This is a genomic window from Sphingobium olei (genome assembly GCF_042678845.1).
GTDB classification, from domain to species: domain Bacteria; phylum Pseudomonadota; class Alphaproteobacteria; order Sphingomonadales; family Sphingomonadaceae; genus Sphingobium; species Sphingobium olei.
In genome coordinates this window covers 1-55,653 of the sequence record NZ_JBHTLS010000131.1, presented here as the reverse complement: position 1 = coordinate 55,653, position 55,653 = coordinate 1, and the positions used below count along the sequence as shown (strand labels likewise).

At 63.7% G+C, this 55,653-nt stretch carries 55 protein-coding genes and 2 tRNA genes; 23 read left to right on the top strand and 34 right to left on the bottom strand.

The genetic code is table 11. The features are described from left to right. The first annotated feature begins 59 nt into the window (after positions 1-59). From ACFQ24_RS15330 to ACFQ24_RS15315, 4 genes are all read left to right on the top strand, one after another. A complete protein-coding gene (locus tag ACFQ24_RS15330) occupies positions 60-479 on the top strand; it encodes a hypothetical protein (RefSeq protein WP_380912740.1) in 420 nt (139 codons plus the stop codon). Then, complete coding sequence (locus ACFQ24_RS15325) at positions 457-924, top strand: ArsR family transcriptional regulator (RefSeq protein WP_380912738.1); 468 nt, start codon at positions 457-459, stop codon at positions 922-924. Before ACFQ24_RS15330 ends, ACFQ24_RS15325 begins: the two co-directional genes overlap by 23 nt. Before the next feature lie 86 nt (positions 925-1,010). Further along, the gene (locus ACFQ24_RS15320) at positions 1,011-2,324 is read left to right on the top strand and encodes a NupC/NupG family nucleoside CNT transporter (RefSeq protein ID WP_380912736.1); all 1,314 of its coding nucleotides are present in this window, start codon (positions 1,011-1,013) and stop codon (positions 2,322-2,324) included. Positions 2,325-2,455: 131 nt separating this feature from the next. After that, positions 2,456-3,166: an HAD family hydrolase gene (locus ACFQ24_RS15315; RefSeq protein ID WP_380912734.1), complete on the top strand. Its 711-nt coding sequence runs from the start codon at positions 2,456-2,458 to the stop codon at positions 3,164-3,166. Here ACFQ24_RS15315 and egtD read toward each other — a convergent pair. The 6 genes from egtD to gluQRS form a co-directional block, all read right to left on the bottom strand. Continuing rightward, a complete protein-coding gene (gene egtD, locus ACFQ24_RS15310; RefSeq protein ID WP_380912732.1) occupies positions 3,163-4,122 on the bottom strand; it encodes an L-histidine N(alpha)-methyltransferase in 960 nt (319 codons plus the stop codon). The two genes, ACFQ24_RS15315 and egtD, sit on opposite strands and share 4 nt — an antisense overlap. Position 4,123: 1 nt before the next feature. Next, positions 4,124-5,392, bottom strand: a complete 1,269-nt coding sequence (egtB, locus tag ACFQ24_RS15305; RefSeq protein ID WP_380912730.1) for an ergothioneine biosynthesis protein EgtB — start codon at positions 5,390-5,392, stop codon at positions 4,124-4,126. 113 nt (positions 5,393-5,505) lie between these two features. After that, complete coding sequence (locus tag ACFQ24_RS15300) at positions 5,506-6,360, bottom strand: GGDEF domain-containing protein (RefSeq protein WP_380912728.1); 855 nt, start codon at positions 6,358-6,360, stop codon at positions 5,506-5,508. A gap of 120 nt (positions 6,361-6,480) precedes the next feature. After that, complete coding sequence (locus ACFQ24_RS15295) at positions 6,481-7,059, bottom strand: cob(I)yrinic acid a,c-diamide adenosyltransferase (RefSeq protein ID WP_380912726.1); 579 nt, start codon at positions 7,057-7,059, stop codon at positions 6,481-6,483. 15 nt (positions 7,060-7,074) lie between these two features. Then, positions 7,075-7,308, bottom strand: a complete 234-nt coding sequence (locus tag ACFQ24_RS15290) for a twin transmembrane helix small protein (protein ID WP_066763263.1) — start codon at positions 7,306-7,308, stop codon at positions 7,075-7,077. Between the two features lie 10 nt (positions 7,309-7,318). Then, positions 7,319-8,224 (bottom strand): tRNA glutamyl-Q(34) synthetase GluQRS, encoded by a 906-nt coding sequence (gluQRS, locus tag ACFQ24_RS15285; protein WP_380912723.1) that lies wholly within the window; start codon positions 8,222-8,224, stop codon positions 7,319-7,321. 94 nt (positions 8,225-8,318) lie between these two features. On the opposite strand from gluQRS, the gene ACFQ24_RS15280 reads away from it, so the two are divergent. Beyond that, positions 8,319-8,885, top strand: coding sequence for an HNH endonuclease (locus tag ACFQ24_RS15280; RefSeq protein ID WP_380912721.1), 567 nt, complete (start codon positions 8,319-8,321; stop codon positions 8,883-8,885). A 24-nt stretch (positions 8,886-8,909) separates the two neighbouring features. On the opposite strand, the gene ACFQ24_RS15275 is transcribed toward ACFQ24_RS15280, so the two are convergent. Beyond that, positions 8,910-9,644, bottom strand: coding sequence for a Crp/Fnr family transcriptional regulator (locus ACFQ24_RS15275; RefSeq protein ID WP_380912719.1), 735 nt, complete (start codon positions 9,642-9,644; stop codon positions 8,910-8,912). A gap of 216 nt (positions 9,645-9,860) precedes the next feature. Between ACFQ24_RS15275 and murA the strand changes: the two genes are divergently transcribed. Both murA and ACFQ24_RS15265 read left to right on the top strand, forming a co-directional pair. Further along, positions 9,861-11,144 (top strand): UDP-N-acetylglucosamine 1-carboxyvinyltransferase, encoded by a 1,284-nt coding sequence (murA, locus tag ACFQ24_RS15270; RefSeq protein WP_380912717.1) that lies wholly within the window; start codon positions 9,861-9,863, stop codon positions 11,142-11,144. Further along, positions 11,137-12,663, top strand: coding sequence for a sensor histidine kinase (locus tag ACFQ24_RS15265; RefSeq protein ID WP_380912715.1), 1,527 nt, complete (start codon positions 11,137-11,139; stop codon positions 12,661-12,663). Before murA ends, ACFQ24_RS15265 begins: the two co-directional genes overlap by 8 nt. Here the strand turns inward: ACFQ24_RS15265 and ACFQ24_RS15260 are convergent. The 3 genes from ACFQ24_RS15260 to ACFQ24_RS15250 form a co-directional block, all read right to left on the bottom strand. Continuing rightward, positions 12,611-13,045 (bottom strand): response regulator, encoded by a 435-nt coding sequence (locus tag ACFQ24_RS15260; RefSeq protein ID WP_380912713.1) that lies wholly within the window; start codon positions 13,043-13,045, stop codon positions 12,611-12,613. The two genes, ACFQ24_RS15265 and ACFQ24_RS15260, sit on opposite strands and share 53 nt — an antisense overlap. Before the next feature lie 81 nt (positions 13,046-13,126). Next, entirely contained in the window at positions 13,127-13,357 is a 231-nt protein-coding gene (locus ACFQ24_RS15255; RefSeq protein ID WP_380912711.1) for a DUF2188 domain-containing protein, read from the bottom strand. Position 13,358: 1 nt separating this feature from the next. Beyond that, positions 13,359-13,976, bottom strand: a complete 618-nt coding sequence (locus ACFQ24_RS15250) for a DNA-3-methyladenine glycosylase family protein (RefSeq protein ID WP_380912710.1) — start codon at positions 13,974-13,976, stop codon at positions 13,359-13,361. A gap of 74 nt (positions 13,977-14,050) precedes the next feature. On the opposite strand from ACFQ24_RS15250, the gene ACFQ24_RS15245 reads away from it, so the two are divergent. Beyond that, complete coding sequence (locus tag ACFQ24_RS15245) at positions 14,051-14,368, top strand: 2Fe-2S iron-sulfur cluster-binding protein (RefSeq protein WP_380912708.1); 318 nt, start codon at positions 14,051-14,053, stop codon at positions 14,366-14,368. Positions 14,369-14,387: 19 nt separating this feature from the next. Here the strand turns inward: ACFQ24_RS15245 and ACFQ24_RS15240 are convergent, their stop codons facing one another. Further along, positions 14,388-15,128 carry a TrmH family RNA methyltransferase gene (locus ACFQ24_RS15240; RefSeq protein ID WP_380912706.1) on the bottom strand — a complete coding sequence of 247 codons (741 nt, stop codon included), beginning with the start codon at positions 15,126-15,128 and terminating at the stop codon, positions 14,388-14,390. Positions 15,129-15,230: 102 nt separating this feature from the next. On the opposite strand from ACFQ24_RS15240, the gene ACFQ24_RS15235 reads away from it, so the two are divergent. From ACFQ24_RS15235 to ACFQ24_RS15220, 4 genes are all read left to right on the top strand, one after another. Continuing rightward, a tRNA-Tyr gene (locus tag ACFQ24_RS15235) sits at positions 15,231-15,317 on the top strand. Positions 15,318-15,610: 293 nt separating this feature from the next. Then, entirely contained in the window at positions 15,611-16,468 is an 858-nt protein-coding gene (locus ACFQ24_RS15230; RefSeq protein WP_380912704.1) for a ThuA domain-containing protein, read from the top strand. 24 nt (positions 16,469-16,492) lie between these two features. After that, entirely contained in the window at positions 16,493-17,479 is a 987-nt protein-coding gene (locus ACFQ24_RS15225) for an RraA family protein (RefSeq protein ID WP_380912702.1), read from the top strand. A gap of 44 nt (positions 17,480-17,523) precedes the next feature. Further along, on the top strand, positions 17,524-17,958 hold the full coding sequence (locus tag ACFQ24_RS15220; protein WP_380912701.1) for a hypothetical protein: 435 nt from the start codon (positions 17,524-17,526) through the stop codon (positions 17,956-17,958). A gap of 17 nt (positions 17,959-17,975) precedes the next feature. Here the strand turns inward: ACFQ24_RS15220 and ACFQ24_RS15215 are convergent, their stop codons facing one another. From ACFQ24_RS15215 to ACFQ24_RS15195, 5 genes are all read right to left on the bottom strand, one after another. Beyond that, positions 17,976-18,344 carry a YciI family protein gene (locus ACFQ24_RS15215; protein ID WP_380912699.1) on the bottom strand — a complete coding sequence of 123 codons (369 nt, stop codon included), beginning with the start codon at positions 18,342-18,344 and terminating at the stop codon, positions 17,976-17,978. Positions 18,345-18,417: 73 nt separating this feature from the next. Continuing rightward, the gene (locus ACFQ24_RS15210; RefSeq protein WP_380912937.1) at positions 18,418-19,287 is read right to left on the bottom strand and encodes an FAD:protein FMN transferase; all 870 of its coding nucleotides are present in this window, start codon (positions 19,285-19,287) and stop codon (positions 18,418-18,420) included. 110 nt (positions 19,288-19,397) lie between these two features. Beyond that, a complete protein-coding gene (locus tag ACFQ24_RS15205; protein ID WP_380912697.1) occupies positions 19,398-20,255 on the bottom strand; it encodes a DUF4198 domain-containing protein in 858 nt (285 codons plus the stop codon). A gap of 11 nt (positions 20,256-20,266) precedes the next feature. Then, complete coding sequence (locus ACFQ24_RS15200; protein WP_380912695.1) at positions 20,267-20,794, bottom strand: DUF2271 domain-containing protein; 528 nt, start codon at positions 20,792-20,794, stop codon at positions 20,267-20,269. Between the two features lie 10 nt (positions 20,795-20,804). Next, positions 20,805-21,449, bottom strand: a complete 645-nt coding sequence (locus ACFQ24_RS15195; RefSeq protein ID WP_380912693.1) for a PepSY-associated TM helix domain-containing protein — start codon at positions 21,447-21,449, stop codon at positions 20,805-20,807. 228 nt (positions 21,450-21,677) lie between these two features. Here ACFQ24_RS15195 and ACFQ24_RS15190 point away from each other — a divergent pair, with 228 nt between their 5' ends. Next, positions 21,678-22,637: an MlaA family lipoprotein gene (locus ACFQ24_RS15190; protein WP_380912691.1), complete on the top strand. Its 960-nt coding sequence runs from the start codon at positions 21,678-21,680 to the stop codon at positions 22,635-22,637. A gap of 42 nt (positions 22,638-22,679) precedes the next feature. Here ACFQ24_RS15190 and ACFQ24_RS15185 read toward each other — a convergent pair whose 3' ends face one another. Together ACFQ24_RS15185 and ACFQ24_RS15180 are read right to left on the bottom strand one after the other, a co-directional pair. After that, on the bottom strand, positions 22,680-27,344 hold the full coding sequence (locus ACFQ24_RS15185) for an NAD-glutamate dehydrogenase (RefSeq protein ID WP_380912689.1): 4,665 nt from the start codon (positions 27,342-27,344) through the stop codon (positions 22,680-22,682). A gap of 186 nt (positions 27,345-27,530) precedes the next feature. Continuing rightward, complete coding sequence (locus ACFQ24_RS15180; RefSeq protein WP_380912687.1) at positions 27,531-28,832, bottom strand: PAS domain-containing protein; 1,302 nt, start codon at positions 28,830-28,832, stop codon at positions 27,531-27,533. A gap of 187 nt (positions 28,833-29,019) precedes the next feature. Between ACFQ24_RS15180 and ACFQ24_RS15175 the strand changes: the two genes are divergently transcribed. Further along, positions 29,020-29,095, top strand: a tRNA-Thr gene (locus ACFQ24_RS15175). Here ACFQ24_RS15175 and ACFQ24_RS15170 read toward each other — a convergent pair. From ACFQ24_RS15170 to traD, 5 genes are all read right to left on the bottom strand, one after another. Next, positions 29,066-30,661, bottom strand: a complete 1,596-nt coding sequence (locus ACFQ24_RS15170) for a recombinase family protein (RefSeq protein WP_380912685.1) — start codon at positions 30,659-30,661, stop codon at positions 29,066-29,068. The two genes, ACFQ24_RS15175 and ACFQ24_RS15170, sit on opposite strands and share 30 nt — an antisense overlap. Positions 30,662-30,928: 267 nt before the next feature. Further along, positions 30,929-32,014, bottom strand: coding sequence for a hypothetical protein (locus tag ACFQ24_RS15165; RefSeq protein WP_380912683.1), 1,086 nt, complete (start codon positions 32,012-32,014; stop codon positions 30,929-30,931). A 110-nt stretch (positions 32,015-32,124) separates the two neighbouring features. After that, positions 32,125-34,155 (bottom strand): hypothetical protein, encoded by a 2,031-nt coding sequence (locus tag ACFQ24_RS15160; protein WP_380912681.1) that lies wholly within the window; start codon positions 34,153-34,155, stop codon positions 32,125-32,127. Further along, positions 34,152-34,976, bottom strand: a complete 825-nt coding sequence (locus tag ACFQ24_RS15155; RefSeq protein ID WP_380912679.1) for a hypothetical protein — start codon at positions 34,974-34,976, stop codon at positions 34,152-34,154. Before ACFQ24_RS15155 ends, ACFQ24_RS15160 begins: the two co-directional genes overlap by 4 nt. Next, a complete protein-coding gene (gene traD / locus ACFQ24_RS15150) occupies positions 34,973-35,605 on the bottom strand; it encodes a conjugal transfer protein TraD (protein ID WP_380912677.1) in 633 nt (210 codons plus the stop codon). The genes ACFQ24_RS15155 and traD overlap by 4 nt, the downstream gene beginning before the upstream one ends. Before the next feature lie 214 nt (positions 35,606-35,819). On the opposite strand from traD, the gene ACFQ24_RS15145 reads away from it, so the two are divergent. Beyond that, positions 35,820-38,072, top strand: a complete 2,253-nt coding sequence (locus ACFQ24_RS15145; RefSeq protein ID WP_380912676.1) for a hypothetical protein — start codon at positions 35,820-35,822, stop codon at positions 38,070-38,072. On the opposite strand, the gene ACFQ24_RS15140 is transcribed toward ACFQ24_RS15145, so the two are convergent. Next, a complete protein-coding gene (locus tag ACFQ24_RS15140; RefSeq protein WP_380912674.1) occupies positions 38,047-38,325 on the bottom strand; it encodes a hypothetical protein in 279 nt (92 codons plus the stop codon). The two genes, ACFQ24_RS15145 and ACFQ24_RS15140, sit on opposite strands and share 26 nt — an antisense overlap. Positions 38,326-38,643: 318 nt before the next feature. On the opposite strand from ACFQ24_RS15140, the gene ACFQ24_RS15135 reads away from it, so the two are divergent. The 6 genes from ACFQ24_RS15135 (at position 38,644) to ACFQ24_RS15110 (ending at position 43,284) form a co-directional block, all read left to right on the top strand. Then, on the top strand, positions 38,644-39,402 hold the full coding sequence (locus ACFQ24_RS15135; RefSeq protein WP_380912673.1) for a hypothetical protein: 759 nt from the start codon (positions 38,644-38,646) through the stop codon (positions 39,400-39,402). Between the two features lie 99 nt (positions 39,403-39,501). Continuing rightward, entirely contained in the window at positions 39,502-40,119 is a 618-nt protein-coding gene (locus ACFQ24_RS15130; protein WP_380912670.1) for a hypothetical protein, read from the top strand. 96 nt (positions 40,120-40,215) lie between these two features. Next, positions 40,216-40,752 carry a hypothetical protein gene (locus ACFQ24_RS15125; protein ID WP_380912668.1) on the top strand — a complete coding sequence of 179 codons (537 nt, stop codon included), beginning with the start codon at positions 40,216-40,218 and terminating at the stop codon, positions 40,750-40,752. Between the two features lie 85 nt (positions 40,753-40,837). Continuing rightward, the gene (locus ACFQ24_RS15120) at positions 40,838-41,542 is read left to right on the top strand and encodes a MobA/MobL family protein (RefSeq protein WP_380912666.1); all 705 of its coding nucleotides are present in this window, start codon (positions 40,838-40,840) and stop codon (positions 41,540-41,542) included. 203 nt (positions 41,543-41,745) lie between these two features. Then, a complete protein-coding gene (locus ACFQ24_RS15115) occupies positions 41,746-42,330 on the top strand; it encodes a hypothetical protein (protein ID WP_380912665.1) in 585 nt (194 codons plus the stop codon). Positions 42,331-42,615: 285 nt separating this feature from the next. Beyond that, entirely contained in the window at positions 42,616-43,284 is a 669-nt protein-coding gene (locus tag ACFQ24_RS15110) for a hypothetical protein (protein ID WP_380912663.1), read from the top strand. A 30-nt stretch (positions 43,285-43,314) separates the two neighbouring features. Here the strand turns inward: ACFQ24_RS15110 and ACFQ24_RS15105 are convergent. After that, a protein-coding gene (locus ACFQ24_RS15105) for an IS3 family transposase (RefSeq protein WP_380912661.1) occupies positions 43,315-44,678 on the bottom strand; the annotation gives its coding sequence in 2 pieces (ribosomal slippage) (positions 43,315-44,328 and positions 44,331-44,678; 1,362 coding nt in all). Positions 44,679-44,908: 230 nt separating this feature from the next. Here ACFQ24_RS15105 and xth point away from each other — a divergent pair. After that, complete coding sequence (gene xth, locus ACFQ24_RS15100) at positions 44,909-45,706, top strand: exodeoxyribonuclease III (protein ID WP_380912659.1); 798 nt, start codon at positions 44,909-44,911, stop codon at positions 45,704-45,706. On the opposite strand, the gene ACFQ24_RS15095 is transcribed toward xth, so the two are convergent. The 8 genes from ACFQ24_RS15095 to ACFQ24_RS15060 all read right to left on the bottom strand — a co-directional run bounded on the left by ACFQ24_RS15095 (position 45,703) and on the right by ACFQ24_RS15060 (position 53,896). Next, complete coding sequence (locus ACFQ24_RS15095) at positions 45,703-46,038, bottom strand: hypothetical protein (protein WP_380912657.1); 336 nt, start codon at positions 46,036-46,038, stop codon at positions 45,703-45,705. The two genes, xth and ACFQ24_RS15095, sit on opposite strands and share 4 nt — an antisense overlap. Then, entirely contained in the window at positions 46,035-46,613 is a 579-nt protein-coding gene (locus ACFQ24_RS15090; RefSeq protein ID WP_380912655.1) for an alpha-ketoglutarate-dependent dioxygenase AlkB, read from the bottom strand. The genes ACFQ24_RS15095 and ACFQ24_RS15090 overlap by 4 nt, the downstream gene beginning before the upstream one ends. A 46-nt stretch (positions 46,614-46,659) precedes the next feature. Continuing rightward, positions 46,660-46,962 carry a hypothetical protein gene (locus ACFQ24_RS15085; protein WP_380912653.1) on the bottom strand — a complete coding sequence of 101 codons (303 nt, stop codon included), beginning with the start codon at positions 46,960-46,962 and terminating at the stop codon, positions 46,660-46,662. Between the two features lies 1 nt (position 46,963). Then, positions 46,964-50,245: an error-prone DNA polymerase gene (locus tag ACFQ24_RS15080; protein WP_380912651.1), complete on the bottom strand. Its 3,282-nt coding sequence runs from the start codon at positions 50,243-50,245 to the stop codon at positions 46,964-46,966. After that, positions 50,242-52,065 (bottom strand): Y-family DNA polymerase, encoded by a 1,824-nt coding sequence (locus ACFQ24_RS15075; protein WP_380912649.1) that lies wholly within the window; start codon positions 52,063-52,065, stop codon positions 50,242-50,244. The genes ACFQ24_RS15080 and ACFQ24_RS15075 overlap by 4 nt, the downstream gene beginning before the upstream one ends. Then, a complete protein-coding gene (locus tag ACFQ24_RS15070; protein WP_380912647.1) occupies positions 51,965-52,759 on the bottom strand; it encodes an ImuA family protein in 795 nt (264 codons plus the stop codon). The genes ACFQ24_RS15075 and ACFQ24_RS15070 overlap by 101 nt, the downstream gene beginning before the upstream one ends. A gap of 82 nt (positions 52,760-52,841) precedes the next feature. Then, the gene (locus ACFQ24_RS15065) at positions 52,842-53,276 is read right to left on the bottom strand and encodes a DUF1810 domain-containing protein (RefSeq protein ID WP_380912935.1); all 435 of its coding nucleotides are present in this window, start codon (positions 53,274-53,276) and stop codon (positions 52,842-52,844) included. Then, entirely contained in the window at positions 53,276-53,896 is a 621-nt protein-coding gene (locus tag ACFQ24_RS15060) for an SOS response-associated peptidase family protein (protein ID WP_380912645.1), read from the bottom strand. Before ACFQ24_RS15060 ends, ACFQ24_RS15065 begins: the two co-directional genes overlap by 1 nt. A 38-nt stretch (positions 53,897-53,934) precedes the next feature. Between ACFQ24_RS15060 and ACFQ24_RS15055 the strand changes: the two genes are divergently transcribed. After that, on the top strand, positions 53,935-54,453 hold the full coding sequence (locus ACFQ24_RS15055; RefSeq protein ID WP_380912643.1) for an SOS response-associated peptidase family protein: 519 nt from the start codon (positions 53,935-53,937) through the stop codon (positions 54,451-54,453). A gap of 48 nt (positions 54,454-54,501) precedes the next feature. Here the strand turns inward: ACFQ24_RS15055 and ACFQ24_RS15050 are convergent, their stop codons facing one another. Further along, a complete protein-coding gene (locus tag ACFQ24_RS15050) occupies positions 54,502-55,389 on the bottom strand; it encodes a DNA N-6-adenine-methyltransferase (protein ID WP_380912641.1) in 888 nt (295 codons plus the stop codon). Between the last annotated feature and the right edge of the window lie 264 nt (positions 55,390-55,653).

The window sequence follows — 55,653 nt, the reverse complement described above, 5'->3', positions numbered from 1 at the left end:
AGGCGGAAAGTCGCCGGCAGTTGCATGACCTTTGGCCCCCCTCTCAACCGGAAATGCAGATGCTGGCGGCTTTCTTCTGGCTCCTGACACTCATGACATGCGCCTTCGCCTTCTGCTTCGGCGGGCGCGACGGGCGCTGGCTCGTGCTGATTTCGGTCGCTGCGACATTGCTCACCATGCCTGCGCAAATGGCAGGCTCCTGGCGCGCGACGCAGATGTGGCTGACTATCGTCGACTTTGGAGCGTTCGCAGCCTTCCTGTGGCTGATGCTCCGCAGCAATCGATATTGGCCTGTCTGGGTCGCCGCCTGTCAGCTGATGACGGTACTGACCCACATCACCACCTTGCTCATCGGCAGCTTCTCGGTCCGCATTTATGAGGGCCTCAGCACCGTCTGGGTGATACCGCTGATGCTCTTCGCGATCATCGGCATAGAGCTCGACCGGAAGGCGTTGCATGACCGCGCATATTCCGCCTGATCGCGCCCTTCCCAGCCAGGAAGCGGTCGATCTGGTGGTTGCTTTGCAACGATGTCTTACGAGTTTTCATGCCCGCGTCGAAGGGCCGGCCATTCTGGATGGCGAGGCGGAAGAACAGCGGGCCCTGCTGTCCCGCTATATGGAGGCCCGCCGGATGCGGGCGATGCTGCTCGGCCAGGATCTGTTTTCCGATCCTGCTTGGGACATATTGCTCGCGCTCTTCCAAGCGGAACTGGAAGGCGGCGACATGACGTTGGAGCAACTGAGCGAGACGCTGCGCCTGTCGCTCAGCGTCGTCGTGGGCCAGGTTGGCGCGATGGAGCGACGCGGGCTGCTGGTTGAAAATCGCACGTCGCCAAACAGCCGGCGCAGGCGTGCGGTCCGGCTGTCGCCGCTCGCGACGGACGCCATGGCGTCGTGGATGTCGCTCGCCTTCGCCGATTGACGCGCCGCCTGGCGCAGCAAAGCGCTGGCATCGCTGCCTTCCGCCTCATATAGTCGCGCGGTTTGTCCTTCACGCGAAAGCGCTTCATGCATCTTCTCATCGGTCTGGCCGGCATTCTTCTCATCCTGGCCATCGCCTTTGCCCTGTCATCCGACCGCCGCGCGGTCAGGCCTCGCGTCGTCGGGGCCGCTTTCCTTCTTCAGGCCGGCATCGCCCTGCTGGTGCTCTACGTGCCGGCCGGGCGCAGCGTGATCGGCGGCATGTCGAAGGGGGTCGCGAACCTGCTGGGCTATGCGCAGGCGGGCACCGACTTCATCTTCGGTCCGCTTGCAAGGCCGGATATCGGAGGCGCGAGCTTCGCCATCGCCGCGCTGCCGGTAATCATCTTCTTCGCCAGCCTCGTGTCGATCCTCTATTATCTGGGTATCATGCAATTCATCGTCCGCTGGGTCGGCGGAGCGATCGAGAAGGTCACGGGCGTGTCGAAGGTGGAAAGCCTGTGCGCGGCGGCGAATATTTTCGTTGGGCAGAGCGAAAGCCCCCTCGTCATCCGACCCTATCTGGCCGGCCTGACGCCGCCGCAATTGTTCGCCGTGATGACAAGTGGAATGGCCGGCGTCGCGGGCACCATCCTTGCCGCCTACGCATCGATGGGGATCAAGATCGACTATCTGCTCGCGGCCAGCTTCATGTCCGCGCCGGGCGGCCTGCTGATGGCGAAGATCATGATGCCCGACGAACCCGTGTTGGAACCCGAACTGCCGCTTGAGGACGATATCCACCTGCCCGAGGCGCGGCGCAGCGCGGCAGGGCCCGCGGCGCTGATGGCGGAAACCACGCCGGGCGAGCCGCTGCCGGTGGCCTCCCACGACGAGGAAAAGCCCGCCAATCTCATCATGGCCGCGGCGCAGGGTGCGCAGACCGGCGTGAAGCTGGCGGTGGCCGTGGGGGCGATGGTGCTCGCCTTCGTCGCCCTGGTGGCGCTGGCGAACGGCATCTTGGGCGGCATCGGCGGGTGGTTCGGCTATCCCACGCTCAGTTTCCAGATGCTGCTCGGCTATGTCTTCTCGCCGGTCATGTACCTCCTCAATATTCCTTGGCAGGAAGCGCAGGTGGCGGGCGGCCTCTTCGGCACGAAAGTCGTGCTGAACGAATTCGTCGCCTATATTGCCCTCGGCCAGGCGCAGGGCGCATTGTCGCCCGCCACGATCGCCATCATCACCTTTGCGCTGTGCGGCTTTGCCAATTTCAGCTCGATCGCGATCCAGATGGCCGTGACCGGCAATCTCGCGCCCAACCAACGGCCGATGATCGCGAAGCTGGGATTGAAGGCGCTGGTCGCCGGTAGCCTCGCCAATTTGATGAGCGCTGCGCTCGCGGGACTGATGCTCAGCCTGTGAGGGGACAGGCGGTTTTGCGGAAGCCGCTTGGCCGCCCTTGCGATAAGGCGCGGCATCCCTTGTTCGCGTAAAAACATATTCGCAATCATGGCCGTGCGGTTTGCAATGGTAATGCCGCGCAAAGCCCGCATATGAGCCGCATGACCTTGCCCCTGCCGACTGCTGCCGAACCCCTTGCCAGGCTGCCAGATCCGATCCGCGCCGTGATCTTCGACATGGACGGCACGCTGCTGGAAACGGAAGCCGTTCACCTCGATGCCTTTGCGCGAACGGGGAATGCGATCGGCTGGCCGATGCCGGAAGAATTGTTGCTGTCGATGGTGGGCATTCATCGCGACGCCAACCGGCAGATGCTGGCGGACCGGCTGGGACCGGAGTTTCCGCTCGAACGCTTCTATGCTGACAGCGACGCGCTTTTCGAGGCTGCGGTCGACGCGGGCATCCCGTTGCGGCCAGGGGCCGACCTGTTGCTGGATCATCTGGCGCAAGCGGGAATACCGATGGCGCTTGCCACATCGACCGAAGCGCCATACGCGCAGGATCGGCTGCAGAAGACCGGCATCGCGCAGTATTTCGACGTGGTGGTGACCCGGAGCGATGTGGTGCACCCCAAACCGCATCCGGAGCCTTACCTGCTCGCGGCCGCCAGGCTTGGCATCGACCCGGAGCATATCGTGGCGGTGGAAGACAGCCATGCCGGCGTGCAGTCCGCCACCGCAGCCGGCATCGTGACCGTCATGGTGCCTGATCTGCTGCCGCCGACGGACGAACTGGCATTGGCCTGCGCCGCGATATTACCGAGCCTTGCCGATCTGCGCGATTTGCTGGTGGCGACAGCTTAGGCTGCGGTTGCGAGGATCAGGGCGAATAGCCCTTCTGCGTCGATCCACTCCTGAACCGGATCCCAACCGCCTGCGCTCAGAAGCAGGCTCCCGTCGCGAGCGCCATATTTGTGGCTGCTCTCGGTGTGGATGGTCTCGCCCGCTTCCATGTGGAAGCATTGACCGGCGACATGGAAATGAAGCGGTGCCACCGCCTCCAGATGCATTTCTATCCGCGCTTTGCGGTCGTTCCAGATCGCCCTGTGGGCAAAACCATCGACCGGAAGATCGCCTTCCAGTTCCCGGTTGATCCGCTCGACCAGATTAAGGTTGAAAGCCGCCGTGACGCCCGCCGCGTCGTCATAGGCGGCGATCAGCCTGTCCCTGTCCTTGATGCGGTCCATGCCAATCAGCAGCGTCGCGTCCTGCCCAAGCAGCGCGCGCATCGCCCGCAACAGATCGACTGCCGCGTCAGGCTCCATATTGCCGATGGTGGAACCTGGAAAGAATCCAAGACGCGGCAAGCCTTCGATGGCGGAGGGCAGGTCGAGCGGCCCATTGAAATCGCCGACGACGGGCAGCACGGGCAGGCCGGGAAAGGCGCTCGCGAGTTCGGCGCTGCTGGCGTGGAGGAAGTCGCCGCTGATGTCGATCGGCACATAAGCGGCGGGGGCGATCGCGCGCAGGAGGTGCGGAGTCTTGCGCGCACTGCCCGCGCCGAATTCCACCACCGCGCGGCCTTCGCCGATTGCGGTTGCAAAGTCGGAGCCATGGGCCTTCAGCAAGGCGGTTTCGGTTCGCGTCGGATAATATTCGGGCAGGTCGGTGATCTGCTCGAACAGTTCGGACCCCTTGCGATCGTAGAACCAGATGGGCGGGGTCGCCTTCGGGGAGCGGGACAGCCCCTCCAATATGTCCTGACGGAACGCCGGATCGATGCTGGTGGCGAAAGCGGCGGCTTGATCGGTCAACAGCATCTCAAAGATCCTTCGCGAGCCGCAGCCCGGTAAACTGCCAGCGCTGATGGGGGTAAAAGAAGTTGCGGTAGCTGGCGCGCATGTGGCCGCGCGGGGTGGCTGCGCTCCCGCCCTTCAGCACGAACTGGCCGGACATGAACTTGCCATTATATTCGCCAACCGCTCCGGCGGCGGCACGGAAGCCGGGATGAGGGCGATAGGCGCTGCCCGTCCACTCCCACACGTCGCCGAACATTTGGGTCATGCTGGTCGTATCGCCTGCCGGGCGAGGACGGGGGCAGCCCGGACCATCCAACTGATTGCCGCTGGTGGGCGAGATGTTGGCGGCCGCGCATTCCCATTCCGCTTCCGTCGGCAGGCGGGCACCCGCCCAGCTGGCATAGGCGTCCGCTTCATACAGGCTGATATGCGTGACCGGCGCGGCGGGGTTCACGGGCTGGCGACCGTCCAGCCCGAACCGTGTCCAGCCCTTGTCGCTTGCCTTCCAGTAGAGTGGGGCCTGCACCCCCTCTGCCTGGACCCACGCCCACCCGTCGGACAGCCAATGCGCGGGATTGCGATACCCGCCATCTTCCATAAAGAGGATCCATTCGCCATTGGTTATGGGACGGTGCGCGAGGGCATGGGGTGAAAGAACGGCCTTGTGACGGGGGCCTTCGCAATCGAAGGCGAACGCGGTGCGTCCGTCATCACCCAACTCGACCAGTCCTTCGCGCCCTTCGATCCAGTGCAGCGGCCCCGGAAGGTCAACCGGCGCGGCACTGGGGCCGCCGAACAGGGCGGGCTCCAGCGGGTTCATCGCGAAGAGATGAAGCAGATCGGTCAGCAGCAGTTCCTGATGCTGCTGTTCATGGTGCAGGCCGAGCGTCACCAGGGCGCGGGCGGATTGCGGCAACATGCCGAGCGCCTTTATCAGCGCCGCGTCGACATGCGCGCGATAGGCGCGGATATCGGCCAGGGCAGGACGCGTTAGCATCCCCCTCAGGGGACGGGCATGTCTTGCCCCTTCGGCTTCATAATAGCTGTTGAAGAGATAGGCGTAGCGCGCGTCGTAGGGCTGATAGCCGGCCACATGATCGCGCAAGACGAAGGTTTCGAAGAACCAGCTGACATGGGCCATGTGCCATTTGGCAGGTGAGGCATCCGGCATGGATTGGACGGTCGCATCTGCGTCCGACAAAGGAGCGGCCAATGTTTCGGTCAAGCCGCGGACGGCGCGATAGCGGTCTTCCAGATCATCCTGACGGGCATCCATCCAGCTTTTCGCCATACCTGCCCTTCCCGGATACGGTTGCGCCGCTCTCACACAGGTTAGAAGCGCATGAAGCGCCGTCGGGTTCCGGACCTGTTCCTTGGGTCATCCTAGCAGGATCAAAACGAAAGTCAGGCCTGTAGCAACAAGGGTTTCGCCCGGCAGATGCGGTCGCGGCCGGCCTGCTTGGCTTCGTATAAAGCTTCGTCTGCGCGCGCGAGCGCCTCGTCGATCGGGCCGCCGGTCCAGCGGCAGACGCCGGCCGAAAAGCTGATGGGCCGCCCGTGGATCGCACCGATCGGATCCTCGCGCATCCGGGTGGCCACGCGCGCCAGCGACCAGCTCGCTTCATCCTCGATGCAATCCTGGAAAAAGATGGCGAACTCTTCGCCGCCCCAGCGCGCAATGAGATCGGCGCGGCGCATCAGCGCCGCCACGCGCGCGGCGAAGGCCGCCAGTACGCGATCGCCTTCCTCATGCCCGTTCAGGTCGTTGACCCGCTTGAAATAGTCGATGTCGAGAACGGCGATGCAGCCCTTTCGCCGGTTAACCGGCAAGGCGGACAGTTCGGCCAGAAAGCCCCGGCGGTTGAGGACACCGGTGAGCGGATCTTCATGCGCGGCCTGATGCAGGCCGTCGATCCGGTTGCGGGTCTCATGGGCCGCCCGATGGACGCCGGAATAGAGGGTGCGGATCACGTCGCCCACTTCGGGTAGCGTGGAGGGCGGCGCGTCGTCTGCATGGAGCGCGTCGGCAAGCGCATGGATCGGGTTCAGAAGCGCGCCGATGCCGATCAGGGCGACTGCGGTGCCGACCATGGTGGCGAGCGTCAGCAGGGCGAACTCCGCTAGGGCGACGCGGCCGGTCGAGACGCCCCAGAGCAGATAGCCGATCAGGGGCAGATGGGTGGCGAAGAAGCACAGCGCGAACAGCCGCAGCCGCAACGATCGCGGAAAGATGAAGGATGTAGCGAGATAGAATTGCACGGCGGCCCCCGATGACGACCGCATTCCAATTGAGAAGGGGAGTTAAACGCCGCCTGAAGAAACGGGGTTAAAATGCTGTTACCAGCCGGAGCGTGTCAGCGGTGAGTCCAGCCGAGGGTCTTATGTCGCAGATCGCGATCCGCCGGGTATCCACTTGACGTCGCGCGCGCCATTGTCGTTCAGCCGCCGGGCGAGGACGAACAGCAGGTCGGAGAGCCGGTTGAGATAAGCGAGCGCCTGCCGGTTGAGCGCTACATCCCTGGCGGCAGCGGTCGCGCTGCGCTCCGCCCGTCGCGTGACGGCCCGGGCAAGATGCACCGCGGCCGCGGCGGCGGAGCCTCCCGGCAGGATGAAGCTATCCAGTGGAGCGAGATCGGCATTCATCTGGTCGATCTGTCGTTCGAGGCGCGCCACCTGGCTTTCGACGATGCGCAGGGCCCATGGTGCGTCCAGGCCGTCCGGTATTGGGGTCGCAAGATCGGCCCCCAAATCGAAGAGATCGTTCTGGATCGTCGTCAGCCATCCGGCTTCCTGGCCCGGCGCCATGGCGACTATGGCAAGGCCGATGGCACTATTCGCTTCATCGACGTCTCCCACCGCCTGCATGCGCGGGGCGTCTTTGGGCAGGCGCGATCCGTCGACCAAGCCTGTGGTGCCATCGTCGCCCGTTCGCGTGTAGATCTTGTTGAGCTTCACCATCGGGGAGCAGCGATCCTAATGCCCCTTCGCCAGCAGCAATATGGCGACGATGATGATCGCCACCGCCTGGAACAGGATGCGGTTGATCATCATCCGATTCTGTTTCAGCCGGGCCGGACTGGGGCCGCTTCCTTCAGGCCGATTCAAATCCTCCTTCGTCGTTTGAAGGAAGGCAATGATGCCCCGGATCAGCGCGACCAGCGTCGCGATCATGGCGAGGATCAGGGCAATGACCAGGATCGTGTTCATGGGGCCAAAGCTAGGCGCTTGCGGGTCGAATTCCAACTGGAAAGCGACCGGCCCGCAGGGCGTCGGCGAGTGCGGCGGGATCCACGCCGGACTCTCGCAATTCCGCGAGCGCGAGCGACCCGTCACGCTTGGCGAGGCGACGGCCATCCGCGCCGACCAGCAGCGGATGATGAATATAGACGGGGGAGGGCAGACCGAGCAGCGCCTGAAGCAGGCGATGAATATCGGTCGCCCCACGCAGGTCGTCGCCGCGCAGCACATGGCTGACCGCCATGGCCGCGTCGTCCAGCGTGCAGGACAAATGGTAGCTTGCGGGCGCGTCCTTGCGCGCCAGCACCACGTCGCCATGGACAGTGGGGGCCGCAAGGACGGGCTGCGGCTCCGCCTTGGCATCGAGGGGGAAGGGCAGCGCATTCCAATGCAAGGTGCCAACCCGCGCCGTCGCGGCCGCCACGTCGATCCGCCAGGCGTGTGGCTCTCCCGCCTCCATCCTCCGCACTCGTTGCGCGTCGTCCAGCGTTCGGCAGGCGCCGGGATAGACCGGTCCCTCCGGACCATGCGGGGCGATCATGCTCGCCTGTATGTCCGCCCGGGTGCAGAAACAGGGATAGAGCAGGTCTTCCTCCCGCAGCCTGTCGAGCGCCGCGTTGTACCGGTCGAGCCGCTGCGACTGGAAGATGATGTCGCCATCCCAGCCAATGCCGAGCCAGTTCAGGTCTTCGACGATCCCTTCGACATGCTCCGGCCGGCTTCTGGTTCCGTCTATGTCCTCGATGCGAAGGCAGAATGTGCCCATGCTTGCGCGCGCCATGTCATGCGCCAGCAGCGCCGACCATCCATGCCCGACGTGCAGGCGTCCGGTGGGGCTGGGCGCGAACCGGGTCACCATATGCTGTGGCGCGGCGGATGAAGTCATACAGGGCCTTGACGGAGGATATTCGTTAATGCTGTCATGCGCTTGTCACGTTGCTGGACGATCAGCGGCGTCGGCAAGGGGGAAGAAGGTTTCTATGTACCATCCCGACCTCATACGACATCCGGAAAATTGTCCGGCGCTTGTCCTCAATGCGGACTATACCCCTCTCAGCTATTATCCGTTGAGCCTCTGGCCGTGGCAGACCGCGATCAAGGCGGTGTTCCTGGAGCGGGTGGACATCATCTCAAGCTACGAGAGGGAGGTTCATAGTCCCAGCCTGCAGATGAAGATCCCGTCGGTCATCGCGCTCAAACAATATGTGAAGCCGTCCGAACACCCCGCTTTCACCCGCTTCAACCTGTTCCTGCGCGACAAGTTCGCCTGTCAATATTGCGGCGCGACCCACGACCTGACCTTCGACCATGTGATTCCCCGGCGCGCCGGCGGACGCACCACATGGGAGAATGTGGCGACGGCCTGTTCGCCCTGCAACCTGAAGAAGGGCGGCCGCACGCCGCGAGAAGCGGGAATGAAGCTGCACGTCCAGCCCATCCGTCCCACCAGCTGGCAGTTGCAGGAGCATGGCCGCGGATTTCCGCCCGGCTATCTTCACGACAGCTGGCATGACTGGCTCTATTGGGACGTCGAACTGCTGGCCTGAAGCTTTCTGGAACGCGTCCGTGGCTCAGCCGACCGGCAGCCAGTCCAGGTCCATATCCTTATGCCGGTTGGTATAATGGCCGATCTCTTCCAACTGGCGCATGTTGAGGAGCGTGATGCGGCCATTGGACCGGCTGATCAGCCCTTCCTGCTCCATCTGCCGGATCATGCGGTTGACGTGGACGGATGTCAGGCCGATCGAATCGCCGATCTCTTCCTGCGTCAGCTTCAGGTCGAAACTGTCGGTGATGCTGTCATCGGTGACGCGCAGCCGGTCGAACATGTCGAGCAGAAACGAAGCGACCCGTGCCTTCGCCGATGTGCGGCCCAGCGCGGCGAGGCGATCCGTCATCGACACGCGTTCCGTATTGGACAGTAGGAACAGCAGCGCGGCGACGCGGGGATGTTCCTCCAGCAGGCGGCGCAAGGCGTGCTTGTCGAAAGGGCATACGATCGCATCGGACAGGGCGACGAGCGATTCTGGCGCCTTGCTGTAGATCGTGCTGGCGGAACCGATGAAGTCGCCGGGAAAATAGACGCGCAGGATCTGACGACTGCCATCAGGCAGGATGACGAAACTCATGACCCGGCCTTCGCGCAGCACGAAAAGTTCGGTCACCGTTTCGTTGACCCGTTGGATCATCGCGCCGCGCTTGATCTTGCGGGGATTTTCCTCAAGCCGGGATAGTGCAGCTTTTTCCGCATCGGAAAGCGGCACCTGCTTTGCCAGCCTTTCCGCGAAACAGCCCGTTGCCACCAAAAACACCTTCTTTCGTCAATTGTCGTTACGATGGCAAAACGCCCCAAGCGCCTTTTGGCTGCATTTTCACGATCTGCACTAAACTCGATCAATGTTGGGCTTCGGCTTGCAATTATGTTGCCCGGCATGGCTCTGCGGCGGACTAAAGGGTCTGAGGCGATATTCAGGCCCGGTTCGCCTTGCGCCGCGCGCCATAGGCGCTATGAACCCTGATCGATGGACCGCATACATATTCGCGGCGGAAAAGCGCTTTCCGGCCGCCTTCCGATTTCCGGCGCAAAGAACGCCGCCCTGACGCTGCTGCCCTGTGCGCTGCTGACGGACGAGCCCGTGACGCTTCGCAACCTGCCGCGTCTGGCCGACGTCGACAGCTTCGGACATTTGCTCAACCAACTGGGCGTATCGACCATGATCGAAGGCGCGCGGCCGGAGGATTTCGGCCGGGTGATAACGATGCGCGCCGGTCGCGTCACCTCGACCGAAGCGCCCTATGACATCGTGCGGAAGATGCGCGCGTCCATCCTGGTGCTTGGGCCGCTGCTCGCGCGTGCGGGCGAGGCGCGAGTTTCGCTGCCGGGCGGCTGCGCGATCGGCAACCGGCCGATCGACCTGCACTTGAAGGCGCTGGAGGCGTTCGGTGCGATCATCGAGATCAATGCCGGATATGTCCGGGCCAGCGCGCCGGACGGCGGCCTGCCGGGCGGCGTCTATACATTCCCGGTCGTTTCCGTGGGCGCGACCGAAAACGCGCTGATGGCCGCTGTGCTGGCGAAGGGCACCTGCATCCTGGAAAATGCCGCGCGCGAGCCGGAGATCGTCGATCTTTGCAATCTCCTCGTCGCCATGGGTGCTGACATCGAGGGTATCGGGTCCGACAAGCTCATCGTTCATGGGCGCGACCGCCTGCACGGCGCCACCTACCGCGTCATGCCGGACCGGATCGAAGCCGGCAGCTACGCCTGCGCCGCTGCCATCACTGGCGGGTCGCTGGACCTGATCGGCGCGAATGCCGAAGATATGCACGCCATTCTTGCAGCATTGCGGGAGGCCGGCGTGCAGGTCGACACGCACAAGGACGGCATTCGGGTCGCCTCCGATGGCAAGCTCAAGCCGCTCTCGCTCTCGACTGCGCCCTTTCCTGCATTCCCGACCGACATGCAGGCGCAGTTCATGGCGATGCTGACCTTGGCCGACGGGGCTTCTGTGCTGACCGAGACCATTTTCGAGAACCGCTACATGCATGTTCCCGAGCTGGCGCGCATGGGCGCGGACATTGCCGTCAACGGCCGGACCGCGGTGGTGCGCGGGGTGCAGGGTCTGGTGGGCGCGCCCGTCATGGCGACGGATTTGCGCGCTTCCATGAGCCTGATCCTCGCCGGCCTGGCGGCGGAAGGGGAGACGCAGGTCAACCGCGTCTATCATCTCGACCGCGGTTATGAGCGGCTGGAGGAAAAGCTGTCGGCCGTGGGCGCTGACATCGAACGCGTCAGCGATGGCTGAAGGCAGGGGCCTGGCGACGGACCGGGCGGCGCTGCTGGCGCTTTACGATCTTGACGCAGGCGGCTTTCGCACGCTGGACGATATCACCGCCTTTGCGGCGCAGCTCTGTGACGCGCCGATCGCGTTGGTCAGCATCGTGGAGGATGTGCGTCAGCGTTTCCTCGCCCGCTGCGGCCTGGATGCGGAGGAAACGCCGCGCGACGTCTCGTTTTGCGCCCACGCCATGCTGGGCGACGAGATTTTCGTAGTGCCGGACGCCACGCAGGACGATCGGTTCCGCGACAATCTGCTGGTCACCGGACCGCCGCACATTCGCTTCTACGCCGGCGCGCCGCTGACGGGAGCGGATGGCGAACCGCTGGGCGCCCTGTGCGTCATCGACACCAAGCCCCGGGCGCGGCTGACGGCGCTGCAATGGCAGGGGCTGTCCCTGCTCGCGCGTCAGGTGATGGTGGAGCTGGAAGGCCGGCGGCGCGACCGGGACACCATCCTGAAGCAGCGGCTCGACGCAGCAGCGATCGCAGACGGCGACCGCATGTTCCGCACGCTGGCAGACACCATGCCGCAGATGGTTTGGTCCACGCTGCCCGACGGCTTCCACGACTATTACAACGCACGCTGGTACGAATATACCGGCGTACCCGTCGGATCGACAGACGGAGAAGCATGGAACGGGATGTTCCATCCGGACGACCAGGATCGCGCATGGGGCAAATGGCGACACAGCCTCGCTACCGGCGAACCTTATGAGATCGAATATCGTCTGCGGCATCATAGCGGGGAATATCGGTGGACGCTCGGGCGCGCCTTGCCGATCCGCGATGTCGGTGGCGCAATCATGCGCTGGATCGGCACTTGCACGGACATTCACGAGCAGAAGCTGATGATGGAAGAGCGCGAAATGATCGCGCACGAACTGTCGCATCGCATCAAGAACATCTTTTCGGTGATCGTTGGCCTCATCGGCCTGTCGGCGCGGCAGCATCCCGAAATACGCGGTGTCGCCGACGACCTGCGTGATCGCATCCTTGCACTGGGGCGGGCGCATGATTTCGTGCGTCCCCACAGCAGTGAATCGGCACCGCAAAGCGGGCAGGGGCAAGGGCGTCTGCGTGGCGTCCTAAGTCAGATCTTCGCGCCGTATCGCGATGAGGCGACGAGCCGCATCCTGTTGACCGGCGACGATCCCCTGATCGACGATCGATCCGCAACGCCGATCGCGCTGCTGTTTCACGAACTTGCCACCAACGCCGCGAAATACGGAGCGTTGTCGACATCCTCAGGTCAGGTCAGCCTGCATGTGTGTACGGAGGGCAGGGATGTGCGGATCGATTGGAGTGAGGCAGGTGGACCGCCGGTCACGCCAGCCAAGTCAGATGGTTTTGGCAGTCGGCTGATGACGCTCAGCGTGGAGCGTCAATTGGGAGGGCGATTGAAGCGCGAGTGGCGGCCCGAAGGACTGCAGCTCAGCCTCTGGATTCCGATCCGCTCCATGAGCCGCGCGGCAGAAACGGAGTAAAACCGGCGATATCGGCTTCGCTTAGCTCCGGTTCTTCCTCAGCTGCCAGCAACAGGGCGGCAGCGATGCTGTGCGGACGAAAAGGCTTGGTGATGACACCCAGTGCCGCCACCGATGCTCCACCGATTTGCGCGGGATTGGCGGTTACATAGATGACCCGGACGCCGTGCCGGGCGGACAGTTCCATTCCGATCTGGGGTCCGGTGGGACCATCGCGCAAATTGAGATCCACCAGCGCAATGTCGCAATCATGCGCATCGGCGAGAGCGGCATCGCGATCCGCTGCAATGGCCTGAACGGTAAAGCCCGCATCTTCGACGATCTGTTCTATTTCCAGCGCGACGAAAATCTCGTCCTCGACGATCAAAACCTTCTTGCTCATTCCCAAATCCGCGGAGCTTAGTCGGAGTAAAATGCGCGAATACGGCTTGAGTTCCGTTGATGAAAGAATTTCTGGCCGGCCCTATCCGTCCGCAGTCGGTGACAGGCTGGTCCACACTGTGTCGAAATCCATGCTCTTCATGAGCAGAACCGAGGCCGGGTAGCCCGCGTCCGCAGCCTCCTGCGCTGTTCCGGTCGCGCTTTCAAGCGCCTCTGCCTGCGTGGCGAAGGGACCATAATATTTATTGTCCAGATTGATCTTCCACACGCCCTCATGTTCCAGGACGATGTAACGGGCATGGGGCAGGGCCATGTCAAAGAACCTCTATATTATAATGGTGCCAGGCCATGATCGCCGCCGCGCCGCGATGCGGTCGCCAGCGTTCGGCCAACTCCCGCGTCAGTTTTTCACTCGGCCGGTCGGCAAGGCCCAGGATGCGGCCAATCTCGACCTGCACCGCCAGATCGCCGGCGGGCCAGATGTCGGGGCGACCTTCCGCGAAAAGCAGGTAGATTTCCGCGGACCAGCGGCCGATCCCCTTGATCTGGACCAGCTGCGCGATCGCTTCCTCGTCATCGCTTGGCAGCGCATGCAGATCGAGCGCGCCGGACACGACCAGTTCCGCCAGGCTGCGGGCATAGCCTTGCTTCTGACGGGACAGGCCGCACGCCCGGAGTTGGTCATGGTCCCGCGCGAGCAATGCGTCCGGTGCGCAGCCCTTACCCAGTTCGGCTTCCAGCCTGCGCCACACGGCGGCGGCGGACGCAACACTCACCTGCTGGCCGACGATCGTGCGCAGCAGCGTTTCATATCCCGGCTCCCGCACGCGCGGTTCCGGGTATCCCACCCTCTGGATCGCGGCGGCGAAGCCGGGTTCGAGCTGGGCGATCGCATCAAGGCTGGCGCGCATCTCATCGGGGGTCGTCACCATGGCTTTCTGTTCGACCCTTGCTTTCCGGATGCTGCTCCGCCAGAGCGGCGGGGACAATCTAGGGGACTGGATAAATGCCAAAACTGATCGTGGTCAACCGTGCTGGGGAAGAACAGGCTGTCGAGGGGGACGCGGGCCTGTCGGTCATGGAAGTCATCCGTGACAATGGGTTTGACGAATTGCTTGCCCTGTGCGGCGGTTGCTGTTCCTGCGCGACTTGCCATGTCTATGTCGATGAGGATTTCGCGGCATCGCTTCCGCCGATGAGCGACGATGAGAATGACCTGCTCGACAGCAGCGATCATCGCAACAGCAGCAGCCGCCTGTCCTGCCAGGTCGTGCTGACCGACGCCCTGGACGGACTGCGCGTCACCATCGCGCCGGAAGACTGACCTGCCGACCGCTGCGCCGCTACCGGTTGGTGGCGGCGTAGAGGGCGATGGCTGCGGCGTTCGAAACGTTCAGGCTTTCCATGCGGGGGCTGATCGGCAGCTTCGCGATGATGTCGCAATGCGCGATGCTGTTGTGGCGTAGTCCTTCGCCTTCTGCTCCCAGCACCAGCGCGACACGGGATTCTCCGATGGCGTCGCCCAGATTGGTGTCGGCGTCTCCATCCAGGCCGATGCGCCAATAGCCGGCCTCGGCTATTTCATCGAGCGCGCGGGCGAGGTTCACCACCCGAACCCAAGGCACGATTTCCAGAGCGCCCGATGCCGCCCGCGCCAGCACGCCCGACTCGGGCGGCGCGTACCGGTCCTGCGTGACGATGCACAAGGCGTCGAACGCCGCCGCCGACCGCAGGATCGCGCCGACATTATGCGGGTCGGTGACCTGATCCAGCACCAGGATCGGGCGCTTGTCATCCTGCCCTTCCTCCAGCACATCGCCCAGCCAGACGTCGTCGAGCGGCTCCACCTCCGCCACGATGCCCTGGTGCGGTGCGTCGGACGGCACCATACGGCCCATATCGGCGACATCGGCATAGACGATCGGCAGCACTGGCGGCAGTTCCAGCGCGTTGATGGCGTCGCGCGTACCCCAGATTTTCCGCACGACGCGGTTGGGATTTGCAAGTGCCGCGGTCACGGCGTGGCGGCCGTAGAAGCGGGGGAGGTTGCCCTTGGGCTTGGCGGAACGATACGTCTTTTTCATGGATCGGCTCTTTTCACATCCACCCATTGACAGGCAAGCCTCCTTTCGCCATTGAGCCGCCTCCAGCGCGGGAATGACACGCTTCTCCCCGCGTCAGGCACTGGACAGGTGGCCGAGTGGTTAAAGGCAGCAGACTGTAAATCTGCCCGGGTTTCCCGTACGCTGGTTCGAATCCAGCCCTGTCCACCACCTGCCTCCGCAGGGTACTTTCCCCCTCAGTAAGTCTCGACGGTGGCGCGCGGTTTTACGCGCTCATTTCACGCTGCTCACGAAATCTCGACCCTCGCGCAACCGCCTCTTGGTTCCTGCTGCAGACTGTGCCACATCATATATGATATTATATTGATGCAGAATCGCCGCGACAGGTGATCGGACGGGGAGGTGCTTTTTCAGTGAAGGAAGGTTTGAGGCGCAGCTTGCGTGTGGGATCCTTGGCTTCTGCTTGGCTTGCTGGCCGGAAAGCGGTGGCGAGGTCTGCTGTTTTGGCGCTGGCGACAACGGCGTCGGTATCGCCCCTGGCCGCAGGATCAGCACCTCTTCCTCCGGTCCACATCCTGCTGTTCGCAGGCCCCAAACAGCATGGTGCCCCCGGCCGCCATGAATATGAGAAAGACCTGCGCGAAATCGCCTGGCTCCTCGAACATTCCGGCGCCAACCGTGAAGTCAAAGCCGAAGTCCTAGTCGGACAGAAGCCCCGCGACATGGCGATGTTGGAGAAGGCCGATGCGATCGTCATCGACGGCAATGGAGACTGGCTGCGGCGGGAAACCGGGGCGCTGTTCCCGCAATATGCGGAAACGGACGGCCTGAATTATGACGCGCCGACGACCGCTGCCCTCAAGGAATTCGACGCTCTGCTCCAGCGTCGGAAGACTGGCCTCGTCGTGTATCATTACACCATGTTCGTGGACAATCGGGCGGGGCGCATCTGGCTCAGCAATTGGCTGGGCGGGGCGTGGATCCCCTATGTGTCGCACAATCCGGTCGATACATGGGCGATCAAGCCGCTGGGCACCAAGCATCCGGTCCTGCGCGGCGTGAAGCCGTGGACCCCGCGGGAGGAAATGTATTCCCGCTATTTCCTGCCGGATAATCCGGGGCGCACGCTGCTGTTGACCGCGAAGCCGGCGCAGGCTGCCAATGGCACGGGCGGGCCGGTCGCATGGGCCTATGACCGGCCGGACGGCGGCCGCTCGGTGGTTTGGGGCGGCAACGACTTTCACGACAATATGCACCTCTTCCCCCAACAGCGCCGCTTCCTGGTGAACGGCATATTATGGGCGGCCGGTGTCGAGGTGCCGAGCGGCGGCGCGAACGACCAGATGCCGCCGGAATTTTGACAAGCGATCGGGAAGGTTCTCCATATGCGATTTGACCGACGTTTGAGGGTTGCCGCGCTCACCATGGCGGCGTGGCTGCTGCCGCAGCCCGCGCTGGCTGATGATGGATTCTTCTCACGGGATCAGGTGATCCGCTACACGCCAGACTGGACGGGCGAACGCTTCCCGGACGGACGCCCCAAGGTGCCCGACGCTATCCTGGAGCGGATGCGCGACGTGACGCTGGAGGAAGCCTGGGCGACGCTGCGCAGCGCCGGCTTCAACCATCAATATGAGGATGGCTGGCTGTCCATCTTCCCCGAAAAGATATTGGTGGGGCGGGCGCTGACATCCCAATGGCTGCCCGGTCGGCCGGACATCCAGACCGTGCTGGAAAAACAGGGCGTGGCCGACAAGCGGAAAGGGGCGATGAACGCCTGGCCGGTCGACATGCTGCAAAAGGGCGACGTCTATGTCAGCGATCATTTCGGGCTGAAGCAGGATGGGCCGTCCATCGGCGACAATGTGGGCAACGCGATCTACGCCCGCAGCGGCAACGGCGTCGTCTATGACGGCGCGGTGCGCGACATCAACGGGCTCAAGGAACTGCCCAATTTCGTGTCGTTCGTGCGGTCCTATGATCCGTCGCACCATTTCGGCGCGATGGCGACCGGCGCGCGCCTCAATTCCACCATGGTCGGAATCAACGGGCCGATCCGCATCGGCAAGGCCACCGTCATGCCCGGCGACATCGTGCTGGGGCGGGACGGAGGCGTCCTCTTCATTCCGCCGCAACTGGCGGAAAAGGTTGTGAAGCTGTCGGAAAATACCCGGCTGCGCGACATGTTCGGTCATCTGCGCCTGCGCGAAGGCAAATATACGGCGGGGCAGATCGACACGAAATGGTCCGACGCGATCGAAGCCGATTTCTTCGCCTGGCTGCAGGCCAACAAGAACAAGCTGCCGGTCAAGCCCGAAGCCGTGCAGCAGATCATCCGCGATCATGAAGCAGGCATCCCCTACGAAGGATGATGTCGCGCTTCTTGTCTATCATCGTTCCAGAAAGGACAACCATCATGCACTTCCGCGCCGCCGCCCTTATCGCCACCAGCCTCTGCCTTGCCACCGCGGCCCATGCCGCCACGCCGGCCGAGGTCGTCGCCCGCCATGTCGAAAGCATGAAAGTCGGCAAGCTCCAGCCGATCATGGCCGACTATTCCGCCGACACCGTGGTCGTCACGCCCGAAGGGCTGGTGGCCGGCCAGATGCCCGCCAAGGGCCCAGGCGTCTATTCGGGCCAGGCACAGGCGAGCCGCGTCTTCACGACGCTGACCGACAAGGATCATCATGCCGGCATCAAGGCGATGGAAACGCGCATCGAGCCGGTCGGTCCGGACAGCGTCATCCTGCATTGGGTCCAGAACAAGGGGCAGCCGAGCCAGGTGTCAGGCAAGGATGTCTTCATCGTCCGCAACGACAAGATCGAGTTCCAGACGATCATGGTCGACTGACCGGATCGTCCAGCAGGTCAGGCCGTTTCGGCAAATTCGTAGAGCGGCCTGATCTCGATCTCGCTGGGGCCGGGCATGGGGTTGGGGCAGCGCTTCACCCAGGCGACGGCCTCATCCATGTCCTGGACCTCCCATAGCCAGAAGCCCGCGACCAACTCGCCGGTGGCGGAAAAGGGGCCGTCGACTACGGCCCGATCCGTCCCGTCGAACGCGACGCGCTTGCCGGCGGAGGACGGCGTCAGCCCTTCCGCCATCAACAGCACGCCGGCCGCGCGCAGCTCGTCGTTGAAGCGGCCCATCGCCGCCATGGCTTCCATCGATTCCGGCGATCGGGTGAAGCCTCGTTCGTTATCCTGCGTCGCCTTCACCAGCACCATTACGCGCATCGCCGTCTCCTTCGCTTGTGGTGAGTCGGCATCCTGCCGACATGGACGGGCACCGCAAGTCCAGCGGCATGCCTCAGTCCAGCATCGCTGCAAGGGCAGGGGTCATATATTCGCGCGCGCCTTCCGCCGTCCGCAGGACGAGCCGGGCGGCGAGGTCGTGCCGGGTCGCCAGCGTCATGCCGGCCTCCGGTCCCATGACGGTGATCGCGGTCGCCCAGGCATCCGCCATCATCGTGGAATCGTGCAGCACCGTGACCGACGCCACGCCTTCCTTTATGGGGGCGGCTGTTGCCGGGTTGATGCTGTGCGACAGGCGGCGACCGTCGATATGGCGGAAGCGGCGGTAGTCGCCCGATGTTGCGATGGCCATGCCCGAGAGAGCGACCCGCAAGACGGGCACCACAAGGCCTGGAGGAGGTTCGACATCGACCCACCATGGCTGGAGATCGGGTTTGACACCTTCGCCGCGCAATTCCCCGCCAATTTCGACGAGGAAATTCGCTGCCCCGGCGGCGCGCAGGGCGGACGCGACGGCGTCCACGGCAAAGCCCTTGGCGATGCCGGAAAGATCGAGTGCGACATCGGCCGTCCGACGTGCGCGATCGCCCTCGACCTGAATGCAGGTCCAGGGAGAGGGCAATCCGACATCCGCCCCGATATTGCCGGTGACCGCACCGAACCCCCATTTGTTTACCCAATGGCCGATGGCCGGATCGAATGCGCCGCCCGACAGCCGCGCCATGTCGAGGGCGGCGTTAAGCACCGTCAGCATATCTTTGGGCAACGTCATCCACTGGCCGGCCGGCAGGCGATTGAACCGGCTGACGGTCGAATCCGCCTCCCAATTGCTCATCTGGGCGATGACGCGGGCGAGGACGGCGGTGATGATGCCGTCCACATCAGCGGGCGGATCGACGGTCCGAGCGGACCAGTTCGTCCCCATCGTCGGCCCGCCATGTGCGGCCACCACGCCGTCCCGCCGCCGATCGACAAATTGATCGAGCGACAGGTCGGGCGCGATCGCGACGCGGATGCCGGGCATGGCGCCTTGCGTCAGGGCGCCAGCACTTCCAGCGTCGTGACGTAGGACGCGCGGCGCTGTGGCGGGCCGGCGGGCGCGTCCGGCCGGGGAGCGGCTGGCGTGCCTGCCGCATTGCCTCCCTCCCGCTCGCCCCCGATCGTGGCGTTCAGCCAGTACATGCCCGGTTCCGGCCAGCTGATCGCCACCTTGCCGTCCTTGTCGGCAGTCAGGTCCATCTGCCCAAGGCTGTCGCGATAGCGGATGCCGCCGGGAATGACCGTGACCTTGAGGCCCGCCGCCGGCTTTCCGTCGAGGAGGAACTGAAAGGTGGCCGCTTCCCCCGCCACCAGATCGTTGGGATGCGTCACCGGCACCAGTTCGATGCCTTCGCCCACAGGCTTGAACAGGGTGGTGGTGGGTGCACCCAGTGTCACGAAAATTTCGTTGCGATTGGACATCTCCGCGGTCTGCACCTCGGTCGCGCCCGCGGGAATGGCGGCGGCCAGCTTGTCCTTCGTGGTCCCGCGCGGCAGCCGCTCGCGCTTGCCGTTCAGCATGTAGCTGCCCATGATGCCGGTCGACACATTGGCGATGCGGTACGTGCCGGGCTTCGTCAGATGCACGTCGAACGTCGAGCGATAGCGGCCCTTGGCGGCATTCTCGATCCTGCCCGGCGTTCCGTCCGGCTCGGTGACGGCGATCCCATCGGTCTGCATCGGGAAATGCTCGAAATAGAACAGATCGTTGGAAATGGCGGCATCCACCGTCACCCAGCTATCCGCGCCGGACAGGGTGGTGGCGGACGGCAGCATCCACTGGCGATGCGCCTGCGCTGCGCCGGAGAGAAGCAGGGCGGCAAGGGCGCCCGCGAACAGATAGCTCTTCTTCATGGTCACCCTCTTCATTTGCCGAAAGTCAGCGCCACCGCGCCCAATTCGCTGCCGCCCTGCACCCTGACCGTAGCACCGGGCTTGGGCGGCCAGGAGAAGGGCAGGCGCAGCAGCTCGCGGCCGCCGACTTCGCGTGCCGCTTCCACCAGCAGCGTGTAATTGCCCGGCGTCAGAGCGCCCAGCGGTCCGCGGCCGGCGTTGAAGGCGATCTTCTGGTCGCCCGGCGCGCGGGTCGCGCCGGTCACGCCGTCTGCGGGGAACCGCATCGTCCGGCCCGATGCGCGCCACCATTGGCGCACGTCGCGCAGCCACTTGGTTCCCTCGCCATTCTTCTTGTCATGATCGTACCAGATCGACAGGGTCCGTGGCGTCGCGCCCTCCTTCTCGATCCAGACGGCGACATAGGGACGATGATATTCGGCGACCGACAGGCGGGGAATGGCGATGTTCAGGTTCAGCGTCTGCGCGCTGGCAACCGTGGGCATGGCCGTGCCCAGTGCGCCTGCTCCCGTCAGCAGCAGATGATGGCGGATCTGCATGATGGTCCCCTCAATGGATGAAGATGATGGCGATGATCGCGGGAATGGCGAGGCCGGCGGCAACCAGCGGCCAGGTCGAAGGACGCCTTTTTGCGTGCAGGTACAGCAGCAGCAGCCCGGTCAGCGCGAACAGGAAGCAGGCGATGGCGAAGATATCGATGAACCATGACCATGCCGACCCTGCATTACGCCCCTTGTGCAGGTCGTTGAGGTAGCTGATCCAGCCCCGGCTGGTGCTTTCGCTGGTCACGTCCCCGCTGGCCCGATCGATCGAGACCCACCCATCGCCGCCGGGACGGGGCAAGGGAAGATAGATGTCATCGGCCGACCATTCCGCGTCACCCTTGCCGCTCTGACCGGTTTCGCGTTCGATCCAGGCGGCGATCGGAGGCGGAAGCGGCTTCTTCGCGTCCGGCAGGGAGTCCGGCGCGATCTGCTTCAACAGGCCGGTCGGCAATGTCACGCTTTTCTCGATCGTCTGCGGCGCGCCTTCCACATCCGCCGCATGGTTGAGCGTGATGCCGGTGAACGCGAACAGCAGCAGCCCGATCAGGCTGACGGCGGAACTCACCCAATGCCAGGTATGAAGCTGCTTCAGCCAGAACGCCTTGGCGTTCTTAACTTTTCGCGCCTGGATGCGGGCCTGTCCATGCATATTGGAAGCGAATATCCTGCAAGATCGTCAGGAGAATCGCATAACGCGCCTCCTTCGTAATTGCAAACGCTTCGCAGTAGGAAATCAGGAGATTGGTATTGGGGAACGGCTATTGACGCAGCGCAACATCCCGCCTAGCCGATATGTCTTTCATTTGACACGGATTGACGCCGGTCAGACAGCGTTGATCCACCGCGTGGGGGCGGCGGTCTATACGAAGGATAGACTATGATTGTGCCGGCCGTCGCCGCAGGAATGATGTTGATGGGTGCGCAGGCGGAGGCGGGCGCTGAAGCTGCTGCTCCGCCACCCGTCGTGCAAACGCTTCCCCCGTCCTCGACGGTGCAGCAGCCCGCCGCGAACAATCCTGCGACAGCTTTGGGACAGTCCGCAGCGGGTCCGGACATCGTCGTCACCGGTGAGAAGGGCGCGCCGAAGGGGGATCCGCTCGAAGAGATCAATGCCAAGAGCTTTGAGGCGGTGCAGTCGGTCGATAAGGCCGTGATCGAGCCCGTCGCCAAGGCTTATAACAAGGGCCTGCCCCGACCGGTGCGCAAGGGGCTGCGCAACTTTTTCTCGAACATCGGCGAACCGATCGTGGCCGCCGCCTATCTGCTTCAGTTCAAGCCCGGTAAAGCCTTCGAAACTGTAGGACGGTTTGGCGTCAACACGACCCTTGGCGTTTTCGGTCTGTTCGACGTGGCGAAGCGCAAGCCCTTCTTCCTGCCGCACCGGAACAACGGCCTTGCCAACACGCTGGGCTTCTACGGCATCGGCGCCGGTCCATATATGTATCTGCCGATCGTCGGGCCGACCACGGTGCGCGACATCATCGGCGATACGGTGGACAAGCTCATCCTGCCCATGGCCATCGGCGCGCCGTTCAACAAGCCTTCCTACGTGATCCCCGCGACCATCCTCAACCAACTGGGCGAGCGGGCCGCGTTCGACGAGACGATCCAGGAAATCCGCAAGCAGGACGATCCTTATACCGTGTACAAGGAATTGTACCTGAAACAGCGGCAGGCGGAGATCGACGCCCTGCACGGTCGCGCGCCGGCGGACCCGGTGGTGCCGATCTATGGCGAGGATTTGCCGACGCCTGGCAAGAAGGGCGCGCCCAAGGTGACGATCCCGGATCCTGATGCCGATCCGGTGACGCAGCCTGACGCTGGCACTGCGCAATAAGCCGGTGCCGCTCCCGCTCGTCGGAGCGGGAGCGTTCGGGACTTACCGGCCCAAAAGGCCGCGCGCCTGGCCGGCAATCTCGGCCATCATGGCGACGTTGGGCGTAGCCGCAGCCTTGGCCCTCTGAATGAGGTTGCGGAACTGCCGGATGCGTGCGCCCTTCGCCTGCAACCAGTTTTCGACATGGGTGGCGACGTCCTTGTCCTTGCCCTGCGCCAGGAAGTCGAGCCGCACCTGCTGCATGTCGCGGGCCACGCCGGATATGAGCAGGCGCTCCCACGGATCGGTGGGCGCCATGCGCGCCGCGGCGGACTGGACCCAGTCGATGCCCACGGTTTCGCCCAGATGGGTGAAGGCACGGGTGAGGGCGATTTCATCGACGCCCATGCGCGCTGCCAGCGCTGCGATGCCGACCGCGCCGTCGAGCTTGAACAGGCCGGCCGTGCGCAGTGCCAAGGCTTCCGGCGCACCGAGGCCAAGCAGCCGGTCGACCACCGCGTTGGTGCGCCGCTGCACTTCGACGGTCAGAAGATCATCGACCTGGGCTGCAAGCAAATCCACGCCTTTTGCCAGCTTCGCCTGCCCCTCGCCGGGCAGTGTGCCGGCGGGCAGGGCGCGCAGGATGTCGGCGATCTGCGCACGCATTCCGTCAGCGATGTCGCCGAACAGCGCGAGGCGCGCCGCTTCTGACATGTCGGCCGCGTCGATGGCTGCCCACAGCGCGCCAATATCATAGAGGCGTTCCGCAATCAGGAAGGCGCAGGCGAGGTCGGCGAGCGAGCAGCCTTCCTCCTCCGCCAGTTCGAACGGGTGGATGAGGCCGAGCCGGTTGACGATGCGGTTCGCAACCTTGGTGGCTATGATCTCCTTGCGCAGCGCATGGCTGGCGATCGCGTTCGCTTCCTCGTCCTGCATGGCGCGGGGGAAAGCTGCCATCAGCTCGGCGGTCATGCTCTCGTCATTGCCCAGATCGCCATGTTCGATCGCATCCTGCAGCGCCAGCTTGGCGGTGGACAGCAGGACGGCGAGTTCGGGCCGGGTGAGGCCCTGGCCGTCCTGCGCGCGCCGCAACAACTGGTCGTTCGCGGCAAGCCCTTCGACCTGACGGTCCAGTCGGCCGCTTTCCTCGAACGTCTCGATCAGACGGACATAGGAGGCAAGGCTCGCGGCCCCACCGGCTTCCGCGATGGAAAGGCCGAGTGCTTGAAGCCGGTTGTCCTCCAGCACGATGTCCGCGACCGCATCGGTCATGCTGACGAGCAAGGCGTTGCGCGCCTCGAAGGGCAGGCGGCCTTCCGCCATTTCCTTGTTGAGCGCGATCTTGATGTTCACCTCATTGTCCGAACAATCGACGCCGGCGCTGTTGTCGATGAAGTCGGTGTTGATGCGGCCGCCCTTCAACGAAAAGGCGATGCGCCCCGCCTGCGTCACGCCAAGGTTCGCGCCTTCGCCGACCACCCTGACCCGCAGCTGCTCGGCATTTACGCGCAACCGGTCGTTCGCGGGATCGCCGACATCGCCGTGGCTCTGCGACGCCGCCTTCACATAGGTGCCGATGCCCCCGAACCAGAGCAGGTCGGCTGGAGCCATGAGGATGGCGGAAATAAGCGCGGTGGGCTCCATTTCCGTGTCGCTCACCCCCAGCGTCGCCTGCATTTCGGGCGTCAGCGTGATGCGCTTCAGGCTGCGCGGGAACACGCCGCCACCGTTGGAAATCAGCGACTTGTCATAATCGTCCCAGCTCGACCGGGGCAGCTGGAACATGCGTTTGCGTTCCGCCCAGCTCTTTTCCGGATCGGGCGATGGATCGAAGAAGATGTGGCGATGATCGAAGGCGGCGACCAGCTTGATCGCCTTGCTGAGCAGCATGCCGTTGCCGAACACATCGCCCGACATGTCGCCGCAACCAACGACGCTGACCGGTTCCCTCTGAACATCGACGCCCATCTCGGCGAAATGGCGCTGGACGCTGATCCATGCGCCGCGCGCGGTAATGCCCATCGCCTTATGGTCGTAGCCGTTGGATCCGCCGCTGGCGAAGGCGTCGCCCAGCCAGAAGTCGCGATCCAGCGCGATGGCATTGGCGACGTCGGAAAAGGTCGCCGTGCCCTTGTCTGCCGCGACGACGAAATAGGGGTCTTCGCCGTCATGCACCATGACTTCTGCCGGATGCTTCACCTTGTTCTTGACGATATCGTCGGTGATCGACAGCAGCGCGCGGATGAAGATGCGGTAGCTTTCCGTGCCTTCCGCCAACCAGGCGTCACGATCGACCTGCGGATTGGGCAGTTGCTTGGGGTAGAAGCCACCCTTCGCGCCGGTCGGAACGATGACCGCGTTCTTCACCCGCTGCGCCTTCATCAGGCCCAATATCTCGGTGCGGAAATCGTCGCGCCGATCCGACCAGCGCAGGCCGCCGCGCGCGACGGGGCCGGCGCGCAGGTGAATGCCTTCGACCCGCGGCGAATAGACCCAGATTTCGCGCCAGGGCAGGGGCGCCGGAAGGCCGGGCACCTGCGCGCTGTCGAGCTTGAACGCCAGCGCCTCTGCCGCCGCCTTGCCGAAGAAGTTGGTACGCAGCGTCGCCGTGATCACCGCGCGCAACAGGCGCAGCACGCGATCCTCGTCTATGGCCGTGACTTGTTCCAGCCCCGCGTCGATCGCAGCCTGCGCCTCGGCGACCCGTTCGGCCGCGCCGTCCTGCGCCGCCGGGTCGTGCAGCGCTTCGAACAGCGTGACGAGGTTTGCGGCCACATCCTGCGCCTTGCGGAGCGTTTCGGCAAAGGTCGCCATGCCATAGGCGACGCCGGTCTGGCGGAGATAGCGATATAGCGCACGGAACAGCACGACCGATCGGGGAGCAAGGCCCGCCGTCACGATCAGTTCGTTGAACCGGTCATTCTCGGCGCGCCCTTCCACCACCTGAGCGATCGCTTCGGTGACGATGGATGCACGATCGACCACCGCCTGCGCGTCGGCTCCGGCCGGCAGTTCGAGCACGAAGCGCTGCACATGGCCGAGCGCGCCGCCGTCGAGCGCCGTGGTCATCTCCTCGATGACCCGGAAGCCGAAATTCTCGAACACCGGCACCACTTCGGACAGCGCGACCGTGGCATGGCTGTAGAGTTTGAGGCGGAGCCGTTCGCCGCTATCTTCTGCATTGCGGTAGATGCGGATCGACTTGTCCGCTTCACCCGAAAGGCCGTGGATCAGGCGGATGTCGATCGCCGCTTCGGCCGGACCCGCGCCGTTGCGGTAGGCCAGCGGGAAGCCGGGCGCGAAGCGCTGCGCCAGCGCTGCCGCGCGGCCGCCTTCTTCGCTTTCGGCCAGTGCTTCCTCTACCGCCGGAACCCAGCCGCGCACCATCTGCTGCAACTGGCGGTCGAGCATGGCGGCATCCGGCACGATGCCGCCTTCGCGCAGGTCAAGCGTGATGCGAAGCAGCGCAAGGCCACCTTCTTCCAGCGCGATGGACCAGCTGAGCACCGGTCCCTTCGCCGCCTCAGCCAGCATGTCCTGCACGGCGACGCGGCGCGCGGTCGACAGTTCGTCACGCGGCAACCAGACGAAGGCGTACAGATGACGCGCCAGCGCACTGGTCGCCAGCGCCAGCTTGGGGCGCGGCCGATCCGTCAGCGACATGAAGGTCAGCGCCAGCCGTTCCAGCGTCTCCCGGTCGAACCCGACGGTGATGTCGTGGGGGAGGGCGGTCAGGGCATGTGCCAATGTCTTGCCGGCATGACCCTGCGGATCGAAGCCGAACTTGTCCATCAGGGTGGACAGGGCGGACCGGAGCAGCGGCACCTTGTCGGGCGTCGCAGCAAGGCCGGAACTGGTCCACATGCCTGCGTGGATGGACAGCGCCTTGACGTCGCGCCCCTCGCGGATCGGCACGATGATGAGGTCGAGCAGCACATGGCGATGCACGCGCGAGATGCGGCTGGACTTGATGATGAGGGGGGTGCGCTTGCCTTCCTCGAACCAGGCGAAGGCCGCCTCGAGCGATGCCGGGGCGATCAAAGGGCGGTCATGGCGGGTGCAAATCCCCAGCGGCTTCGTGCTCTTGCCGGTGCGGTCCAGTATTTCGTGGCCGGTCTGGGTGAAATGACGAGCCAGGAACCAGCGCAGCAGCGCCGCGCCTTCCTCATCCGGCACAGCATCGGCGTCCGCGGCCATGGCCGACTGCATCTTGGTCCAGTCGGTAACGGCCGCGCGCACGTCGGCCAGCGTTTCCTGCAGCGCCTTCTCGATGGCGCGGCGGGCCTTTGCGTCGGCGCGATCCGCCTCGATATAGATCATCGATTCCCGGCGCGCGCCCGGAACATCGTCGTCCAGGATAGCCGCCAGCGCTCCGTCGCCGCCACGCTCGACCGACAGCACCGGATGAAGCAGCCGGTGGATCGTGATGTCCGCCGCCGCCAGCGCATTGGCGATCGAATCCACCAGGAAGGGCATGTCGTCATTGACAATGGCGAACCGCATGAAGCGGCCGGTGGCCCCTTCGCCCAGCGTTTCGATGGCGATGGCGGCCTCGCCGGGCTTGCGGTCGTTGGCGGTGCGGCCAAGGAAAGCGGCGGCCTGCGCCAGCGTCGCTTCGTCCAGTCCCTCGCTCTCACCGGGCAAAGCGCCCCGTTCCAGCGCGTCTGCCAGTGCTTGGCGAATGCCCGTATCGACTTCCTTGTTCTTCGCTTCCGCCAGCGCCGTCATTCGCTCCACCTCTCTGTGCGGTTCGATCCGCTTCGATCGTTAACGGAGGAGGCGCTGGATCGCCGCCATGCGACTCCTCGGCTCAGGACGGTCTTATGCGCCCGCGATTGGACCGGCTCAACCCCGCATGGAATAAAATTTCATCATCTTGAAATTATGTGATCACGAATATGCTGCAAGAGGACGTCAGCTTCGGGCCGCGGCAAGGATGACCTTCTGACCGAGGTCCGACCCTTCGGGCAGGGCGGCGACGAGCGCCAGGCTTCCATCCGCCTCGCGGCGCGCGACGACGATCGCCAGCCCGTCATCGTCGGTGGCCAGCGTGGTGGGGTCGAGCGCGGGGGCGGCGCGGATGACCGCACGGGCGGCTTCCCCGCGGTCGGGACGGTCGGGCCGCATCGAGCGACGGGCGGCGCGTTCGTTGCGCACCAGCGCCTTCAGACCGCCCTTGTAGGCAGTCAGGTAATCCGCCAGCGCGCCGACGCCCAGCCCCTGTCCCATGGCATGATCCAGGGCGGTCGCATATTCGGTAATGCGCGTCTTGTCGTAGGTTGCGCCGAAAACCAGTTTTATGATCGCAGTCATGGGGCTGCGCGCCTGCGCCTTCACGCCATAATCGTGCAACAGCTCGGCATAGTCATCGGGGCGCACATTCGCGACGAGGGCAAAGTCGTAGGACAGGCTGACCGCGCGATAGAGTGCCGCGTGGCTGCGCGCCTCGCAAATGCGCACCCGCGCGGCGCCATCCCGGGCGAGCGCCAGCCAGTCGGCAAGCGAAGCATCATCGGCAGGGCACTCCATGCCGGCAAGGTCGAGCGCGTCGTCATCCTCGTCGATCGCAGGGTCATCGCTGCCGTGCGCCAACGGGCCATCCGCCCAGATCGGTCCATTGCCATGCGCCGCAGGTGCGGTGCGCAGCGCTTCGCTCATCTCCATTTCCAACGCATCGGAGACGCTGCGGCTCGCCACTTCCTTCCAGTTGATGACGCCGAACACGAAATCGATGGTTTCGTCATCGGACGAGAAGGGCATCAATATGCCGCGATACATGATCTCCGCGCCGCGCTGGTTGACGAACTCCGCCTCGAACCCCACGGGCGCTTCGTTGGCGATGATCTGCAGATAATGGTCCGTCAGCCGGGACAGGAGAGACCGGGCCGGAACGTCGTCGATATAGTTGATCGGGCCTTCGACGCCGCACTCCTGACGCAGCGCCGCGCCGAGATAGACGATCGCCGGATTGTCCAGCCCGGCACTGAAGTCCAGCAGCACCGCATAGGGGCCGAAATCTTCCAGTTGATCGGGCGAAAGATCCTCTATCGACGGGAGTGCGCGGTCGCCCAGCAGCGACGCCCAATAATTATAGGCGCGGACCTGCATGCGCCGTTCTTCCGACACCGCAGCCGGCGGGACTTCGACCTCCATCGCGTCGGCATAGTCGAAATCATCCTGATCGTTCGCGGCGTCATGCCCCCGCAGCGTGTCCATCCGAATGCCCCTGTCTCAAACCTGCAAGTCGCGTCTTTTTCCGACTTTCGCAGGGGATGGTAAAAGAGGGGTAAATGACTCGCCCGAGAGACGGCGCGCCGTCGCCCTCGGCAGCAGGCGAATGTCATCGCGCGTGTGAAATGCCCGCTTGTCCTATCCATCAACCGCTGTTATCTGCCCGCCCGACGCCGCTTTAGCTCAGTTGGTAGAGCATCGCATTCGTAATGCGAGGGTCACGTGTTCGAGTCACGTAAGCGGCACCACTCCCGGTCAAAGATGGGCACCATGCCCATCAGACGCGGGACACCGTTGCAGACACCATTCTCCAGCACAGCCTTCGGGCCTGAGATGGTGATCTGCTCCTTGGATACGGTGACCTTGGACACCAGCATGCGAACATAGGCCTTGCGCAGCGTCGCATCCTCATCGCGCAAGCGGGCTGACAAGGTCTCTCCAAATTTCTTGATGGTCGTGGGCGTGACCCGGCGCGATCCCTTGGCCAGCTGAGTTTCCAGCGTTTCGATACGCGCGGTGGAGGCAGCAAGGGCAGAGCGGTTTTCATCCATGCGCTTGGCGAAGATCGGATCGCGCGCGCCCATCCGGCCGGTCTCTACCAGAATGAGCAGATTTTCGATCGCCGTCCTGAGCCGCGTCTGCTCCGTACGCGCGTAGGTCAGTTCCGCCTCGCGCTGGACACGCTTCTGATCGGAAAGGTCCAGCAAATCGGCCAGGAGTGCGTGCAGACGGTTGGGCGCCAGCACCTGCTGCTCGACGGCGTCGAGCACAAGCCCGTCCAGGACTTCCCGTCGCATCCGCGGCCCGTCACATGTCTTGCCTTTGTTGATTCGGGCGTCGCAGACATAATAGTAATATTGTCCGCTCTTGCCGGACTGAATGCCGAGGCCAGACGTACAGGAGGGCATCCCGCATTTGCAGATGCCAGTGAGCATATTGGTTCCGGCCACGATATGCGGTGCATTGCGGCGTGGATTTCTGGATGCCCGCAGTGCGTTGACACGGTCGAACCGCGCCTGATCGATGATCACCGGGCATGGGACAGCGATCCAGTCCTCCGGATCGGGGACGTTGCCGTCATCGTCCACGGTCCTGTCGTAATAAACACCGGTATATGTGATCCGCTTCAGGATGCCTGAGAGATTGCCGTTCGAGAATTTCGCGCCGCGCAGAGTCGTGCCGCGCTTATTGAGCGTGTTGACGATCCAGCGTCCGCCGCGGCCCATGTCGGCCCAATTAAAGATCTGATCGACCACCGCTGCTTCGGCCGGGACGATGCGCAGCTTCATCCGTTCCTTGTCGCCATCTTTCCTGGCGACATAGGTTTCGTAGCCGAAGGCCACCGGACCGCCATTATAGAAGCCCTGTCGGGCATTCTCGCGACGGCTCTTGGATGTGTAGATCGAGGCGTCAATGGCCTGCTGCTCGGCTACCATCGCGGAGATGGTCTGGCCCATGCGCTTGTTGCGGCGGTTTTCGCCGAAATTCTCGGTGATAGAGATCACCTCGACGCCTGCATCCGCGAGCCCGTCAAGCGAATTGAAGAATAGCCGCATATTGCGGGCCAGACGGGCGATCCGGTAGATCAGGACGATATCGACGGGATTCGTGCCATCCGTCGCCTGCTCGATCATCCGGTTGAAGGCGGGCCTCTTCGAGGACTGGCCACTGAGGCCGGTGTCGGCAAACTCCTCGACGATCTCGATATTGTTGCGCCGGGCATAGTCATGGATGGCGGTGCGCTGGGCGTCGATGCTCTGCGCCTTGCCATCCTCTTTATCGACGCTCAGCCGCAGATAGATATAGGCTCGCATTCTGGCGCCACCTTTGGATCCACGGCCGTGTTTCATTATCCATCCTCCGAAAACAGGGCGGCAAGGTCAGGGCCAAGCGCATCCAGAACGATTTGAATCTCATTGCGGGAAATAGGCAAGTCCGAAGGGAACTGACTGTAGACCGGAACGGGACGCATGCTGCCGCGCGCGGATTTTCCACGCGCGGCAGCCTTGCGGCCGGCCTTCGAGCCATTGTCCTGAGGACGCTTTCCCACGCTATGTCTCTGGCCCGGCCTGCTCGCTCTCTCAGGCCAGGCCGAAGTGACGGCGGATTTCGGCGATGAAGGCTTCGGCCGCCGCCTCGCGCTCCATCAGGCTCATGCCGGAAACATCCGGCAGGCGCAGACGCTCGATATTGTCGGCGTGGCGCTCACGCGCGCCAACCGGCTGCTCGTCATGGCCGAGTATGTCGTCGCTCTCGACCGGCGTGATCGGCCTGGGCTGCGCGGTGGGCGCGCTGGCCATCGGTACGATGCCGAGCAGTTCAAGGGCGTCCGCCGGCTTGAAGCGACTGCCGTCGGCAACGGCGCGCTCGGCAATGTCTAGGGTCTGCTGAACGTCCGCTTCGTCCAGAGCCTTAAGCGCGCTCTTCACCGTCACGCCGTAGGAGATCGGCGCCTTGTGCGGGACTTCGAGGATGTCGAAGAGTATCGGGAAGTCCTGCTGGAGCCGCGCCGCGATGAGCATGCGGCTGACCTTGTCCTCGTTCAGGCCGGCATAGCGCTCCGCCAGCGCGATCTGGCTGATCTGACACGCGCGCTGAAGGTTCAGCAGACCATGCGCCATCTCCATCTTCGTGGCGACAGCAGAGCCCAGCACATCGTCGCACATGGCGACGACGGCTTCCTCCTCCGTGCCGGGGAACAGGACCGCCCGGATCAGGATGGTGTCGTCATCGGGGTGGGCGGCCTTGATGGCCTCCAGGATGTAGCGCCCGTTCTTGAGGTGGTAGCGGCCATCCTTCTTCACCAGTTCTACCGGACGGAAGGCGAGAGGATCGGCGGCCGTCAGCGCCAGCGCGGAGGCATGCTCGGCATGCCTGGGGGAATAGGCGCGCAGATGAAATTCCCAGTCGAAAATCTCGCCGATGGCGACGAGAATTTCTCCCGGTGCCTCAGGGGCGGGCTTGAACTCCGCAGTGTAATTAGCATCCTCGGCATCCTCGGCCAGAGCGGCCGCCTGCTCGGCGAGTTCGATGGCGAAAGTTTCCTGGTCGGAAAGTGCGGCGCCCTCATCCCGGGAAGGCACGGGCGCCATATCCCCATTCTGTCCGGCTTCGGTCTCATTGCTTTCGTCGAGAAAGGACGTCTGCTTGTCACCCCTGGAAGTCATTGGCTGGTTCCCGCGAGCCGACCGCATGAGCGCGATCAGGTCGTGGGCATCCAATTGTCACCGATTCGGATCGAAAGACTCCCTGACTGAGGAGCGAGGCAGGGCGTCGGTCAGCAATTCCACGCCGCTTCCACGGCGATTGCCTGTCGATATTCAGCCTTCCGCCGCTGCTCACTCCCCTCCGGCCCCATTATCTCGTCGCGCCACAGCATCTCATAGAGGAAGGGATCATCGGTCGTGGGGTTGAGGGTCGGGAGCAACGCGGCGATCTGCCGGATCAGATACTCGCGATAGACTGCCCCGCCATGGCGGGACGCCATGCGGTCTGGCGCCTGCACCATAGTGAAATAGGGCCGGAAGAGATCCTGCACGCGCTCGAGCGGATGCTGGGATGGAAGGCCGGTGTAGCAGTCGGCCGCTGTCATGGGGCGGCCGGAGGGATGCGGCACGCGGCTCATCGGGACGCTCCAGGCCTGCGCCTTCAGCGCCTGCTCCGGATCATATTGCAGGAACCGGCTGCATCGCCGCAGGAAATGCAGCTCCGCGTCTGGCTTCCACCAGGCATCGAACCGGAAGCCCTGCGTCCAGCCGGGCTCTCCTGTCGCCGGTGCGCAGGACCGCGCGCGCTTGCGCGCATCGCCATAGGCGTTCTTGAATCGGTCGGCGAATTGCCCCTCAGCCGGATCGATAGTCTTCTGGGCTTTCTCGCCTGTCGCCATCCGCCGGTCCATGTCGTCCTGGTCGTCTTCTACTCCGGCATCCACTTGCGTGGGCGAGGGAGTGAGGAGAGTGCGGGTAGTATCTCTCGTCCACTGATCGTCGTTCTGCGGTCCAGTGCCTCCAGCTATGGCGCGAGCGCTCGACAGGCAGATCGGGATCGCCATGATCGTGGCGAGGCTCATCACGTCGAACGACCGCCGGTCTGGAAGGCGATAGCCATTGCCGGCATTTTTGGGCACGCCCCGCATCCAGAACGGCCCTTCATGGGCGGCCATGCTCTCCACCATCTGGATCAGCATGACGGGCAGGATCATCGCCGGCTCCACGCCGCGGTAGAAGCGAATAGGCCGGCCATTGCGGCCATTGTCATGCCGTACCCGTGGGTTCCGTCCGGTGAAGAGCGCAGCGTGCATAAAGGCACTGTCCACCTGCGCATGGATGAGGTCAGTCCCAGCTTTAGGTGGCGCCTCGTTCATGGTCGGGTGAATGACCCGGATATGCCCTGCGGCGCTGGCAGCATATCGACCGGTAGCGTTCGGCGCGGTCTGGAGCCTGGTCATTGATGAAGAGGATCGCAGGGCCTGCCGGACGGATTTGTGCGTGACGCCCAACTCTGCGCGCAAGGCGAAGAGCAGATCGAACCCGCGCTCATATTCGTTCATGACGGCGCAGGAGAGGCGCAGGCAGATCGCCCTGTTCCTGATGCGGCTGCGCGCATAGCAGGGCGGCAGATCCTGCTGCGCCATCTGCCGGATGAGCATGTCCGCCCTGTCCATTTGGCGCAGCCAGATGGCGACGAAGAGCTCGAACCCTCCGGTCTGAAGGGCAATCAGGCTGTCGAGATAGCTGCGCGTGCTGACCAAGATGATACGCGCCTGCAACGTATCGGTGGTGTGGGTACGATCATAGTCCGCATCGCCGCGATAGATGCCAGTGGGATCGGCGAGCGGGCTGAACAGAGGCCGGTATCGCAGCACGACGAAATAGCGCAGTTGCTCCTCACTGGCGGGCACGGGCACGCCGTTGACGGTGATGATGTCGCCGTCCCTGCCAAAGCCCTTCATCAGCCAGAGCTTCGCCACGATCGCTGGATCGGGGGCGGGCACCGCACCGGGGGCGGCGCGGAGGGCATCGAGCAGATCCGTCACCACCTTGTGCTGGCCATGCAGATCATCCCGCAGGCCCGGCCAGTTCATGCGGTTCGTGGCTGTCAGCCGTGCCTGCAGTCGCCGGGCCCGCTCCTGCGGCGTCGCCGCCGATTGCAGGCCGAGTGCGTCAAGAATGTCGAGGCGGCCCATGGCTTCGATCCTGTCGACCACCTTGTCGCCCGTGATCAGGACGCCGTCAAAGGCCTGGCGCAGGGCTGCTTCCTGCACCTGAGACAGCCGCTCACCATAATGGGGGCTGTAATGGGCGGTCATGACATCGTCCTCCGTGACCGCCAGTCGGTGGCATAGGCCTTGCACGCGGCCAGATCGCGGGCCTCAGCCTCACGATCGAACCGTTCCAGATCTGCTTTTAGGACGTTAACCATGTCCAACAAAGCGAGCCCGCGCTCGACCTTGGGGAACAGCGTTTCGAGTGGCTGCTCCGCTCGCAACTCGTTCCGCATGGCTTCCAGTTCCACAAGAAGGGTGATGCCCATGCGTTCGATGGGCAGCGGATCGTGCAGGCGATGGCTATGACCGGCGGGATCCACCCAGGCGAACCAGCCGCCGTCACTGACCGGGCTGCGATGGAAGCGCGGCTGGCTGATCAGCCAGGCCCAGGCCTCGGCGCGGGTCGGCGTCTGCGGTTTCATCGTGCCATGCGTCAGGGCAAGCGCCAGCATCTGGCGCGGAGTGGCCGGGCCGGCAAGGGTAGCCTGCCGCTGGTCAGGCGCATCGCGGCTGTCGTGCAGAAGGCGGGCATGCTCGTCATGCAGCCCCACCAGCAGACGCATATCCTTGAGCGCGGTGCTCAGCGCATCGATCTGACCGGCCAGTGCGGTTGCGGCGCTTCGCGTCTCGGCTTCGGCGTGATTGTTCCAGCGCAGGATGTCCGCATGGAGCTGAACGAGCCGGTGCCGACGTTCGTCGATGGCGGCGCGGGCTCGATCCCGCACTGCGCGATCAGCGCTCTCCAGGCCGGTCAATTGGCCATCCACCTCCGCCTCGATCGCGCTTACTTCGTCGATGATGGGCTGGTAGTGAGCCAGATCGTGATCGACGCCGTGACGATCGCTCCACCTGAACATGCTCATGCTACGAACGCCTTGTAGCTGAGGTTCGCGCCGTTCTGTTCCAGCCAGTCGGCCGCTTCTCCCCGGCGCAGGTCGCCGGGCAGGTCGAGATGACGGACGCGGCAGGTGACGCGGACCAGCCAGCGCTGATCCGCCGTCATCGGTTCGTGACGCCATGCCCCTTCGAGACGATAGTCCTCGTCCCGCGCCAGCCATTCCACGCGGTCCTCGGCATAGATGACAAGCCGCCGCTGCCAGGTCAGGAACAGGCCGCGTGCGGCCAGTTCTCGCTCCTGCCCATCCAGCAGACGGATCAGGATCGTGCCCAGGGATGCGGCCGGATCAGTATCGACCAGTTCGTCGGCGAGGGCGAGCATATGATAACCCGTGCCGGCCAGCAGGCCGGCGAGCGCATCGGCGTCATAAGCGCGCATGCCAGCATTCACCATCACGGCGCCGAGCGTGATCTTGTGGTGCATGTCGGTCGGATTGGCGGCCACTGTCTTATAGGCGGGCTCGATGAGGCGGCGCCTGCGCTCTGCTAGGGCGGCGCGCTGTTCACCCAATTCGGCGATGCGGGCGTCCGCATCGCCCAGAATGCGGTCGATGTCCGGCTGGCCATCGGCCTTATCGTAAATTTGCGATGTCATGTCTCATGCTCCTGTCTGGCTGACAGGCGGCAGGATCGGAGATTCGGGCCTCGAAACATTCCCTGACTCAGGGAATGTTCGGTCAAAGGGAGGGGGTAGGATTGGGGGGCTGAAGACTGGCGCAAGAAATGTTTCACCGATGGCGAAAACGTCTCCCTCCCGCATAGCGGTTCAAGCCGCCCCCCAATCCACTTTAAGGAAGTCGCACGTCTATGTGCCAGCGCTGATCGCCGACAATTTCGGCCGCCTGTCCGTGCTAACAGCGGACACCGCCAACCCGTTCGTCGCCAAGAAACTGGATGCCGCGTCCCAGCGCCTGCAGATGCGGGCGGAGGAAAAGCTGCGGCGCGACCAGCGCCGCGACTATCTGCTGGCGGAAAATAATCTCAGGATCGAATTTCAGGAGGCCGAGCAGCAACGCCGCAAATGGGGCCGGCTGATCAGGACGAAGGTCCGACCGGAGAAGGTCGGGCGCCAACCGCCCAAAGAGCGCAAGCGAGACTGGCCCTATGCCAGCCGCGCCCTGCCCAAATATGGCGGCATCGTGCTGGACCGGAAGGGCGAACGCGGCGTGTTCGTGCGCATCCGCTATTATTCGCGCAAGACCGCAGGGGCGGGCGTGTCGTTGCGCGTCGTCAAATATGTCTTCAACGGCGCCGACGTGGATGCGGCGGGCCGACCCTATTTCGTCTCCAATGTCGGCAAGGATATCGACGAGGCGCTGTGCGCCTTCGATCATCTGGAGCAGGTCAACTGGGGCGCGCAGAAAAATGCCAAGCTGATGATGCACGCCATCATGGCGGCCGATTATCGCCAGACGCCGGATGAGATGATGCGCACGGGCCTAGTCTGGGCAGAGGAGGCGCTGGGCCGCTTCAACCTGCCCTATGTCGTCACCCTGCATGCGCCGCCGGAAGAGGGCGACGAACGCAACTGGCACCTCCACATCCTGTTCAGCTTCCGTCCGATGGCTCGCACCGGCGACCATGAGTGGCAGGTGGGGGAGATGCTGCGCACCGATCTGGATAATCCGCAGGCCATGCGGCTGATGCGCGAGATATATGCGTCGGCGATGACGATCAGCTCGTATGAGAGTGGGATCAACCAGCCTTATACGGCGAAGAGCAATGCAGCCCGCGGTCTCGTCCATGAACCGCAAGTGCATCTGTGCGGCATGCTGACCAGCATGGCCCGCAACGGCCATCACATTGCGAAGAACGAGGAAAATTTCGAACGGGTGATCCGCTCGGAGACGGCGCTGCTCGACGAGGATTTGCGCCATGTGGACGAGGCGCTGGCGCGGGAACAGGAACTGGCGCGCGGCATCAGGCGTCGCTGGGCCGGTATGCCTGTTCTCCCACGCCAGATCCCGCGGCGGATCATGGCGACGGTCCTGAACGCCGAGATATCGATGATCACCATGCCTTCCCGGCCTTTGCCGGAGCCGATCGTCATTCCAGAAACGAAGTTGCCGATACGGGTAGAGGTGCCCGCCGTTTCGGTGACGACCGCATCCATTGACAAGCCCGCTACGCTGGCGCCGCTGGAAACCATCGCGGCCGTCATCCCCTCTGTCCTGGCGCGCACGGTCCCATCTGTCGCGGCCCCGTCGTTCAAAATCGCAAATTTGCGATTGCCGTTGCGGCAAGCGTCAGCCGCAGTCCCGCTGCCGAATATGTCGTTGTCCGTCGTTCAACCGCGCGTGCGCATGCACGGGACGCACGGGGTTGTGATGACACCTCCGGTCATGGCGCGCAGCCGGCCGACACTGCCATCGGCCTTGCCGCTACGCCGGTCACTCCCTGTTATGCAGACGCCGTCGATCCCAGTCATCCATCCGGCTACTCGTCTGTTCGACGCAGAGCCACTTTCCCTCGCAATCGAGCGTGTCGATGACGCGTTGGAAGCCCATGCAAAGCGGGAGGCGGAAAGGGTCGAAACCGAGAAGGCACGGCAGCGGGCAGTCGCCAACGCAGCAGAGGAGGATCGTCGGCGTCGGGCGCTTGCACGCCTGATGGCGCAAATTATCGCGGAGCGGCGTGCTATCGAGAAGCGGGACGGCAAGCGCCGGGTGGAGGCCGAGCTGCTGGGGCGCCATGGCCTTGAACAGGCCGATATCCTAACGGTCGAGGCTCAGGCAGCGCTGGAGAGGATCGCCGAAGACCGGGTTCGCGAGGTGGCACAGATCGCCAGGATCGGGCGTGAGGCTGCCGCCGCACTTGCCGCCTCGGCTTCGTCGCTGCAGCCGGAGGACCGGTCGAAGGTCCGCGCCGAGCCTGCACCGTCCCGCCGCCATCCCCTTGCCGCGTGGCTGCATGAGGCGCGGCGTGCGGACAGGATCGCGGCGCGGGACGATGACGACCACTGGCCACGACGCGGGCAGACTGAGGTGCGGCCTGCTGACCGGAAGGTCGAGGCAGCGCCATTGATACGCCCGCGCATCACGCCTCGCGAGCCGGGTCGTTGATCGTGATCACATAGGCGTCGCAATAGGACACGCCCTTACCGGCGCCCGTATATTTAATGTCGCGATACTCCTTGCAGAAGGCGTAGACCGCATCGTCCTGAACGTACCAGCGGGCCATCGGGCAGAAGGCGCAGAGCGGCAGTTCTTCGATATCGAGACCGAGCGTTATGAGGACCGGTCCCCTGCGGTCAGGATCGCGCGCCCATAGCGCGTCGATATCGGCGGTGGTGAGGTCGTTGGGGTCGCAAGTCACGATATTCTCCTTTTGAAAAAGCGTGCATCGGCACGCGGCGAAACAGCGTCGTCGCTGAATGTGCTGGATTGGGATGGTTGCGCTCTCCCGGTGACGGGCTTTCCCATGCACCCGCTGTGGAAAAGGCACCGACTCCGGGCGGGCCGTCTAGACCCGTCCATGACGCATTTCCGTGATCGGAGATCATTGGGGAAAATTGGCATGATGCCGCCCCAGCGGCTCCGGTTCGCGACTGCCGTCCGGCAGCGCGCAACGCTACGGAGAAACGCTATGCGCCAATGGCAGCGTCCACCGCTTCAATATCCGCATGAATATGTTGTGACTTTCGATCTGGAGACGGTCGTCGATCAGGAAATGCCGGACGGCAGCTTCCCGCCCTGGCCCCGGCACAAGCCGGTCGCCGGCGCCTTCCTCACCGCCTCCCGGTCCGATGGTCGCTATGCTTTTTCGCTCGATACCTTCATCTGCCATGAAGGGCAGGAGGCGCATTTCCTGCGCAGCGCTGACGCGCTATTTCCGCCCGGCTCGATGGCGGTGACGCTGAACGGTCGCGGTTTCGATGCCCAGGTCTTGCGGCTGCAAGCCCAGCGACAGGGGCTCTATGACCTGCGCAACATCGCCCGGATCGCAGATGCAGGCCGCTATGACGTGGCGCATCTCGACCTCCTTGACGCCTATGGCGGGCGGGGATCATCGCTCGCCGAGCTATGCGCTGCGCTGTCCATCCCGGTTAAAACCAGCACGTCGGGTGGCGACGTCGGTGATCTCTGGCGGCGCGGCGATGTGAAAGCCATCGCAGAATATGTGCGGGAGGATGTGCTGGCCAGCTACCTTGTCTATCTGCATGCCATCGCCTGGCGGCAAGGAGACGAGCGGCTGATCGCGCTGCCGCTGGCCGATCTCAGCCTTTGGATCGAGCAGGAACCGAAGCTGCGGCACCTGCTGCCATTCGCGACCTGCCGTCCCGCGCTGTGGGCGCGATCCCGTGCGCCATACTTGCGGGCCGACGCCGCTCGTGCCGACGCGGAACTGCGATTGCGCAAAGAGCAGGACGAGGCCGCGTTCGCCACCCGTTAGGCCGACTTCACCACTTCAACCCAGAACCCATTCGCGCGCGCGCATCGCTCCGGCTGATTTCGGAGACGATGGCGTGCGCCTGCTTATCAGGACATGTCCATGACTGAAGAACCTATCACCTTTGTTTCCCTTGCTGTCGCTACCGTCACGATACCCCCAGCCAATTGCGAAACCTTGCCCGGCACGCATCTGATCGGCGCCGGGCTGATGATCGCCACGCGCCGCGGCGCTCGCTGGCGCTTCAGCAGCGAAGCAGGCACCATCGCGGCTGGCAAAAAGGAGCAAAGCCTGCTCCTCTGGCTCGCTGATCGCTTGCCCATGGCCAACACGCTGATCGGCTGGGAGATCGATCAGCATGTCGTCCCACCCCTGATCGATGCGGCCGCCCATGCGGAGCCGACGATCGCCCATCATTTCATGGTCCGGCTTGCGCGGGTGCTCCGCAACAATGTCGTGGACCTTTCGATCAACCCCAGCGCTGCACCGGAGAACGTCGCCACGGCGCCCAGCATGATGCCGGATACGCTGCTGAGCAACTGGGGAACGGGTCGCCTCGATGCCGTGCGAGCGGATCTGGCGACCGAGGCGATCGGCACCTGGCTGCATTTTCTGCGGCAGGCGCAGCATGTCGGCGCCGACGCGGAACAGGCCACACGCGCCTGGATGCACCGCCGCAGCAGCATCCATCTGGTGGAAGGGGCGCCGGGCGCCGCCTGAATGAAGTCAGGTGAAATCGGGATCCGTGAAAGAGCGGAAAAAAAAGAAATCCCCGGCCGACAGGCCGTCAGCACAACATGACATTGGAGTATCTGAATGACACATCCCTATCTCGCACGCGGTCAGGCCTGGGTGTTCGCGCTGCGGACGCTTATGGGCTATCCGCCCTATGAGCCGGCTCGCCACACCATGTCCTTTTGCACCAGCGGTCCGCGCGAATTTGACGATGTCGTTCATCTGACTGAACTCGCGGCCGAGATGCAGAAGGACATGCTGCATCTGACATTTGATGAGCTGGAATCCCCGGAGCCCTGCCTGGTGTCGCTGGTCCTGCTCCAGCCGCTCTCCATCGAATGGCTGCCGGGCTGTCAGCTCTTCGCCGCGAGCGATCGGGCGCCGGTCGAGTTGCTGCAGGGTGGCCGGCGCTGGCGCATCGACGAGCGCAACCAACTGGTGAGCGACAAGCTGCCGCCGCGTCACCTGCTGGCCCGGGGCGAGCAGATCGCATGGGCACGCTGGCGCAAGACGGCTGCGGACATGGATGGGCTCGACCTGACGGGCAACAGCTTCGTGCCGGCGCGGCAGCCCCTTGCCGATGCCATCCCGGCCGAGAGGATCAGGGTCACCAGCTGAGCCATCATCTCAATCCCTTCGGCGTCGTCAGGACGCCCGCCAGCGCCGCCCCTTGTGGGCGGCGCTGGCGTTTCAGGAGACCAATATGTTCATCACCCAAGATCAACTTCGTCACGCCCGCCGCGAGCTGGTAATCCGTCCCCGAAGCATATCCCGGATAGAATGGCCGGATTTTAAGGTCAGGCCGATTTCGGAAGAGTGGCAATATTGCGGGCGTGTCCCCGCCTATAAGACGGCTGTCGCCAATGTCGCTTACATCTGGCGCCATAGCGACCTTGTCGACCGGTTCGGTCCCATGCCTGCCCGCTTTGCTGAGCGGCGGTTCGAACTCAAGGGTTCGGCTCTGCTGCTGCCGAACAGCGCGCCGCTCTGGGCGGTGAGCGATCCTTACACGATCTGGTCGGAGGCGGACGCCGTGGCGGTCGCGACGGGCGATCCCACCGCCGTGGCGGCATGGCACGTCATGATGGAAATCCCGCTGGACGTGCGACCGGAGAACTGGCGCTGGCTCTGTGAAGGATTTCTGCACAGCCAGTTGGTGCAGCAGGGCGCTGCAGTCGCCTGGGCGATACACTCTGTTCAGGGCGACGATGGGGAGTGGATCATCAAGCCCCATATGCACGCCATCGTGACCGCCCGTTACTGGCGCCATGACAAGCGCCATGGTCGCCGGCATCCCAACTGGATCGGCAACTGGGCGCAGCAGAAGCGCATGGAATTTGCCTGGCGTCGCCGCTGTGCGGGACTGCGCGATCTCACGCGCGCGGGATTTTCTGTCAACGGATGCTGACCGTCGCTGATGCGATAACCGGACCTTAAAACCCCCGGCATAAAATGGCCGCCATGTCGGGGGGGCTGCCATCTGGACAGATGGCTGGTGGCTCCCCGTGCACATAGATGCAGGGGGTCTTACATGTTCATGCGCCGATGCGAAAAAACGCGGACAGTTGTCTGCAAAAATTCCTTTCGGCGCATGAGCAGGTAGGAGCGGGAATGTCGGTCAGCAGCACGCCTCCATCGGTTCAGGCGAGCCGGCCGCTCACCCAGCAGGAAATACGCCAGCTGCTGGCATCGGCCCAATTTTCCTATGCCGAGCTCATCCGTGTGGCCCGCAGTTTCCCCGGCTATGTGCATGGTGAAGCTAATGATCTGCTGCACGATGCGCTGGGCGCCGCACTCGGCACTCGCGCATGCCCATCAGGCGTCACCATCGACAAGACGCTGGTTGAGATCATGCGCAGCAAATGGTCGACGGCGGCGCGCGGGCGAGCGCGGCGCAAGGTGCAGGTCGACTATATGCCGCTGGAGGAGATCGCGCTGGCCGGCAATCGCTATACCGTTGCCTCCGCCGATGAAATCCAGGAAATCGAGCGGGTACGAATGCTGTGTGCGGATGTGCTGGAAAGGCTGTCGCAGCAACCCGCCTATGAAAAACTGATCGAGGCCATCGATGCTGACCTGCGCGGTCAGCGACTTGCCGACCACCTTGGTTTGTCACGGCGGGAGCTTGCCTCCCTCCGCCGGGCGCTTAAGCGTAAGATCCAGAAGTTGTGGCCGGAACTCGAGAACTCGCTATAGGATGGCGCCAATACAAGCAGGCAGAGGTGCTTCAGGTGAGCCGCGCGATGCGCCAGTCGCGGTTAGGCTTCACATAGTCGACTTGGGAGTGGCCACAAGCGGACCAAAAAAGGTTACGGTGAGGGCAGCCCCCTTGAGAGTCAATGCTGTTGATTTGGGGTTCGCCCGGATTGTGCCTGGAGGCAGCAGGCGCACAACTGATGCGATCAGGTTTTGGCAACGAACTGGGACGCCCCATCTATTGCAACTGCCTCGAAGACCGCTAGGGTTTGCAAGGGGGAGCAAATGCTAGACCAGACTTTCTCGGCGCAGAACTTTCGACGGGTTTACGATATTGAAAACCGGCGGGGTCGCAACGTCGATCGGGCGTACTTTCAATTGTTGGTTGACGCCAGTGCGAGAATCACAGCAGCGTCGGCAGCGGTGAGGGCAGCGCGCAAGGCTCATGTGGGACTTGCAGACGATGCTTTGAACGTTATTCTCCATCCTCTGCGCGAGGCTTTGCGGGCAGAACGAGCGAACCGCGAGACCCTCATTGATACCACGATGGCGGATATCGCTCAGCAGGTGCTCGATGGTTATCAGCTTCAATTAGTTGAGCGTAGCGGTCCCGATGAGACTACCCTCTACACTCTCCCCGCCGATCCTAGACCGTATTTCATAGGAAAGCAGATTCAGCACAACATCAGCAGACTTTATAAGCTCAAAGCTGGCAATCGGCGTGCGATCGTCTCTCAATTGTTCGACCAGCTAAACAATGGATTTCGACAGTTTTGCGTCCGGACGGACGTATCCAGTTTCTACGAGAGTATCAATAGATCAGACTTAGTCAAAGAATTAGATAACGATCAGCTGCTTAGTTTTGGTTCAAAAAAATATATCAAGCAAGCTCTGTCATCATATGGTGAACTGTCCGTCGTCAGAACATTCGGCACAGATCGCGGCTTAGATTAGCGGAGTGCGGACCTCGTCTGGGGGTGGATGTTAGGCGGCGAGCTTGCGGTGTTGCAAGCGCCGATGCTCGATGGTCTGTCGCTTGATCCTTTCACGCTGTTGGATGATGGCTGGTGCCCTGCCGAAGTAGGCATCGGCGGGCGTCACGTTGTTCAGGCTCTCGTGGTAACGCTGGTGGTTGTAGTGCTCGACGAAGGCCTCGATCTGGGCTTCGAGATCGCCAGGCAGGAAGTAGTTTTCCAGCAGGATGCGGTTCTTCAGGGTCTGGTGCCAGCGCTCGATCTTGCCCTGGGTTTGGGGATGGCACGGTGCGCCGCGCACATGGCTCATCTTCCGGGCCTCGATATATTCGGCCAGTTCGCCCGCGATGTAGCTGGGGCCGTTATCGCTGAGCAGCCTGGGCTTGTGTAGCACCGTGGCGCTGTCGCAGCCGGAGGCCGCCAGGGCGAGGTCCAGCGTGTCGGTCACGTCCTCGGCCCGCATGTTGGTGCACAGCTTCCAGGCGATGATGTAGCGAGAGAAGTCGTCGAGCACGGTCGACAGGTACATCCAGCCCCATCCGATGATCTTGAAGTAGGTGAAGTCGGTTTGCCACATCTCGTTGGGACGGGTGGTCTTGGTATGGAACTCGTTCGCCGCCTTGATCACCACATAGGCCGGGCTGGTGATCAGATCATGAGCCTTCAACAGGCGGTAAACCGTGGATTCCGACACGAAGTAGCGCTTCTCGTTGGTGAACCGCACCGCCAGTTCGCGGGGGCTCAGATCGGTCTCTTCCAGCGCCAGTTCGACGATCTGGTCCTGGATGTCGCCGCCGATGCGGTTCCACACTCGGCTCGGCGCCGATGGCCGATCCTCCAGCGCCTCCGGCCCGCCTTCAAGGTAGCGATCATACCAGCGGTAGAACGTCCGGCGGGCGATGCCGAGCTGGTCCAGCGTGCGTTTGGCAGGCAGGTGCGACTGCTCGACGATCCTGATGATCTCAAGCTTCTCGGATGCGGGATACCTCATTCGTCGTCGCCCCCATCCGCGATCATGCTTTTTTTCAGCAGACGGTTTTCGAGCGTCAGGTCCGCCACGCATTCCTTCAAGGCGCGGGCCTCGCGGCGCAGGTCCTGCACCTCGCCGGTGGTCGCGGCTCGAGCGGTGTCGCCGGCCAGGCGCCGCTTGCCCGCTTCCATGAACTCCTTCGACCAGGTGTAGTACAGGCTCTGGGCGATGCCTTCCTTGCGGCACAGCTCCGCAATGCTGTCCTCGCCGCGCAGCCCATCGAGCACGATGCGGATCTTGTCCTCGGCCGAGAAATGGCGACGCGTCTGCCGCCGAATATCCTTCACAACACGCTCAGCAGGGGCCTTTGCCGGCGATTTTTTCAAGGAGGGTTGGGGCTTCATCTTCGTTCCTTCGTCACTACGACGAAGCCCCAACCCTCCTTAAATCACAACCTCAAATCTGTGCCATTGGCGCTGACGGCGGACAGTATATTGAGGACAGCGCTCCGTCCAAACTTAATGACTGTTTGCAGTCCACACACCAGCGCTCGCCTAAGTTCCGTTCCCACGGCGCGAGGGTGTGGGGCCGGTAGGGGCGGGCCGGTTCCGTTGAATAGCCGACTTTCATCGTTGTGAAGATCGCGACCTACAACGTCAACGGGATCAACGGCCGGCTGGATGTGCTCCTGAGTTGGCTCACCATGGCCGAGCCGGACGTGGTCTGCCTTCAGGAGCTCAAGGCGCCTGACGAGCGCTTCCCTGAACCAGCCATTCGGGACCTTGGCTATGAAGCGATCTGGCTGGGGCAGAAAAGCTGGAATGGGGTCGCCATATTGAGCCGCGTTGGCGAAATTCACGAGACGCGGCGCGGCCTTCCGGGAGAACCGGACGATCAGCAGAGCCGCTATATAGAAGCGGCGGTCAAAGGCGTTCTCATCGCCGGCCTCTATCTTCCCAACGGTAACCCGCGTCCGGGGCCCAAATTCGATTACAAGCTGAGATGGTTCGATCGCCTGCACAAACATCTTTCGACGCTCGTCTCGCTCGATGCGCCGGTGGTGGTCGCTGGCGACTTCAACGCCATGCCGACCGATCTCGACGTATACGTGCCTGAACGCTGGCGCGACGATGCGCTGTTCGCGCCGGAAGTCCGCCACGCCTACGCCCAACTGCTCGATCAGGGCTGGACTGATGCGCTGCGGCATCTTCATCCTGACGAGCGCATCTACACTTTCTGGAAATATTGGCGCAATTCGTTCGAGCGCGATGCGGGGCTGCGGATCGACCACATTCTGCTCAACGACAAGGCGAAGGCGCGGCTCGTCTCGGCGGAGGTCGATCGCCGTCCGCGCGGCTGGGAGAAAACCAGCGACCATGCGCCGGTCGTCGTGGATTTGGTTGACAAGCCGCCGCGCAAACGGAAGGCCTAGCGCTCTTCTTCGGGCAGGCTCGCGTACCAATTCGCATAGGAACCCGTGCGTACGAGATGGCGGTTGAGGTCTGGCGCGCCATCGTCCCACCAGACCGGGCCGCGTTCGCCAAGCGCCACCTTAGCGCGATCGACCGCTTCATGCGCAGCGGTTTCGGCAGCATGATCTCCCTTGCGTTTGGCCGCGCCGACGGCACGCCGCGCGTCCATCAGTTCCTTGACCAGACGCTCGCGCGCTTCTGGCTCGAGCGCGGGATTGCTCGCGCGCCAGAGCCGCCCGCGCACGACAAAGTAACGCCCGTCGGGCGTCGTCGGATAGGAGCGGGCGCTCACGCCATGCGGCCCTTGTCCGATAGGCTGCGAAAGGTGATCGACCAGCGCGGCACCTCCATTGGCGCGATGCTATGCTCCCAGACGTGACGCACCTCGCCCGAGAGATGATAAATAGAGCGCGGGGGCAGCGCGACCTTGGCCCGCTCGAACCCGGCGGCGTTCCGGCGGCGCAGGCGCAGGACGGCCTCACTGCCGAGCGAGAGGCCCACGACATGCTCGAACACCGGCCGGTCCTTATGCCAGCCGATGCCGGCTCCCGGATCGTAGCGGATCAGCAGCGCCTGGACGAGATCGTCTGCTGGGAGCCCGGCGAACATAGCGGCGCGCCCTCGCACGTCGAGGAGCCAGTCCGGCATCGGCTCGGCGGGTGCGAAGCGGACATGCTCGAAGTCATAGTTCCAGCCGTAAGAATAGGTGAGGCGCTTCCCCGTCCATTGCTGAAAGCGAAAGGGGGTGAGGTCGCTGCCATCGATATGCGCGATGAGCGCGGCTTCCTCCGCTTTGGTGAGCACGGCTTCCTGCAGAGCGAGCCCAGGAACGGCAGGTGTGTCGAACAGATCGAACATCGCGATCATTCAAGCCATCGTGTGGCTCTGCGGGGGAAGGTCGGGCTCATGGCGCTCATGAAGATATAGGGCCGACCGTTGCCAATTGCAGGGGCGCAGCCGCTTGTGACAGACCGCCCCGGGTCCGCACCTGGCGAACTATGCCGTTGTAGGCTGCGTGCATGCCCTGGCTGCGGCCGATCTCATGATCCGAGCCAGCCGCATCCCAGAAGGCGACCAGCCATTCGTCAGGGCAATGGCCACGCAGCACCCAGAGTGCGAGCGCGACCCCGCGCGTGCGCGCCTGGCTTTTCATGGCCGCCGCCTCGCGCAGGACGTCCAGAGCGCGCGTGATCGTTCCTGCCGGGCTTACCGTCATGTCAGTGGAAGTCATGGCTGCGGATGGGGAGCAGCTCATCCTGCAGGGCGCGCGTCGTAAACGGCGGCGAGGACAATGTGCGGCCGCTCGGGAACGCCGGGTCTCGCGGATCGGGCCCGCCGCCGTGCGAAGCGCCATCGCCGCGGCCTGGTGCAACGGTAAAGTCCATCCGCCCGATCGAGCGCAGCATCGCGTCATGATCGACGATGCGATCGCAGATGATGTGAATGACCTCGCCTTCCTTCTGCAGCCGCCCCCGCATCGCAATCATCGAGGCGGACATGACCTGCCGGCGGTAAGTCTCAAACTGGTCGGGCCAGAGGATGCCTTGGGCAACCCCGGTCTCGTCCTCGATGGTGACGAACAGCACGCCCTTGGCAGAGCCGGGCCGCTGGCGTACCAGGATGACGCCTGCGACCTCGATGTTGCAACCATCACGGATCGAGGGAAGATCGGCGCAGCGCACGATCCGCATGGCGTCGAGGTCGGTGCGCAGGAATTGCAGGGGATGGCCGCGTAGCGACAGCTGAGTGGAGCGATAATCCTCGACCACCTCGCGGCCAGCGGTCATCCGGGTCAATGCGACATCGGGTTCCTGTCCCTCGGGCGAGAAGAGGCCGGCGCGGGCATCGGCCGCAGCGAACAGGGGCAGGGGCGCTTCGCCAAGGCCCTTCACCTTCCACAGACCCTGCCGCCGATCCTGCGCGAGGCAATGAAACGCATCGGCCTCAGCCAGGCGCTCGATCGCCGCGCGGGGCACCCCGGCCCGCCGCCAGACATCCTCGACGCTTTCGTAGGGCGCTGGACCCCGCGCGGCGACGATGGCCGCGCCATGGGCATTGGCCAACCCACGCACACTGCGGAACCCCAGGCGCACCGCCAGATAGCGCCCGCCCGTCGGCTCCAGCGTGCAGTCCCAATGGCTGTGGTTGATCGAGACAGGACGGACCTCGACACCATGGTTGCGCGCGTCCCTTACGATCTGCGCAGGCGCATAGAAGCCCATTGGCTGGGCATTCAGGAGGGCCGCGCAGAAGACGTCCGGATGATGATATTTCATCCAGCAGGACGCATAGGCGATCTTGGCGAAGGAAGCGGCGTGGCTCTCGGGGAAGCCGTAGCTGCCGAACCCCTCGATCTGCTTGAAGGTGCGCTCGGCAAATTCCCTCGTGTAGCCATTGGCGATCATTCCGCCGACCAGCTTGTCGTAGAAGTGGCTGACCCCGCCGGTGAGCTTGAACGTCGCCATGGCGCGGCGCAGCTGATCGGCCTCCACCGGCGTGAACCCCGCGCCCACGATCGCGACCTTCATCGCCTGTTCCTGGAACAGGGGGACGCCCAGCGTTTTTTCAAGCACCGCGCGAAGCTGCGGCTTTGGATATTCGGGCTTCTCCTTGCCCTCACGGCGGCGCAGATAGGGATGGACCATGTCGCCCTGGATGGGGCCGGGGCGGACGATCGCGACCTGGATGACGAGATCATAGAAGGCGCGCGGCTTCATGCGCGGCAGCATCGACATCTGCGCCCGGCTTTCGATCTGGAATGTGCCAAGCGTATCGGCCTTCTGGATCATGCCGAAGACTTGCGGGTCATCGTCCTGCAGGTCGGCCATGGTCTTTGTGACGCCTTTGTCCTGTTCGAGCAGGGTGAAGGCGCGGTTCATGCAGCCGAGCATACCCAGGCCCAGCACATCGACCTTCATGAACTTCAAGGCGTCGATGTCATCCTTGTCCCACTCGATGATCTGCCGGTCTTCCATGCGCGCGGGCTCGATCGGCACGAGATCGTCGAGCCGGTCCTGGGTCAGGACAAAGCCGCCGGGATGCTGGGAGAGGTGACGTGGCGTCCCGATCAGCTGGCGGGCAAGGTCGAGCGTGAGCTTCAGGCGATGGTCTTCTGCATTCAGGTTGAGGCTTTCGATCTGCTCCTGCGGAATGCCGTCCATCGACCAGCCCCAGACCAGGCCGGTCAGCATCTTGGTCAGGTCGCGGGGCAGGCCGAGCGCCTTGCCAACTTCTGCTACCGCGCCACGGGTGCGGTAGCGTGTGACGACGGCCGTCAACGCCGAACGGTTGCGACCATAGCTGTCATAGATCCACTGGATGATCTCCTCGCGCCGCTCATGCTCGAAGTCGACGTCGATGTCGGGCGGCTCGCGCCGCTCGCCCGATACGAACCGCTCGAAGAGCAGCTCGTGCTGGATCGGATCGATCGAGGTGACGCCGAGCAGAAAGCAGACGCAGCTATTGGCCGCCGAGCCGCGCCCCTGGCACAGGATGCCGCGCCGCTTGCTCTCCGCGACGATCGAATGGACCGTCAGGAAGTAAGGCGCATAGTCGAGCTCGGCGATGAGTCTGAGCTCATGATCGATCTGCTGACGGTAACGCTGCGGCACGCCATCGGGAAAGTGAACGGCTGCGGCCTGCTCCGTCAATGCCGCCAGCGCCTCCTGAGCGGTGCGGCCCTGCATCACCTCCTCATAGGGATATTGATACTGGATTTCGCCTAGATCGAAACTGCACTGCGCGGCGATGTCGGCGCTCGCCTGGATGGCGTCTGGGAAGGCGGCGAAGCGCCGCTCCATCTCGGCCGGCGATTTGAGGTTCCGGTCCATGAAGCGTTCGCGCCGGAAGCCCAGCTCATCGATGGTGCATCGCTCGCGGATGGCGCTCACGACATCCTGCAATGGCCGTCGCTCGCTGCTGTGATAGAGGACATCCCCCGTGGCGACGCAGCGAACGCCCTGCGCGCGAGCCAGCGCATCAAGCCGATGTAGCCGATCGGCGTCATCCGGCCGCCGGCGCAGCGAAAGGGCGCAAAAGCCGCGCTCGCCAAAGACGGCGTGTAGATCGCGCAGTTGGTCCCCGGTCACTGCGTCCGGCATGTCCGGGACGAGGATCGCGACCATGTCTTCGGCATGGGCGGCGACGTCGGCCCAGTCTAGAATGCAGCAGCCCTTGCCGCCGCGCGCCTTGCCGATCGAGAGCAGCCGCGTCAGCCGCGACCAAGCGGCTCGGGTTCTGGGATAGAGCAGCAGCGCACGTCCATCGGTAAGATCGACCCGGCTGCCCGGGATCATCCGCACGCCCGTCGCCTTCTGGCCCGCCCAGCCGCGCACCACGCCTGCCACCGAACCCCGGTCGGCTAGCGCCATGGCCCTGTGCCCCAGGAGCGCCGCCGCCGAGAACAGCTCCTCGGGCGAGGACGCGCCGCGCAGGAAGGAGAAATGGCTGGTAACCTGCAGCTCGACATAGGTGGCTGCAGCGATGATGCCGGCTGTCATCCGAACAACCCATGCATGTGCCAGCTTAAGTCCCCGGTTTCGGCATCGACGCCGTCGCCGCGCCGGAACAGCCAGAAGCGCTGACCGCCCTCCGCTTCGACCCTGTAATAGTCGCGCACCGCCCATTGCTCGCGGTCCGTGCGCCACCACTCGCCGTGGATGCGCTCGGGACCGTCGCCCGCTACCACGTGATAATCTTGGCGGCGCCAGGTGAAGCGTCGCGGCGGGTGGTCGGGCATCAGCGCCACCACGTTGGACAAGAGCTCGGGCCGGCGCAGCAGCCGAACCGGGCGCTTCCAGCATGGCCAGGCTTGAGGCGCATCCAAAGGTGCAATGCGGCGGGCCGCGCGCTCGGGGACATCGCTTTCTTGGGACGTCATTCGGAACAGCGCCGCTTCCCCGGCACGCGCGCTCAGCTGGTCAACCAGCGGTGCGATATCCCGGCCTTTGCGGGAGGTCTGCAGCAGGGCTCCCACCGCCTCCGCGCCGAGCGGCTCGTGATGCGGCACAACCAGATGCATTGTCTCGATCCCGAGGCCCGGCTCCAGCTGTGCGAGCCTGAGGCCGAACATCCGCTTCAAGTGCCTGGCATCGCGCGTGGCGCGGGAGGCGCCGATGCCAAGTCGCTGCGGTTCCCCATCGACCCGAACCGCAGTGAGCAGGGCCGTGCGCGCGCCGATCCCGCGCTGGAGAAGCTCGGCCACCAGATCGTCGACAAGGTCGGAAATGACCTGCGTGATGCTTTCCGCCGTTCCGATTGGCTCGAGAAGGTGTCGTGTCACGACCGGAGCCTCTGTTGGCACGACCGGGATGATCGGCTCAGCCACAAGACCACGCGCCTGATCCAGACGCTCGACTGTCCTGAGTCCGAGCCGGCGGGCGAGCGGACCGCGCGGCATGGGATAAAGATCAGCGATGCGTTCAAGGCCGAACCGGGCCGCCGCGGCCAGTGCGTCTGGCTCAAGGCGGAGCGCCACAAGTGGCAAATCGGCGAGTGCCTGTGCTTCCTCCCCAGCGGCAAGCAACATCATGTCCTCGCGGCCAAAACGCGCCAGCGCATGCGCGGCACCGGGCGTCCCGGCGATGGCTATCTGGGCGGTCAGGCCAAGACGTTTGAGGAACGCCAGCAACCGACGGCAGAAGCGCTCCTCCCCGCCGAACAGGTGGGTTGTGCCAGTCAGATCGAGCCAAAGACCGTCCTCGCCCGAGATGCTTGCCGTGGGTGTCCAGTGTCGGGCGGCATGGAGTGCCAGTCGATAGAGCAGGGCGCGATCCACCTCCGGCTCTGCGTCCCTCACCTCAAGATCGGCGACCAGCGCGCGGGCATGCGCCGCGACCATGCCGGGCCGCAGGCCAAGGTCGAGCGCCACCGGGCAGGCAGCCGTGATGACATCGCGCTGCCCCGTCCGCAGAACCAGCACGGTTGGCTTTTTCCAGAGGGTTGCCCAGCTGAGTGACGGCGTCAACGCCGTGCCACCCACCTCGTCGGACGGCATGGCCTTGAATGGGTGTTCGGCATGTTCGCTTCGTCGCCCCATTTCGCGCATGGTGGGCCGCTGATGGGCGGGCAGCGCGTCGATCGCCGCCTGGGACGGACGTCCACTGGTAGCTCCATCCCGCGCCCAACGCGCACCCGGCCGCCATCCACCGCCGCGTGGCACGGAGCAGGCGCCCGGGTTGTCGTCAACGGGGTCCGCAAAGCGCGGTTGCGACGCCGCCTCAGGCGGCGCGGCTGATGGCGCTGTCCTGTGCATCCGCTCGACGCGGCGCAGCCGCTCGATCGCCAGATGCGGCAGGAAGAGCGAGGCGACCCTTGGCATCGCACGCCTCCAGTTCGAGGGAAAAGGGATCGCCATTGCGCTGTCGCACAAGCTCGACCTGCCAATGGCCGCGGCCAACGCCAGGCCAGGGCAGACGCTCCGATGGCGCGCAGCCGATGCGCCAACGGGTCATGGCGGAAGAAGGGGAGGACAGGGGGCAGCGCTCGCGCGTGCGGTGGCGGCGATAGAGCAGCATCGGCGTCTGCCCGTCCGAGGCTGCGAGCTGCAACCGCCGGGTCGCGGTCATGTCAGCCGACTTTACTTCCGCGATCACACAGGCCAGCGATCCGTCGCGCAGCGCATCCTCGGCAATGGCCAAGACATCCACCTCCTTGCGGCCCTGCGCGTAGAGCAGCTTATCGGGTCCAAGACCGACCTGTTCGAGCCCGGGCGCATACAGATCGAAAGCGGTCATCGCCCAGCAGACGGTCTGGCCAGGGTCTGCTGCGAATCGCGCGGCTATGCCGGCGAGAAAGAGCGTGGCGGCGGCATCGTCATTGAGACTGGATGAGGCGGCGGCAAACTCGTGAAGACCAGCGCCGTCAACGCCCCCGCTGGCCAGTCTTTCGTCCATGAGCCCAATGCCGAAGGGCAGGCTTGGGGTAGACGGGCCGCGCGTCTGCACGACCGCTTCACGCAGCTTTGCAATGGGATCGGCCGCCAATGAGGCGTGAAGGGGCGAAGGGACGGACATGGCAACATCGACTCAAATGTTCCCTTTATGTTCCTCGCGCTACCGAGATTCGTCAAGGTGACAATTTTATCGATGCTTGGCTTCAATCCATTGTCTTGGCTGAAAGCGTGAGCATCTGCTGAGTCGCAGTATCGCGTTTGCCGTTGAAAAAACGGTTCAGCACATCGTCGATCATCGGCGACGGTTCCGCTGCCTCGAAAAGGGTGAGGGACGACCGCAGCTTCATGGCGTCTGTCGTGCCGAAGACGGCGACAGGATCGTTCGTGCCGAGCGCGTCGACAGCCTCGACGCATGTGCGGTAGCGGGGGCCCAGGACAGGGTGGGCAAAATAAGCGCGGGCTTCATCAAGCGAGGCGATGCCATAATGCTGCGCCATCGCGCTGTGGCCGAGGCCCCGCAGCTGCGGGAAGATGAACCACATCCAGTGCGAGCGCTTCTGGCCTGAGCGAATTTCAGCAAGGGCGGTGTCGTAGCTGTCCGACTGCGCATCGACAAAGCGGGACAGATCATCCCTCATCACAGGACGAGCGCTCCCTGCGCTGGCGGGGCGCCATGGACTTGGGTCACGGGCAGACTTCCCTGCGGAAGCCAGTGCAGAACATCCTTCGCAGGCACGGCCGGGTCCAGCCAATCGGCCCATTGGTTGCGGGTCAAGGGGATGATCTGGCGGTGGTGATAGGGGGCGACGTCGGGCCCGGCATCCATGGTCAGCATGGTGAAGGCTTCACCCACCGCGCTCTCGCGCCAGATGCCGGCGATGCAGAACCATGGATGGTCAGCCATGGTGAAGAGCCATTTATCGAGACGCTTCCGTTTGCGCTCGGCAGGATCGGTGAACTCGTAAAAGCCATCGGCAAGGATCAGACAGCGATGCGACTCAAACTGCCGGCCCTCGCTGCGGAAATTGTAGACCGGCTTGCCCCTGGGGCCTGGCCAGCTCCAGCGACGGTTGACGAGCTCCGCCGTCCCGCGCGCGCCGTCGGCAGTCCGGACGATCGGCGCCATGTCGGTGATGCGGATATCCTCGCGCGCGGGAACATTGGGCGCCCCTTCCGGCATGGTGATCTTGATCGACAGGTTGTCGAAATCCTCGACGATCGAGGCCAGATCGACCAGCAGCCGGTAGTCATTGCACATCGATTGCTCCTGCCGACCGTTCTCTGTATGTTCGCTCCATGGACTCGAAAGCCACGCCCTTCGACATGGACGCCCTTGCGAGCCGTCGTGCCATCATCCGCCGCAATCCGGAAGACCGCCATGAGATCGAGATGATCGAGGCGGCCTGGGGTTCCAATCCCCGCTTCAGCGATGGCGTCAGCTACGAATTTATACGGGCGGAAGGAAAGCGTTTCCCGGCCAACCGCTGCCTCGTTGCCGCGTCCGAGTTCCACATCCGTAACGGAGAGAAGAAGTTTCGCGCGTATCGTGAAGACAGCAACTTCTTCTACCTCGCCGCGATCTGGGAGCCGGCCATGGGCGACTGGCCGGTCAGCTACCGGATCATCACGGTTGACGCCAATCCCGAGATCATCCGCTATCAGGCGCGCCACGGAGCCATGATCGAGCGGCGGGATGCGCAGAAGTGGCTAAGCCATGCGATGCCGGAGGAGGAAATGATCGTCACGCCGCCTTTTGGCACGTTCCAGGTTGAGGAGGTACCTACCTTGCCGAGACAATCGAGCTTCGCGCTTTAGACATCCGGCCGTTCGCAATGCTGCTTGGATCACGCGCTATAGAAGGGATCAAGCAACGGCTTTGCTTCGCATCAACCAATAGCCAGAAGCGAGCGTCGCATAACGCTGCTTCTGCTCCTTTGTCGCGCCCAGCGTCACCAGCATCAGGGAAAAGGGCGTGTGCTGGCCTTTGCCCGCGGCATCCAGGAAACGCACGCGTCCCCGCAGCAGAAACATGTCGGCGTCGACGCTCAGCGTTTCGTGAAACCAGGCAGAGTCCGTTCTGACCGGAACCAGGCAAACCACGGTCCTCACGTTTCCGAATCGCCATTGCTCATGGGCGCGGCGAAGCCACACAAGCAATTGCGAGAATGGTGGGTTCACGAAGGCAAGATCGCCAGACCAATCATCCTTCAGACCATCACCACCCTCGGTCAGCAGGATTTTACGCTTGGCAATGACGGGGCTGTGAATGTTGGCGCATGGGTCGAGATCGACAGGACCGAACGCCGCATAAATGCTTTCCATGAATTCCGGCGGCGTGAAGCGGCTATCGCGATCGACCTTGTTCGCCTGTCCCCAATATGCGCGCTCTGGCGCACGGCGGCGAGCGCGGGGCGCCACCACTGCAAGCACTTTGATCAAGCTGCCTACCGTGCCTTTGCCTTGTTCAAGGCTTGACACTGTCGCGCGGGACAATCCCGCCTTCGACGCGACACCCGTGATCGACATGCGGCGCTTGCATCGTGCCGATTTTAGCTGTTCGGCCAAGGTGTCGCCTTCGCCCGCTCCAATCAGATGAAAGTCTAGCGCCCTCATGACGCTCATGACCGTTTCGAGGCTGCCCACACCGCGCTCCAGCCGCTTCACTGCCTGAACGCTTATGCCCAAGCGTGCTGCCAATGTTGTCTGCGACCACCCTTTTTGAAGCCGGGCCTTCTTCAAAAGATCGATCAAAATCTGATACCAATTGAGATCCTATATTGATCAGTGATTGATTTGGTTAGGGATTACAAGCTGGCAATTCCCGAATGTCGGTTTGCAATCATTCGGGTGCGGCAAGCACACAGTAATGGGTGGACGGTCCGTTCAAGGTGAGGATCGGCGTGCAATAGGCCCCCCGTTCGGGGGGTGAACGGCGTGTAAAAAGGACCCCTTTCATCCCGGAGTTTTATGAGGCCGCGTGGTTTGACCAAGTGGCGAGAACGGGATGTTGATAGT

Excerpts from the sequence above, each read along its gene's own strand:
- ACFQ24_RS15330 (WP_380912740.1), top strand. The coding sequence starts at position 60 with ATGCTGGCGGCTTTCTTCTGGCTCCTGACACTCATGACATGCGCCTTC.
- ACFQ24_RS15325 (WP_380912738.1), top strand. The coding sequence starts at position 457 with ATGACCGCGCATATTCCGCCTGATCGCGCCCTTCCCAGCCAGGAAGCG.
- ACFQ24_RS15320 (WP_380912736.1), top strand. The coding sequence starts at position 1,011 with ATGCATCTTCTCATCGGTCTGGCCGGCATTCTTCTCATCCTGGCCATC.
- ACFQ24_RS15315 (WP_380912734.1), top strand. The coding sequence starts at position 2,456 with ATGAGCCGCATGACCTTGCCCCTGCCGACTGCTGCCGAACCCCTTGCC.
- egtD (WP_380912732.1), bottom strand. The coding sequence starts at position 4,122 with ATGCTGTTGACCGATCAAGCCGCCGCTTTCGCCACCAGCATCGATCCG.
- egtB (WP_380912730.1), bottom strand. The coding sequence starts at position 5,392 with ATGGCGAAAAGCTGGATGGATGCCCGTCAGGATGATCTGGAAGACCGC.
- ACFQ24_RS15295 (WP_380912726.1), bottom strand. The coding sequence starts at position 7,059 with ATGGTGAAGCTCAACAAGATCTACACGCGAACGGGCGACGATGGCACC.
- ACFQ24_RS15290 (WP_066763263.1), bottom strand. The coding sequence starts at position 7,308 with ATGAACACGATCCTGGTCATTGCCCTGATCCTCGCCATGATCGCGACG.
- gluQRS (WP_380912723.1), bottom strand. The coding sequence starts at position 8,224 with ATGACTTCATCCGCCGCGCCACAGCATATGGTGACCCGGTTCGCGCCC.
- ACFQ24_RS15280 (WP_380912721.1), top strand. The coding sequence starts at position 8,319 with ATGTACCATCCCGACCTCATACGACATCCGGAAAATTGTCCGGCGCTT.
- murA (WP_380912717.1), top strand. The coding sequence starts at position 9,861 with ATGGACCGCATACATATTCGCGGCGGAAAAGCGCTTTCCGGCCGCCTT.
- ACFQ24_RS15265 (WP_380912715.1), top strand. The coding sequence starts at position 11,137 with ATGGCTGAAGGCAGGGGCCTGGCGACGGACCGGGCGGCGCTGCTGGCG.
- ACFQ24_RS15260 (WP_380912713.1), bottom strand. The coding sequence starts at position 13,045 with ATGAGCAAGAAGGTTTTGATCGTCGAGGACGAGATTTTCGTCGCGCTG.
- ACFQ24_RS15255 (WP_380912711.1), bottom strand. The coding sequence starts at position 13,357 with ATGGCCCTGCCCCATGCCCGTTACATCGTCCTGGAACATGAGGGCGTG.
- ACFQ24_RS15250 (WP_380912710.1), bottom strand. The coding sequence starts at position 13,976 with ATGGTGACGACCCCCGATGAGATGCGCGCCAGCCTTGATGCGATCGCC.
- ACFQ24_RS15245 (WP_380912708.1), top strand. The coding sequence starts at position 14,051 with ATGCCAAAACTGATCGTGGTCAACCGTGCTGGGGAAGAACAGGCTGTC.
- ACFQ24_RS15240 (WP_380912706.1), bottom strand. The coding sequence starts at position 15,128 with ATGAAAAAGACGTATCGTTCCGCCAAGCCCAAGGGCAACCTCCCCCGC.
- ACFQ24_RS15225 (WP_380912702.1), top strand. The coding sequence starts at position 16,493 with ATGCGATTTGACCGACGTTTGAGGGTTGCCGCGCTCACCATGGCGGCG.
- ACFQ24_RS15220 (WP_380912701.1), top strand. The coding sequence starts at position 17,524 with ATGCACTTCCGCGCCGCCGCCCTTATCGCCACCAGCCTCTGCCTTGCC.
- ACFQ24_RS15215 (WP_380912699.1), bottom strand. The coding sequence starts at position 18,344 with ATGCGCGTAATGGTGCTGGTGAAGGCGACGCAGGATAACGAACGAGGC.
- ACFQ24_RS15210 (WP_380912937.1), bottom strand. The coding sequence starts at position 19,287 with ATGGGGACGAACTGGTCCGCTCGGACCGTCGATCCGCCCGCTGATGTG.
- ACFQ24_RS15205 (WP_380912697.1), bottom strand. The coding sequence starts at position 20,255 with ATGAAGAAGAGCTATCTGTTCGCGGGCGCCCTTGCCGCCCTGCTTCTC.
- ACFQ24_RS15200 (WP_380912695.1), bottom strand. The coding sequence starts at position 20,794 with ATGCAGATCCGCCATCATCTGCTGCTGACGGGAGCAGGCGCACTGGGC.
- ACFQ24_RS15195 (WP_380912693.1), bottom strand. The coding sequence starts at position 21,449 with ATGCATGGACAGGCCCGCATCCAGGCGCGAAAAGTTAAGAACGCCAAG.
- ACFQ24_RS15190 (WP_380912691.1), top strand. The coding sequence starts at position 21,678 with ATGATTGTGCCGGCCGTCGCCGCAGGAATGATGTTGATGGGTGCGCAG.
- ACFQ24_RS15185 (WP_380912689.1), bottom strand. The coding sequence starts at position 27,344 with ATGACGGCGCTGGCGGAAGCGAAGAACAAGGAAGTCGATACGGGCATT.
- ACFQ24_RS15180 (WP_380912687.1), bottom strand. The coding sequence starts at position 28,832 with ATGGACACGCTGCGGGGGCATGACGCCGCGAACGATCAGGATGATTTC.
- ACFQ24_RS15170 (WP_380912685.1), bottom strand. The coding sequence starts at position 30,661 with ATGCGAGCCTATATCTATCTGCGGCTGAGCGTCGATAAAGAGGATGGC.
- ACFQ24_RS15165 (WP_380912683.1), bottom strand. The coding sequence starts at position 32,014 with ATGACTTCCAGGGGTGACAAGCAGACGTCCTTTCTCGACGAAAGCAAT.
- ACFQ24_RS15160 (WP_380912681.1), bottom strand. The coding sequence starts at position 34,155 with ATGACCGCCCATTACAGCCCCCATTATGGTGAGCGGCTGTCTCAGGTG.
- ACFQ24_RS15155 (WP_380912679.1), bottom strand. The coding sequence starts at position 34,976 with ATGAGCATGTTCAGGTGGAGCGATCGTCACGGCGTCGATCACGATCTG.
- traD (WP_380912677.1), bottom strand. The coding sequence starts at position 35,605 with ATGACATCGCAAATTTACGATAAGGCCGATGGCCAGCCGGACATCGAC.
- ACFQ24_RS15130 (WP_380912670.1), top strand. The coding sequence starts at position 39,502 with ATGACTGAAGAACCTATCACCTTTGTTTCCCTTGCTGTCGCTACCGTC.
- ACFQ24_RS15125 (WP_380912668.1), top strand. The coding sequence starts at position 40,216 with ATGACACATCCCTATCTCGCACGCGGTCAGGCCTGGGTGTTCGCGCTG.
- ACFQ24_RS15120 (WP_380912666.1), top strand. The coding sequence starts at position 40,838 with ATGTTCATCACCCAAGATCAACTTCGTCACGCCCGCCGCGAGCTGGTA.
- ACFQ24_RS15115 (WP_380912665.1), top strand. The coding sequence starts at position 41,746 with ATGTCGGTCAGCAGCACGCCTCCATCGGTTCAGGCGAGCCGGCCGCTC.
- ACFQ24_RS15110 (WP_380912663.1), top strand. The coding sequence starts at position 42,616 with ATGCTAGACCAGACTTTCTCGGCGCAGAACTTTCGACGGGTTTACGAT.
- ACFQ24_RS15090 (WP_380912655.1), bottom strand. The coding sequence starts at position 46,613 with ATGATCGCGATGTTCGATCTGTTCGACACACCTGCCGTTCCTGGGCTC.
- ACFQ24_RS15085 (WP_380912653.1), bottom strand. The coding sequence starts at position 46,962 with ATGACGGTAAGCCCGGCAGGAACGATCACGCGCGCTCTGGACGTCCTG.
- ACFQ24_RS15080 (WP_380912651.1), bottom strand. The coding sequence starts at position 50,245 with ATGACAGCCGGCATCATCGCTGCAGCCACCTATGTCGAGCTGCAGGTT.
- ACFQ24_RS15075 (WP_380912649.1), bottom strand. The coding sequence starts at position 52,065 with ATGCCAAGGGTCGCCTCGCTCTTCCTGCCGCATCTGGCGATCGAGCGG.
- ACFQ24_RS15070 (WP_380912647.1), bottom strand. The coding sequence starts at position 52,759 with ATGTCCGTCCCTTCGCCCCTTCACGCCTCATTGGCGGCCGATCCCATT.
- ACFQ24_RS15065 (WP_380912935.1), bottom strand. The coding sequence starts at position 53,276 with ATGAGGGATGATCTGTCCCGCTTTGTCGATGCGCAGTCGGACAGCTAC.
- ACFQ24_RS15060 (WP_380912645.1), bottom strand. The coding sequence starts at position 53,896 with ATGTGCAATGACTACCGGCTGCTGGTCGATCTGGCCTCGATCGTCGAG.
- ACFQ24_RS15055 (WP_380912643.1), top strand. The coding sequence starts at position 53,935 with ATGGACTCGAAAGCCACGCCCTTCGACATGGACGCCCTTGCGAGCCGT.